This is a genomic window from Streptomyces sp. NPDC101225 (assembly GCF_044767585.1).
Classification (GTDB): domain Bacteria; phylum Actinomycetota; class Actinomycetes; order Streptomycetales; family Streptomycetaceae; genus Streptomyces.
Genome location: NZ_JBIWOE010000020.1, coordinates 56756 through 111955, shown reverse-complemented (window position 1 = coordinate 111955; position 55200 = coordinate 56756). Strand labels below are relative to the sequence as shown.

The window sequence follows — 55200 nt, the reverse complement described above, 5'->3', positions numbered from 1 at the left end:
GTACGAACTCGGGCTGGAGCGGCTGCGCACGGAGTACGGGCTCGAACCGGTCGAATACCCGGCGACGCGCCGGATGGGTTCGACGCCGCGGGAGCGGGCCGACGACATCCACGCCGCGTTCGCCGACCCGGACGTGAAGGCCGTCGTCGCGTCGATCGGCGGCGACGACCAGATCACCGTCCTGCCGTTGCTGGACCGGGAGTTGATCCGGTCCAACCCGAAGCCGTTCTTCGGCATGAGCGACAACACCAACCTGCTGCTGTACCTGCGCAACGCCGGGATCGTCGGCTTCCACGGCGCGACGGTGATGTGCGAGCTCGGCCGCCCGGGCGCCATGCACCCGCTGACCGCCGACTCCCTGCGGGCCGCGCTGTTCACCCCGGGCCCCTACGAACTGCGGCCCGCCGAGCGCTGGAACGACGTCAACGGCGACTGGACGGACCCCGCGACCTTCGACCGGGAACCGCCGTCCCGGCCGGGCGGCGGCTGGACCTGGGTGAACGCCGGCCGGGCGATCGAGGGCCGCTCCTGGGGCGGCAACCTGGAGATCCTGGGCTGGCTGCTGATGGCCGACCGGGAGATCGCGCGCGACCTGGCCGAGTACGACGGGGGTGTGCTGTTCCTGGAGACCTCGGAGGAACTGCCGAGCGCCGACGAGGTCTTCCGCACCCTCCGCAACATGGGCGAGCGCGGCCTGCTCCAGCGCTTCTCCGCCCTGCTGATGGGCCGTGCGCGGACCTGGTCCCTCCAGCGCCCCAGCAGCCCGGAGGAAGCGGCACACTACGCGGCCGGCCAGCGCGAGGCCGTCCTGCGGGCCCTGCGGACGTACGCCCCGGAGACCATGATCGTCTTCGACGTCGACCTCGGCCACACCGATCCGCAACTCGTCATCCCCTACGGCGGCTTCGTCCGCGTCGACGGCCCCGCCCGGCGCATCACCGTCACATACTGACGAGCCCCGATCACCTCCGCGCGCCCCCGTAACCGGCGATCACGCCGGGTGGTTGACGCAGGCATGCACGACGTACGCCCCGTGACCGGACCCTCCATGCTGCGGCTCGCGACCGCCTCGCTCGCCGGGACGGCCGTCGAGTTCTACGACTTCTTCGTCTACGGCACCGCCGCGGCCCTGGTGCTGGGGCCGCTGTTCTTCCCGGCGTTCTCGCCGGCGGCGGGGACGCTCGCCGCCTTCGCGACGTTCGGCGTGGGCTTCCTCGCGCGGCCGCTGGGCTCGGTGCTGTTCGGGCACATCGGGGACCGGCGCGGACGCAGGCCGGTCCTCGTCGGCTCGCTGCTGCTGACCGGCGCCTCCACGGTCGCCGTCGGCTGTGTGCCCTCGTACGGGTCGATCGGTGTGGCCGCTCCCCTGCTGCTTCTCGTGCTGCGTTTCCTCCAGGGTCTCGGGCTCGGCGGCGAGTGGGGCGGGGCGGTCCTCCTCACCGCCGAGCACGCGCCCGCCGAACGGCGCGCCCTCTGGTCGAGCTTCCCGCAGATCGGACCCGCCGCCGGGTTCCTGCTCGCCAACGGTGTGGTGCTGGGGCTGTCGGCCGCGTTGTCCGACGCCCAGTTCGCCGAGTGGGGCTGGCGCGTGCCCTTTTGGGCGGCCGGGGCACTGGCGACGGCCGGACTGTGGCTGCGGTCCTCGCTCACCGAGAGCCCCGGCTTCCTGGAGATCGGCGAGCACGCGCGCGTGCCGCTCGCGGAGGTCCTGCGCGAGCACTGGCGACGCGTCCTGCTGACGGCCGGCGCCCTCGCCATCGGCTACGCGATCTTCTACACCGTCACCACCTGGTCGCTCGCCTACGGGACCGAGCGGCTCGGGGTGAGCCGTACCGTCATGCTGACCTGCATCATGGCCGCCGTATGCGTGAAGGGTGCGCTCACACCCGTGTCCGCCCTGCTCGGGGACCGCTACGGGCGGCGGACGACGTGCCTGGCCGGCTGCTGTGCCGCCGTGCTGTGGATGTTCCCGACGGTCGCCCTTCTCGCGACGGGCGAACCGCTGCTGATGTTCACCGGCTTCCTGGGCGCGCTGATCGCCTTCATCACGATGTTCGGGGTGGTCGCCGCCTACCTGCCCGAGCTGTACGAGCCGCGGGTGCGCTGCACGGGAGCCGCTGTCGGCTACAACCTCGGCGGGGTGCTCGGGGGCGCGCTCACGCCGATCGCGGCGACGGCGCTCGCCGGGCAGGGCGGCCGGGTGCCGTGGGGCGTGGGGGCGTATCTGACGGGGATCGCGCTGCTGAGCCTGGGCTGCTTCGCCCTGCTGCCCGAGACGCGGCCGGTGCCGGCCGCCGTCCCGGAGGCGGTCACGGATTGATCGCCAGCTCCAGATAGGCGGCGAAGAGCACCAGATGGACCCCGCCCTGGAGCGGTGTGGCCCGGCCCGGCACCACGGTCAGCGAGGCCACCACCACGGTCAGCGCGAGCAGCACCATGTGTACGGAGCCGAGGCCGAGGACGAGCGGTCCGGAGAGCCAGATGGAGGCCAGGGCGACCGCGGGGATGGTCAGGCCGATGCTGGCCATGGCGGAGCCGAGGGCGAGGTTCAGGCTGGTCTGCACCCGGTCGCGGCGGGCGGAGCGCAGGGCGGCGATGGTCTCCGGGAGCAGCACCAGAAGGGCGATGACCACACCGACGACGGCTTGGTGCAGCCCGGCCGCCTCCACTGCGGACTCGATCGTGGGCGACACGCCCTTCGCCAGCCCGACCACGCCGATCAGCGCCAGGAGCAGCAGGCCGAGGCTGATCCGGGCGGCACGGGCGGAGGGTCCGTCGGCGTGGTCGTCCGCCGTGATCACCTCGCCCTGGCGGGTGATCGGCAGGAAGTAGTCGCGGTGCCGCACGGTCTGGGTCGCGACGAAGAGGCCGTAGAGGATCAGCGAGGAGAGCGCGGCGAAGGTGAGCTGGACCCCTGAGAACTCCGGGCCGGGCTTGCTCGTGGTGAACGTCGGCAGCACCAGGCTGAGCGTGGCCAGGGTGGCGACGGTCGCGAGGGCGGCGCCCGTGCCCTCGGGGTTGAAGACCGCCGTTCCGTGGCGCAGGGAGGCGGCGAGCAGGCAGATGCCGACGATGCCGTTGCACGTGATCATGACGGCGGCGAAGACGGTGTCCCGGGCCAGCGTCGAGCTCTTGCCGCCGCCGTCTGCCATGAGGGTGACGATCAGCGCGACCTCGATCACCGTGACGGCGACGGCCAGCACGAGGGAGCCGAAGGGCTCGCCGACGCGGTGGGCGACCACCTCGGCGTGGTGCACGGCGGCCAGCACGGCGCCGGCGAGAACCAGCGTCACCAGGACGACGACGGCACCGGGCAGATCGCGGCCCCAGGTGAAGACGAGGAGGACGATCGCCAGCACCGGGACACTCGACGTCCACTGTGTCGTGAGCGACCTCAGCCGAGCGATCATGAAGTGATCGTCGCAGAGGCGCCCGGGCCCCGCACTCCGGTCGGCCGGACCCGGCCCCGGGCCGGCCGCGGCCGGGACCCCGGCCGGTGTGCGGGGCCCGCGAACCTCACTTGATCTCGGTCGTCTCGAGCACGTCGCAGTCGGTGAAGGACGGCGGCCTGGTGCACAGCGCGGCCATGCGCTCCGCCATCTTCGTCGTCTCGGGGTCGTTGCTGTTGCGCATGGCCTCCTCGTAGGAGTCGAACTCGATCACGACGAGACAGCGGCCCGGCGTGTTGCGGTCACGCAGGACGAGACGGTGCGTCGGTCCGCCGCTGCGGCCGGCGAACTTCTTGTCCATCTCCTCGGACAGGGCGCGCATCTCGTCGAGCCGGTCGGTCTCGAAGTCCACGATCTGCACGAACTTCATGGGTGCGTCCACGGGTGCCTCCCCCGGCCTGGGCGCTCCCCGAGCGGAAGCGCCGTCCCCCCAACGAAGCACCGGGAGCGGTCGTCGGCAATTCGGAGCGCACCCCTCCCGGTGGTGGTTGTTTCTACGCCGGTCGTCGTCAGGTCCGGATGCTGTCCTTCGCAGCGCTTTCGCTCTCCGCCCGCGCCGCCTCGTCGGCCGCCTGCTTCCGGGACGCCCGCAGGCTGGTGATCGTGGTGACGATCAGGACGGAGCAGATGACGCCGAGGGAGACCGGTATGGAGATCTCCGGTACGTGCACCCCGGACTCGTGCAGGGCGTGCAGCACCAGCTTCACGCCGATGAAGCCCAGGATGATCGACAGGCCGTAGCTGAGGTGGACCAGCTTCCGCAGCAGGCCGCCGATGAGGAAGTACAGCTGCCGCAGACCCATCAGCGCGAAGGCGTTGGCGGTGAACACGATGTACGGGTCCTGGGTCAGGCCGAAGATCGCGGGGATCGAGTCGAGCGCGAAGAGCACGTCGGTGGTGCCGATGGCCAGCATCACGACCAGCATCGGGGTCATGACCCGCCGGCCGTTCTCCTGGATCCACAGCTTGGTGCCGTGGTAGCGGTCGGCCACGCCGAATCTGCGCTCGGCGGCCTTGAGCAGCTTGTTCTCCTCGAACTCCGCGTCCTCCTCGTCGGCCCGGGCCTCCTGGACGAGCTTCCAGGCGGTCCAGATCAGGAAGGCGCCGAAGAGGTAGAACACCCATGAGAAGCTCGCGAGGATCGCGGCGCCCGCGGCGATGAAGACCGCCCGCAGGACCAGGGCTATGAGGACGCCCACGAGCAGGACCCGCTGCTGGTACTGCGAGGGGACCGCGAACTTCGCCATGATCAGGACGAAGACGAAGAGGTTGTCGACGCTCAGCGACTTCTCGGTGATGAAGCCGGCGAAGAACTCGCCGCCGGCCTCGCCGCCGCCGAGGACGAGCAGGCCGAGGCCGAAGAGCCCGGCGAGGGCGATCCAGACGGCGGTCCAGATTCCGGCTTCCTTGATGGACACGTCGTGCGGCTTGCGGCCGATGAAGAAGTCGACGGCGATCAGGGCCGCCAGGCCCACGACGGTGAGGACCCACAGGGTCACGGAAACTTCCACTGCGCCTCCGGCGGTATGTAACGGCAAATGTCGGCGTCGTCGCTACCGGAGGTCTCTTCCACCCAGGCGCGGGCCCCGGGCCGGCGCCCCGGGATCCGGCTGATCCGTACTGACGGGTGCGCCGCAGCAGACAGGGAGTACTCCCCTCCGTGAGGAAAACAGTACCCCAATCACCAAGAAAAGGTAAAGCGATGAGCAAGAGAAGCATCAAATACCCTGCTCAGGGCTCTTTACCTGTACTTGGTGCGAGCAGTCGCGACCTGGGTGAGCACCTGCTGGAGCACCTGGCTGCCGGGCGGCACCAGCGGCGGCTCGTACGTCCAGGCGTGGCCGACCCACGGGTCGGCCAGATGATGGTCGGGCACCGGAGTGAGTCGCAGCAGCGAACGCCACAGCGGGTCGAGCAAAGGCCCGTAACCGGCGGCCTCCTCACGGTCCGCGACCAGCATCAGATGGACCCCGACGGCCGGGCCCTCGTCCGCGAGGTAACGCAGCTGGTTCACCGCACGGTCGTCGAATCCGTGCGGGAAGTCGTTGACGACCAGGAGCTGCTCGGCGGTGTCCAGGCCCGGCGGCAGCGAGTCGGCCGCCCCGCCGCGCACCGCCATCTGCACCAGGTCGACCCGCTGGGTGAGTCGCGTCAGGACGTCCGAAACGCCCGCCGCGCCCAGAGCGGGCGGCGCCGCGAGCACGCCGGTCCGCACCAGCGGCACGAGCGCCTGGGCCCCGGAGCCGGCCGGGTCGACCACGTGCACGGCGAACTCGCCCGCCGGATAGACCGCGAGCAGCCGGGCCGCCAGCGCCACGGCGGTCTCCATCGCGAGGTGCCGCAGCGCGTGGGCGTCCGGGCCCGCGTCGCCCAGATGGGCGGTGCGGCCGCCGTCGATCCACAGGCCGCGCTCCAGCGGCAGGCGGACCAGCATCGGGATGCGCAGCGACTCGCTCTCGGGCAGCCGGAGATCGCCCACGCGCACGGCCATGGGGATCTCCATCGGCACCCGGTAGCCGTGCCAGACGGGGTTGTCCCAGCGCGCGTACGCGGGCGGCAGCGCGGGCTCGACGACGTCCGACTCCGCGCCGAGCTGCGCGAGATCCCGGTCGAGCGCTTCCCTGGCCTGGTCGACCAGCCGCAGGTACTTGGCGCGGGCCGCCTCGCGCGCGGCGTCGCCCTGCCCGCCGATCCTGCTGCGGGGGTCGGAGAGGACCTGGTCCAGCTCCTTCTCCCTGCGCGACTCGGCGAAGTCGACGGCGCTGCGGTACGCGGCGGTGGTGCGGGCCAGGTCCTCGAACATGCCCCAGACCTGGTTGTACAGCCGCTCGTCCATGGACCAGCCGGTCGCGTCGCCTGCGACGGGCTGCGCGGGCTGCCCCGGCGGGCCCGCGGGCGCGGTCGGCGGGGGCGGCGGCGGTGCGGAGGTCTGCCGGCCCGGGTGGCTGTAGTCGACCGGGCCGCCGGTGGTGGGTGTGGCCGGCCGGGTGACCGCGGAGGGGTCGACCGGCCCGGTGGAGGGTTCCGGCCGGGTCCCCTGCGGTTCGTACGGGGACGAGGGCTGCGGGCCGGCCGGCCCGGGGGTGCCCTGGCGCGTGGGGCCGCCCTGGTCGGGGCCGAGCGCCGGTGCGGCGGTACGGCGTGTGCGGTCGCCGTCCGACGCCCGCTGCGGGGGCGCGGGGACCGAGCGCGCCTGGCCGTGGGCCACGGCGTCGTTGATGGTGCCCGCGAGCTGGTGTGCCTCGGACAGGCCCTGGTCGGTGAGGAGTTCGGCGAGGCCGCCGGCGTATCCCTGGCCCACGGCGCGGACCTTCCAGGCGCCCTGACGGCGGTAGAGCTCCAGGGCGACGACGGCCGACTCGGCGTCGAGACCGGTGATCGTGTAGCTGGCGACCTCGGCGCCGTCGAGACCGGTGACCGCGACGAAGGGGGCGGCCACCGCGCCGAAGCGGACCGGGCCGCCGGAGCCCGCGGGCAGGGCGAGCAGCACGTTGACGCGGTGGACGGCCTCCGGCATGACGTCCAGATCCACCGCGAGACGGTGGTCGGCGGCCGCCTGCTTGGAGACCTCCAGCCCCGGCAGGGTGGGCGCGCCGGGGTGGGCCACCCATGCGGCGTCGCGCGCCCTGCCGTCCGCGTCGCCGAGCGTGGCCGAGGCGACGATCGGGGTGCCGGCCGAGATCCGGATCTCGAGACGGGCCCGGGAGAGCGGGTGGTTCTGTCCCCGCACCAGCTCGGCCGTCATCGCGCTCGTCCCCCTGTGTCGCTGATGTGTGGTGTCGTGAGCGCCGGGGCCCGTCGCGCGGACGGGCCCCGGCGCAACAGGCCCTAGAGGTGCGGCAGGATCGTCGGCATCAGGTCCTGGAAGGTGCGGCCGTTGGCCGGGGTGCCGAGGGCCGTCATCGTCCAGCCGGAGCCCGAGCGGTGCACCTTGGCCATGATCTGGGCGGTGTAGGCGCCGCCGCCCGCCAGCGTGTAGCGGGCCAGCTCCTGGCCGTTGGTCTCGTCGACCAGGCGGCAGAACGCGTTCTGCACCTCCTGGAACGTCTGGCCCGTGAAGGAGTTCACGGTGAAGACGATCTGGTCGATGTGGACCGGGACACGCGCGAGGTCGACGAGGATCGCCTCGTCGTCGCCGCCCTGTCCGGCACCGCCGACGAGGTTGTCACCGGTGTGGCGCACGGAGCCGTCGTCGCTCACCAGATGACGGAAGAAGACGACGTCGACCGGCTGCTTGTCCGCGAACAGCACGGCGGAGGCGTCCAGGTCGATCTCCCGGGTGCGCGAGCCGAACAGGCCGCGCCGGGGAGCCGCCTGCCAGCCGAGACCCATGCGCACCGCGGTCAGGCTGCCCCCGTCGTTCTTCTGCAGACTGATGGCCTGACCCTTTGTCATGTTGACGGTCACGCGCTGATTCCCCTTTCGAGCTGTCCCCTGTTGCCGCGATACCGCGGTTGTCGAGAACCCTACGCAGGGCCACCGACAGTGACGAACCCCGACCCGTGCTTTGTGTCGGTCTTGCAACACAGCAGACACGGGGCGGAGTCCTGTGGTCGGCGGGCGGTCAGGCCAGGCCCGCCTCCCGCATCTGGCGCAGTTCCTTCTTCATCTCCGAGATCTCGTCACGCAGCCGGGCCGCGATCTCGAACTGGAGGTCGGCGGCGGCGGCACGCATCCGCGCCGTCATCTCCTCGATCTGGTCGGCGAGTTCCGCCGCGGGACGGTCGGTCGGGACCGGCTCCTCGGCCTTGCCCTTGGCGCCCCTGGCGCCGCCGACCGCCTTGCCGCGGAGGGCGGGTACGGGTGCCTTGGCGCCCTTGCCGTCCTTGGACTTGCGGTAGCCGGAGCCGAGCAGCTGCTCGGTGTCGACGTCCTCGCGGGCGATCTGGGCGACGATGTCGTTGATCTTCTTGCGGAGCGGCTGGGGGTCGATGCCCCGCTCGGTGTTGTAGGCGACCTGCTTCTCCCGGCGGCGGTTGGTCTCGTCGATGGCCTTCTCCATCGCCGGGGTGATCTTGTCGGCGTACATGTGGACCTGGCCGGAGACGTTGCGCGCGGCGCGGCCGATGGTCTGGATCAGGGACGTGCCGGAGCGCAGGAAGCCCTCCTTGTCGGCGTCCAGGATCGCCACGAGGGACACCTCGGGCAGGTCGAGGCCCTCACGCAGCAGGTTGATGCCGACCAGGACGTCGAACTCGCCGGAGCGCAGCTCCCGCAGCAGCTCGACGCGGCGCAGGGTGTCGACGTCGCTGTGCAGGTAGCGCACCTGGATGCCGAGCTCCAGGAAGTAGTCGGTGAGGTCCTCGGCCATCTTCTTGGTGAGCGTGGTGACCAGGACGCGCTCGTCCTTCTCGGTGCGCGTGCGGATCTCGTGCACCAGGTCGTCGATCTGGCCCTCGGTGGGCTTGACGACGACCTCGGGGTCGACGAGGCCGGTGGGCCGGATGATCTGCTCGACGACGCCGTCCGCGCGGGAGAGCTCGTACTTGCCGGGGGTCGCCGACAGGTAGACCGTCTGCCCGATGCGCTCCTGGAACTCCTCCCACTTCAGCGGGCGGTTGTCGAGGGCGGAGGGCAGGCGGAATCCGTGGTCGACGAGAGTGCGCTTGCGGGAGGCGTCGCCCTCGTACATGGCGCCGATCTGCGGGACCGTGTTGTGCGACTCGTCGATGACGAGCAGGAAGTCGTCCGGGAAGTAGTCGAGCAGGGTGTTCGGCGGGGAGCCGGGCAGGCGGCCGTCGAAGTGCATGGAGTAGTTCTCCACGCCGGAGCAGGAGCCGATCTGGCGGAGCATCTCCAGGTCGTACGTCGTCCGCATCCGCAGGCGCTGCGCCTCCAGGAGCTTGCCCTGCTTCTCCAGCTCTGCCAGGCGCTCGCCGAGTTCCTTCTCGATGTCGTTGACCGCCCGCTCCATGCGCTCGGGTCCCGCGACGTAGTGGGAGGCCGGGAAGACGTACAGGTGCTGGTCGTCGCTGATGATCTCGCCGGTGAGCGGATGCAGGGTGGACAGGGCCTCGATCTCGTCGCCGAACATCTCGATGCGGACGGCCAGCTCCTCGTAGACCGGGAAGATCTCGATGGTGTCGCCGCGGACGCGGAAGGTGCCCCGGGTGAACGCCAGGTCGTTGCGCGTGTACTGGATGTCGACGAAGCGGCGCAGCAGCTGGTCCCGGTCCACCTCGTCGCCGACCCTGAGCGGGACCATGCGGTCGACGTACTCCTGCGGGGTGCCGAGGCCGTAGATGCAGGACACCGAGGCGACCACGACGACGTCGCGGCGGGTGAGCAGCGAGTTGGTCGCGGAGTGGCGCAGCCGCTCGACCTCCTCGTTGATCGAGGAGTCCTTCTCGATGTAGGTGTCCGACTGCGGGACGTAGGCCTCGGGCTGGTAGTAGTCGTAGTACGAGACGAAGTACTCGACCGCGTTGTTGGGCAGGAGCTCGCGGAACTCGTTCGCCAGCTGGGCGGCCAGGGTCTTGTTCGGCGCCATCACGAGTGTGGGGCGCTGGAGCTTCTCGATCATCCACGCGGTGGTGGCGGACTTGCCGGTGCCGGTCGCGCCGAGCAGCACCACGTCCTTCTCGCCCGCCTGGATGCGCCGGGCGAGGTCGGCGATGGCCTGAGGCTGGTCGCCGCTGGGCTGGTAGGGGCTGACGACCTCGAAGGGCGCCACCGTGCGTTCGATGTTGGAAACGGGCCGCATGGAACCAACCGTACGACCCGGCACTGACAACGCGGTCCGGTCAGCGGCTCTGCGGGGTGCGGGAGCGGCGTCGGCCCGAGAGCCGGACCGGGCGCGGCGGCGCGTGGTGGGGCTGGTGGCGGACCTCCGGATGGGCCGGGACGCCCGGCTTGTTCTGGACCGGCGTCACGACCGGCCGGCCCGCGACCATCATCGGGTCGAACATCACGACCACACCGGCGAGAACCAGGAACGCGAGCGGGCCGATCAGCATGGGCCACAGCATTTCGGCGGGCGAGGCGCCCCCGACGGGGGCGCCCGTGTGGTGGAGGTGGACGCTGAGGGCCGCCATGCCCGTGTAGTGCATGCCGCTGACGGCCAGTCCCATGACCAGGCTCGCGCCCACGCTCCACGCGAACCCTCTGACCTGCCCGGCAGCCCACAGGGCGGCCGTCGCGGCGACCATGGCGATGACGACCGAGGCGGCGACGGTCAGGGTGTTGTACTCCAGCGTTCCGTTCAGGCGTATTCCGGCCATGCCCAGGTAGTGCATCGAGGCGACGCCCAGGCCGGTGATCGTGCCGCCGGTGAACAGGGCCGCTCCCCTGGCGCCGCGGTAGCCGACGATGAAGATCCCGACGCCCACCATCACGATGGCGACGCCGAGGCTGGCGAACGTCAGCGCCTTGTCGTAGTGGATCGGCGTCTCCTTGACCGTGAAGCCCATCATGGCCACGAAGTGCATGGTCCATATGCCGGAGCCGATGGCCACCGCGCCGAGCGCGAGCCAGCCGGGGCGCCAGGACTGCGCCACGAGCATGGGTCTGGTGGTGCAGCGCAGGCCGAGGGCGCCACCGAGGCAGGCCATGAGATAGGCCACCACCGGTGTGACGAGTCCGTAGGTGAATCCGTCGACCGTGCCTCGCATGCGCGGCTGCCCTTCCGCCCTCTTCGTCCCGTGAATCCCTGAAATGCGCCCCCTCCCAGGACCGCAGGAGCGGTCAGGGTTGAGGCAGAGAGTATGGCCCCCACCGGAATGGTCGAACGATATTCCGGCAAAGAAACACGTCGTTGACCCAGTTGTGCGGCACCGGTGAGCGGACCTGGGCAACACCGTTCGATGTGTGGCCATTCCGTACTCCGGCACCGTTCGCGCTCTGCTGTCACAGTTGATCTGTCCGTGATGGACCGACGTGAGGGGTACGCATGTACGCGCGCGCTGTCGCCGCCGTCACCACCGCTCTCCTGGGGACGGCCGCCCTGCTGGTGCCCGGTTCCGGCGCCAGGGCAGGTTCCCCCGCGACGGTTTCCCACGCCCGGGCGGGCGCCGTCGCCGCGCGGCCGGTGGTCGTCGGCCACCGGGGGGCCTCCGCCCAGGCGCCCGAGAACACGCTGGCCGCCATCGACAGGGCGGCCGAGCTGGGCGTCTCCTGGGTCGAGAACGACGTGCAGCGGACCAGGGACGGCGAGCTCGTGGTCATCCACGACGACAGCCTGGTGCGGACGACGAATGTGAAGGACGTCTTCCCCCACCGGGCGCCCTGGAAGGTGAAGGACTTCACCGCGGCGGAGATCGCGCGCCTGGACGCGGGCAGCTGGTTCGCGCCCCGGTTCGCGGGCACGCGCGTGCCGACGCTGACGCGGTACATGCGCCGTGTCGGGCACAACCACCAGAAGCTGCTGCTGGAGATCAAGAACCCCGAGCTGTACCCGGGCATCGAGCGGCAGATCCTGAAGGTCCTCGGCGACGAGGGCTGGCTCGACCGGCAGCACCTGGCGGGCCGGCTGGTCGTGCAGAGCTTCGGCGCGGACAGCCTGCGGATCGTGCACGGCCTCGCGCCCGCCGTCAGGACGGCCCTCCTCGGCGCGCCGCACGTCGCGGACCTGCCCGCGTACGCGGGCTTCTGCGACGGGATCAATCCGTCCCACGGTTCGATCTCCAGGGACTACGTCGCCGCCGTGCACGCGGTCGCGGGGCCGCACGGCAGGCCGCTCACCGTCTTCGCCTGGACCGTCGACGACGCGGACACCGCCCGCCAGGCCGCCGGCTACGGCGTCGACGGCGTCATCAGCGACAAGCCGGACGTGGTCCGGACCGCGCTGCGGGCCCCCTGACGCCCGCTCCGCCGGGCGTTGTCGGTGGCGGGTCGTACGGTGGGCGCATGGACAGCGATGGGCAGTACGAGCAGCAGGTCGTGTGGGCCGTGGTCGGTACCGGGATCGGTCCGCTGCTGCTGGCCGCGACCCGGGAGGGCCTGGTCAACGTCGTCTTCCACGCCACCGACGCGGTGCGCGACAAGGCGCTCGCCCGGCTCGCGTCCCGGCTGGGCGCGGAGCCCGTCGAGGCTCCCGGCTCCCCGCTGCTGGCCGAGGCGATACGGCAGGTCGGATCGTACTTCAGCGGCCGGCGGCAGGCCTTCGAGCTGCCGCTGGACTGGTCGCTGACCTCCGGCTTCAACCGGCAGGTGCTGCGGGAACTGGCCGCCGGCGTCCCGTACGGCGCGGTCGTCGGCTACGGCGATCTGGCCGGCCGGGTGGGGCAGCCGGGCGCCGCCCAGGCGGTCGGGACGGCGATGGGGTCCAATCCGCTGCCGGTCGTGGTGCCCTGCCACCGGGTGGTGGAGAGCGACGGGGGCATCGGCGGCTTCGGGGGCGGGCTGGAGACGAAGCGCAAGCTGCTCGCTCTGGAGGGCGTGCTGCCCGAGCCTCTCTTCTGAGGGGTGCGAGAAGGGTGGTCGTCCGGCGAAGGCGGTAGCAGACTCCGCCATGCGCACAGCCACTGGCATCCGAGGAGTCGGAGCCGAAGGGACGGCGATCACGCATGACCGGAAACAGGGCAGTCGCTTATCTCAAGCCGGGCACGGTGGAAGTCAGGACCATCGATCACCCCACGCTTGAACTCCAGGACGGGCCGGGGGTGGCGCCGCAGAATGTCGGCCGGAAGTGCCGGCACGGTGTGATCCTCAAAGTGCTCGCCAGCAACATCTGCGGAAGTGACCAGCACATGGTGCGCGGCCGGACGACCGCACCCGAGGGGCTGGTCCTCGGACACGAGATCACCGGAGAGGTCGTCGAGAGGGGGCCCGACGTCGAGTTCGTCGAAGTCGGCGACATCGTCTCCGTACCGTTCAACATCGCCTGCGGGCGGTGCCGCAACTGCAAGGAACGCGCGACCGGCATCTGCCTGAACGTCAACCCGGCCCGCCCCGGCGCGGCCTACGGGTACGTCGACATGGGCGGCTGGGTCGGCGGCCAGGCCGAGTACGCGATGATCCCGTACGCGGACTTCAACGTGCTGAAGTTCCCGGACCGGGACGAGGCGCGCGAGAAGCTGCTCGACCTGACGATGCTGTCGGACATCTTCCCGACCGGCTTCCACGGCGTGGTGAGCTCGGGCGCCGGTGTCGGGTCCACGGTGTACGTCGCCGGGGCGGGCCCGGTCGGTCTCGCCGCCGCGGCGTCGGCGCAGCTGCTGGGCGCCGCCGTGGTCGTCGTCGGCGACCTGAACCCCGAACGCCTCGCCCAGGCGCGGAGCTTCGGGTGCGAGACCGTCGACGTCTCGCAGGGCAGCGTCGAGGACCAGCTGGTGCAGATCCTCGGGGTCCCCGAGGTGGACGCGGCGGTCGACGCGGTCGGCTTCGAGGCGCGGGCGCACGGCAAGGACGCCCCGGAGGCACCGGCGACGGTGCTCAACTCCCTGATGGGCGTCACGCGCGCGGGCGGCGCCCTGGGCATCCCCGGCCTGTACGTCACGGACGACCCCGGCGGGGTCGACCAGGACGCCAAGTCCGGGACGCTCAAGGTCCGGCTCGGCCTGGGCTGGGCCAAGAGCCACCACTTCACGACGGGACAGTGCCCGGTGATGAAGTACCACCGGGGCCTGATGATGGCGATCCTGCACGAGCGCGTGCACATCGCCAAGGCGGTCAACGCGACCGTCATCGGCCTGGACGACGCACCGCGCGGCTACGCCGAGTTCGACCAGGGCGCCAGCCGCAAGTACGTGCTCGATCCGCACGGCGCGCTGAGCGGCGTGCGCCCCGTCTGAGCCGGGGAACCGGAGGAACGAGGCAGAGCGGAGACGGGGACCGTGGGTGCCCGCGGATACGCGCGCGGGCACCCACGGTCCGGCCGTGCGGCGACAGCTCTCAGTCGTAGTGCCGGGCCTCGAAGACGTTTCCGTCCGGGTCGCGGAAGTAGAAGCTGCGCCGGGCCTTCCCGCGGGCGCCGTAGGAGTCGTAGGAGAAGCCGGAGACGGGGACGGCGTGTTCCCCGAGGCGGCCGTGCAGGGCGTCGAACTCCGCGCCGGGCAGGGCCAGGCAGACGTGGTTGACCGGGTGGCCCGCGCTCTCGGCGGCACCGGGGACCATCGTCATGCCCGGTGCCATGGAGTGCGGCATGAGGTCGATGATGGTCTCGTCGTTGATCCGGACCGAGGGGAAGGACACCTCCCCCGCGGAGAACTCGGTGAGCCTCAGCGACCGCAGGCCGACCGCCTTCTCGTAGAAGTCGGCCGAGGCGACCGGGTCGCGCACCCACAGGACGACATGGTCGAGGCGCGTCGTGTTGTCGGTCATGTTCTTCAGGCTGATGTGATCTCCCGCGGGCCGCAAGGGGCCGGCCGGAGGGACGGCCGCCGCTCCGGCCGGTGCTACGGCTTGCGGCCCCATGCCGAGATCATCGGGGCCGTCGCGAGGTCCATCCCGCCGGCCGCGACGTTCGCCAGGTGGCGGTCGATGTCCTCGTCCGTGGCGATGCCCGCGGTGACGAGCCGGCCGCGGATCTGGCGGACGGTGGCCGATTCCAGGGCGGCGCAGGCCGGCGAGGCGAGCGGGAAGTACACGTCGGCCCGTACGTCGGTCATCCCGGCCTCGCGCAGCAGGCGCGGCAGGCGACGGCCGTAGGAGAGGTCGGCGCCCCGGCCGGCGAGCAGCCGGCGGAAGCCGCGGCGCAGGCGGTTGGCGAGTTCCTGCTCGGGGCCGTGCTCGTCGGGGCAGGTCAGGGGCTGCAGGGCGGGGTCGGCGTCCTCGACGAGGAGCACGCCGCCGGGGCGCAGGGCGTCGATCATCGACCGCAAGGCCCGCTCCCGGTCGGGTACATGAACGAGGACCAGACGGGCGTGCACCAGGTCGAAGCCCTCACCAGGGGGTTCCTCGGCGGCCACGTCGTGGACGCGCACGCTCACCGGCGGGCGGGCGACCGCGGTGAGCAGCGAGGTGTCGATGTCGGTGGCGACGACCTCCCCGCCCGGACCCACCTTCCCGGCCAGCCAGGACACCACGGAGGTGCCGCCGGCGCCGACCTCCCAGCAGCGCCGGCCGGAGCCGATGCCGAGCCCTTCCAGATGCCGGAAGGTCGTGGGGTCGAAGAGGGCGGTGAAGGCGTCGAAGCGCTCCTGCGCCTCGGTCTGCCGGTTGTCGAGGAGGTATCCGTCGGCATCGCTCATGCCGTGATCATCCCAGTCGGGGGCGTGCCGTGAGCCGCCGGGAATCCTTCGTCCACAGGCGGGAACAAGACGGAATGCCCTGTTCCCACAGCCTCATCCGCCCTGTGCGCGGAACTGGCACACTGGCTGGCCACGGCACAACCAGGCGATTCGTCCGGGCAGGGCGGACCGCCGACCGAGTTTCGGCCCCGGAGATCCACCCGAGGAGATCGAGATGTCCATGGCAGGGAATCTGCGGAAGGTCACGCACCTGGGCAAGGTGGGTCACCTCCGCAGGGTGGCACGGCTGGCCCGGCGGCGCCCCCGCGTCGACCTGAGCCACCCGTCCCGTTCCCCGCTGGGTTCCTCGGTGGTGAACTGCGTGACGTACCGGGACGGTGTGCGCGGGCCGGCCGGCGGCGACCTGGTCGACGCCGTGAAGCGCGTGCGGAGGAACGGCGACGGGTTCGTGTGGCTGGGTCTGCACGAACCGACGGACCAGGAGTTCGCGGGCATCGCGGAACTCTTCGACCTGCATCCGCTGGCGGTGGAGGACGCGGTCGAGGCCCATCAGCGCCCCAAGCTGGAGCGCTACGGCGAGACGCTGTTCGCGGTGTTCAAGACCGTCTGCTACGTCGAGCACGAGGAGCTGACCTCCACGAGCGAGGTGGTGAACACCGGCGAGATCATGGTGTTCACCGGCGAGGACTTCGTGATCACGGTCCGGCACGGCAGGCACGGCTCGCTGGGCCCGCTGCGCGAGGAGCTGGAGTCGGACCGGCAGCAGCTCGCGAAGGGGCCGGCGGCGGTGCTGCACGCGGTCGCCGACCATGTGGTGGACGACTATCTGCAGGTGACCGACGCGGTCCAGGCGGACATCGACCAGGTCGAGATGGACGTGTTCGCGGAGAACGGCGCGCGGGCCGATCCGGGCCGGATCTACCAGCTGAAGCGGGAGCTGCTGGAGCTGAAGCGGGCCGTCGTCCCCCTCGGCCGTCCGGTCGAGGAGCTCGCCACCCGGCCGATCCGGGTGGTGAGCCCGGAGATACAGACGTACTTCCGGGACGTCCTCGACCATCTGATGCGGGCCAGGGACCAGATCGCCGCCTTCGACGAACTGCTCAACTCGATCCTGCAGGCGCACCTCGCGCAGGTCACGGTCGCGCAGAACGAGGACATGCGGAAGATCACGGCCTGGGCCGCGGTGATCGCCGTGCCCACGATGGTGTGCGGTGTCTACGGCATGAACTTCGATCACATGCCGGAGCTGCACTGGACGTTCGGCTACCCCCTCGTCCTCGGCGTCATATCCATCGCGTGCCTGGCGCTCCACCGCGGCTTCAGACGCAACGGCTGGTTGTGAGGGGACCCGGCGGGCCGCCCCGGCGGACCCGTCCCGGCGGGCCGGTCGCCTCAGCCCGTCGTCGTCCTGGCGTAGACGCTGTGCGCGAAGTCGGCGATCTGGTCCTCCGTCAGATGCTGGGCCAGGTCGGCCTCGCTGATCATGCCGACCAGCCGCTTGTTCTCGATGACCGGGAGCCGGCGGATCTGGTGGTCCTGCATCTCCCGGAGCACGTCGCCGACGTCGGCGCCCGAGTCGATCCAGCGCGGGGTGCCGTGGGCCATCTCGCCGGCGGTGATCCTGGCGGGGTCGTGGCCCATGGCCACACAGCCGACGACGATGTCGCGGTCGGTGAGGATGCCGCACAGCCGCTCGTTCTCGTCGCTGATGGGCAGGGCCCCGACGTTCAGCTCGCGCATCAGCTGGGCCGCGCGGTCCAGCGTCTCGTGGGCGGGGATCCACTGGGCACCACGGTGCATGATGTCTCCGGCAGTGGTCATGGAGTACCTCCCGATGCCGGACGGCCGGCGCGGCACAGGACGCACCGCTAGTCCCGGCGCCCCTCATTCTCCTGGCGCGGCCCGCCCGATGCACCCGGAACTCCGCGGTAACAGACGTCCGGCACGACGAGACCGGTTCATGCGGAGAGGCCGCCCGAGCCGGCAGGCCGCCCCGGACCGGCTACCCGTCGCTCGGCGCGCGGACAGGGCGTCGGAACGTGACCGGCCCGTTCGAGGAGGTCGTCCTGGAGCCCGGCACACCTACATGCGCGTACATGTGGAAGCGGTGTGCCGTCAGGCTCTCCACGCCGGGTGCCGCGGATCGTCCGCCCGCACCAGCACGTCGGCCGAGCCCGCCGGATCGGTCTCGTCGGTGTACCGCTCGAAGGCCGGCAGCGTCCAGTGGTCGGCCTCGGGGGTGCGGCGCCGCAGCGCGCCGGGTGAGAGCAGGACGTGGACGGTCAGGTCGAAGGGGAACCAGTGCCGCAGCAGGAGGGGACCGTGCAGCAACAGCAGCCCACCGGGCGGGAGTCGGACGTAGGGACTGCGGGTGGCGCGGTCGGTGACCGGGTCCCACAGGTCGGGCAGGACGCGTCCGTCGCCGCCGGGTTCGAGGGGGCCGAAGACCTCGCGCCACAGGGCGCCGGTGTCCAGCCGGCCGTCGTAGTAGGCGTCGACGTCCTGGCGGCCGTACTCGAGGCGCACGGAGGCGGGCCGCAGGAACCCCTCCGCGCCCACGGTCAGCGAGGGGCGACCGCGCACACGCAGGGCCTCGGCGACCCGCTCGGCGAGGTCTCCGGGGCGCGCCGCCGGGGCTCCGTCGAAGGCGACGCGGGTCCAGGGCCCGCCGTCGGCCGGCTCGACGTCGAGCAGTCGCTCGGCGAGGAGGTCGCCGAGCCGGTCCCAGGTGATCGCTTCGAGTCGCACACGGCCATCATGCGCCGGCCCGGCCCCGGGCTGCGCACGGGCCCGGATCCGCGGTGGTCCGAGTCCCGTCGGGGGAATGAGACACGTATGGCACGTCTGGCAACTCCCCCGTTCCGCACCGGGCTTGTCGTCTTCCAGCCGCTCAGGAGACGGCACTGCGCGGAGTGTCACGGCGGGCCGCCGGCCCTGTTCGTGATCGAGGACGGGGTGCCCCGGTGTGTCGACTGCGCCGACCTGGGGCATCTGGTGTTCCTGCCGCGCGGCGACACCGCGCTGACGCGGCGGTCGCGGGAGGAGAGCACGCTGTCGGCGATCGTGGTGCGGTTCGACAGACGCAAGGGACGGTACGAGCGGCAGGGCGTCCTGGTGGAGGAGGCGGGACTCGCCCGGGCCGAGGAGCGCTGCCTCGCCGACGCGGAGGCGCGGCGGCGGCGCCGGGCGCGGGACGCACGGCGGCGGGCGGCGCGGGACGTGCGGTTCGCGGAGGCGTTCGCGGCGGAGATCCGCCGGCTGTTTCCCGGGTGCCCGGCGGAGCGGGCCGAGGCCATCGCGGCGCACGCCTCGGTCCGGGGCAGCGGGCGGGTGGGCCGGAGCGCGGCCGGGCGCGCCCTGTCCGGGGACGCCGTGATCTCGGCGGTCGTGGCGTCCGTACGGCATCTGGACACGCCGTACGACCAGTTGCTGATGAGCGGGGTGCCGCGGCACGAGGCCCGGCGGCGGATCGGGCCGGGGGTGGAGACGGTGCTGCGGGCATGGCGATCGGGAAGGGCGGAGGTCGGTTGAGGAACGGGAACCGGACGACGGGCACCGAGCGGATCCCGCACCGGTGGCGGCACCGGCGGAGGTCTCCCCGGGGACGCCTCCGACGAGACCGCCTGGACGCTCGCGCATGCGTGCGCGGTCTTCGGCCATGGTCACCGTGCCCGTACGGATTTTTCCTTGAGGTGACGGGAGGCGCCGGGCAGGATCTCGGCTCTACGGGGGAGTTGACGACATGATCGATGGACCGTATCTCTGGCTGACGGTACTGGGTGTGCTCGGAACCGGCCTGGTCGCGGGGGTGTTCTGCGGGTTCTCGACGTTCGTGATGAGGGGCCTCGCCTCGCTCCCGCCGGCGCAGGGCGTCGCCGCGATGAACGCGATCAACGTGACCGCGGTGATGCCCGCGTTCATGATCGTGTTCATGGGGTCGGCGGTGCTGTGCGCCGTGCTCGCGGTGGTGACCTTCGTGCTCTGGCCCGGCGACGGACGGGTGGCGCTGCTGCTGGGCAGCGCCCTGTACCTGTTCGGCTCCTTCGGCGTGACCATGGTCGCGAACGTGCCGCGCAACGACGCGCTGGCCAGGCTGGACCCGGGCACCCCGGAGGCCGCCGCGTACTGGCCGACGTACGTGCGCGAGTGGATGTTCTGGAACCACGTCCGTACGGCCGCCTCGGCCTGCTCGGCGGCGGCGTACGTCATCGCCCTCACCTGACCCCGGGAAAAGCGCTGGTCGTCCCCCTCTGCGCAGGTGGCCGGGGCGTCGTATCGTGGCCGAAAGGGCGCCGTCGACGACGCCGGCTCACCGCATGTGGGTGCAAGGAAGACGGCCATGGGCGATCCCAAGGGATTCATGTCCACGCCTCGCCGGGAATGGCCTCGCCGGCCGGTCGAGGAGCGGGTCCGGGACTGGGACGAGGTCCATGTCCCGGGGGCGCTGCTGCCCATCGTCGGCAAGCAGGCCGACCGCTGCATGGACTGCGGCATCCCGTTCTGCCACGACGCCTGTCCGCTCGGCAATCTGATCCCCGAGTGGAACGACCTGGTCAGCCGGGACGACTGGCGGGCGGCGGCGGACCGGCTGCACGCCACCAACAACTTCCCCGAGTTCACCGGCCGGTTGTGTCCCGCGCCGTGCGAGGCGGGCTGCGTGCTCGCGATCAACCAGCCCGCGGTCACCATCAAGAACGTCGAGGTCGCCGTCGCCGACCGGTCCTGGGAGCTGGGGTTCGTGCCGCCGCGGCCGCCGGACCGGCTGTCCGGGCGCACCGTGGCGGTGGTCGGCTCCGGCCCCACGGGGCTCGCGGCGGCACAGCAGCTGACCCGGGCGGGGCACACGGTCGCCGTGTACGAGAAGGACGACCGGCTCGGCGGGCTGATGCGGTACGGCATCCCCGCGTTCAAGATGGAGAAGCACCATCTGGACCGGCGGCTGGAACAGATGCGGGCCGAGGGGACGAAGTTCCGTACGGCGACGGCGGTCGGGGCGGATGTCGGGGCGGCGGAGCTGAGAGCGCGGTACGACGCCCTGGTGATCGCCACGGGGGCGACGGCCTGGCGTGAACTGCCCGTTCCGGGAAGGGAGCTGGCCGGCGTCCAGCAGGCGATGGAGTATCTGCCGCTGGCCAACCGGGTGCGGGAGGGGGACCTGGACCGTTCCCCGATGTCCGCCGCCGGGAAGCACGTCGTCATCGTCGGCGGCGGCGACACCGGGGCGGACTGCCTGGGCACCGCGGTGCGTGAACAGGCGGCGTCCGTCACGCAGTTGGACATCTACGCCCAGCCCGGCTCCGACCGCGACGACGACGCCGAGCCCTGGCCGACGTACCCGAAGATCTACCGGCTCTCCGCCGCCCATGAGGAGGCCCGGGAGCTGCGGACGGCTCCGGCGGCGGACGCGGACGCGCGGTTGTTCGCGGCGTCCACTCTCCGCTTCGAGGGCGACGCGCAGGGGCGTGTGCGCTCGCTCCACCTGGTCGAGGTGGACGCGGCGCGCAGTCCGCGGCAGGGCACCGAACGGACACTCCCCGCCGACCTCGTGCTGCTCGCGCTCGGCTTCTCCGGACCCGACCGCGCGGACGGGCTCGTCGACCAGCTCGGACTGGCGATGGAGCCGCGCGGCACGATCACCCGGGACGCCTCCTTCGCGACCAACGTGCCGGGCGTGTTCGCGGCCGGGGACGCGGCGCGCGGCCAGTCGCTGATCGTGTGGGCGATCGCGGAGGGCCGGGCGGTCGCGGCGGCCGTCGACCGGCATCTGACGGGCAGCTCGCAACTGCCGTCGCCGATCGGGCCGTTCGACCGCCCGATGACGGTGTGAGCACCGACGGCGCAGCTACTGAAGCGCTGCCCCCGCGGACTCTCCGCGACGTGGGACGCTCCGCCACAGGGGACGCTCCGCCACTTCGGTGGCTCTGCCACGAACAAGGATCAACTTAGTGTCAGCACAAGGGATTCGACGGGACCAAGGGCAACGGGCAACAAGGCTCAGGACAGCAGGAAGTCGGCCTCCCCCGCCTTGGCGCCCTCGATGAAGGCCGTCATCTCGTCGGTCGTGTAGATCAGCGCCGGCCCGTCCGGGTCGGTGGACTGGCGGACGGCGATCCGTCCGTCGGCGAGCTTCATCGCCTCCAGGCAGTTGCCGCCGTTGCCGCCGCTCCACGGCTTGTGCCACCCCTCGCTGCCCAGTTCCCGCGAGGGCATGCCGTTGTAGACGTGTGTGCGCGGCTTGTTGCGATCCATTCACAGCTCCTTGCGGAGATCCCGGAGGATCTCCTTCGTGCGATGTGCCGTAGCGGCCTGCGCCGCCATGCGGTCCATGACCTCGAGGTGGGTCGCCACCTCCGAGCGCGCGTCGAGGTAGACGGCGCCGGTCAGGTACTCGCTGTAGACCATGTCCGGCAGTTCTGACATGGCAAATCGGAACAGCACGAAGGGCCCGTACGTGCCGGGGTGCGGCCCGTTGGTGAAGGGCGCGACCTGCAGCGTCACGTTGGGCAGCTCCGTGGCCTCGAGCAACCGGTCGATCTGAGCACGCATCACCTCCGGGCCGCCGGCCGGGCGGCTCATCGCGGTCTCGTCCATGACCGCCCAGAATCGGGGCGCGTCAGGACGGGTGAGCAGTTCCTGGCGTTGTATGCGCAGGTCGACATGGCGCTCGATGTCTTCGGGTCTGGTCTGGCCGATCGCACCCGATCTGAGCACCCCGCGCGCGTAGTCCTCGGTCTGGAGCAGCCCGGGGACGAAGTGCGGGTCGTAGGAGCGGATGAGCGAGGCCGCGCCCTCCAGGCTGACGTACATGGAGAACCAGCCCGGCAGGATGTCGTGGAAGCGCTGCCACCAGCCGGGCTTGTTGGCCTCCTCGGCCAGCCGCACGAAGGCCTCGGCCTCCTCGTCCGAGACGCCGTAGGACTTCAGGAGCAGCTGGAGGTAGGGGATCTTGAGACCGACCTCGGCCATCTCCATGCGGCGGACCGTGGCCGGGGCGACGCGCAGGACGCGGGCGGCCTCCTCACGCTTGAGACCGGCGCGCTCGCGCAGGTCCAGCAGACGGCGGCCGAGGACGACCTGCCCGACCGTGGGCGCGGACCGCGGTTCACTCACGCTCCACCTCCACCACGTCGCGTTCGACCTGTCGTCCCTGGCAGGGCGGTGCCGGGTGCCGGGCCCGCCTCACTTGCATGCTTACAGCCATACGGCGCCATTCGAAGACCTATTCGAAGATCTGTGCGGATCTCCGTCGATCCCAATTGGCGCCGCTCAAGGTGCTGTTGCGAGCAGTGTGCCACGGCATTTCACCGAGTCACACAGCACTCTGCATTTTTCAGAGTGACACTTGCCAAGTGTTCACGGCGGGGCGATAGTGGCAAGCGTGATTCCGTCCGCGCCCTTAGGAACAGACGCTGCCGCAGGCCTGCCCGGTCTCGGCGCCGCCGCGGCGGTGGCCTCCGACAAGGCCCCTGCCGAGCGCCGGTTCCGGTTCGAGCTGGCCGCACATCCGGGCTCTCCCGCGCAGGCCAGACGCCTGGCCAAGGCGCGGCTCGACGTCTGGTCGGTGTGCGAGGACATCTGCGACACCGCCGCTCTGGTGATCTCGGAGCTGGTCACCAACGCCCTCGTGCACACGGCGAGCAGCCGCATAGTCTGCGAGCTGCACGACGGCGACGACCTGGTACGCATAGCCGTGCGTGACGAGGGCTGCGCGCCTGGTGAACCCCATCCGTTGCGGGCACGGCCCGAGGAGGAGCACGGGAGGGGATTGCTCCTCATCGACGCGCTCTGTGACGCCTGGGGTGCTCATGAGCACGGGCCGGGCCTGCTGGTCTGGGCCGAGCTTCCGCGCAAGGCCGTTCCCCGGGACCCCGGGCACGACTGCGGACCGTGCAACGACCTGGGCTGGGGAGCCCGCCCCAAGCCGGGCCCGGCCGGCGGCGAGGGCGACGACGAGACGGACGCACACGGACGGCACGGGACGGGAGGCGCATGGCGGTGAGGGCTGCGTCCGGCGGCCGGGCGCTGAGCCTGGACACGCTGGTCCGCCTCGGGCGGGGACTCGACGCACCGACCACACCCCGGCGACTCGCCGTGCCCGAGGGCATGACGGCGCCACTGGGCTGCGACGCGGTGCGGATACCCGCCCGCCTCGGCCCGCTGGTGCTGCCGCGGCTGCCCCGCGCGGGGTGCGTGTACGCCGATGACACGCACTGGTGGTGGCTCGTCCCGTCCGACTCCGACTACGCACTCGAGTGGCCGGCGCCCACGCAGTACGCCGCCGGGGCGGTAGTTCCGGACGCCCCGGCGGTCCCCGGCCTCATCCACCGGCCCACGGGCACCGTCCCGTACACCCCGCCGATCCCGCTGTACCTGGCCCTGTGCCGGTTGACGGGGACGACACCGAGCTGGTCCCGGCCCGCGGTCGCGTAGCCGGTGACGGCGTGGACATCGCCTGGCCGCAGGGCGTACGCCCGCGCGCCCGTCCCCGTTCGGCCTGCGCCCTGCCCCGAGGCGCCCGGCCCCGCGATAGTGGCCGTTCGTCGACGTGGACCGGGGGAGGCCGGCGGTGCGGTCATGGCGGGGCGGGTGGCTGGGACGGGACGGACGGCAAAAGCGCGGGGAGCGGGGCGGTCGGACCGCGCCCGAGGTCTCCGAGTCGGAGCAGCTGCTCTCGGGGGACCGCTGCGCTACGACATGGGCTGGAACCAGCACCGGGACGCCTTCCTCGAACTGAACTTCCGGGCCATGGTGAGGCGGCTGCCGTCCCTGCTGGGGTCGAGCTTCCGGCTCGCCTGGCAGGCGGACCGGCGGGCGGCCCGGATCGTGCTGGCCGCCGAGGTCGCCCGGGGCGGGACGCAGGCGGTGAGCCTGCTCGCGGTCAACAGTGTGCTGGGCCGGCTGATGGGCGGCGGCGCGATCGAGGACCGGCTGCGCGGCGCCGCTCCCGCACTGATCGCCATGGCCGCCGTCCTGCTGGTCGGGGCGCTGATGCGGGCGGCGTCGACGTATGCCACCGGGCGGCTCGAGCCCAAGGTGGAGCGTGTGGCCACGGAGCTGTACCTGGAGCGGGCGGCGGCCGTGGAGCTGGCCGCCATCGAGGACCACGCCTTCCACAAGCTGCTGGACACCGCGCAGTACGGCGCTTCCTCGGCCCGGCGGATGATCTCGTACGCCACGCGCGTGGTGAACGCGATGATCTCGCTGATCGCGGCGGCGAGCGTGCTGACCGTGCTGCATCCGGCGCTGCTCCCGCTGCTCGCCACCATGACGCTGCCCAGCGCGTGGAGCGCGCTGACCAACGCGCGGCGCCGCTACGAGTCCTTCCACATCTGGGTGCAGCACGCGCGTGCCGGGCATCTGATCAGCGGGCTGCTGACCGAGCCGGCCGCCGCGCCGGAGATCCGCGTGCACGGCGTGGGTCCCTTCCTGCTGCGTCACTTCCGCGCCATGTCGGAGGCCGCGGAGGCGGAGCAGGCCCGGCTGGCCCGGCTGGCCGCGCGGACCGGGCTGGTCGCGGCGGCCTGGACGGGCATCGCGACCGTGGCGACGTACGCGACCCTCGGCGGGCTGCTGCTGAGCGGGGCGATGGCGCTGTCGGTGGCGGGGACGGCCGTGATCGCGATCCGGACGGGGTCGTCGAGCCTGGACAGCCTGGTGCTGGAGATCAACGCGCTCCACAAGGAGGCCCTGTTCGTCGGCGATCTGCAGAAGCTCTACGTCGAGGCGGCCGAACGGGCGATCCCGGTCGGGGGCGACCCGCTGCCGGAGGACCCCCGGGAGATCAGGTTCGAGCACGTCACGTTCCGCTATCCCGGCGAGTCCTCCCGCCCCGCCCTCGACGACGTCACGCTCACCCTGCCGCTCGGCGGCATCGTGGCACTGGTCGGCGAGAACGGCTCCGGCAAGACGACCCTGATCAAACTGCTCGCCGGCCTCTACACACCGGACGAGGGCCGGGTCCTGTGGGACGGCGTCGACGCGGCGGCCGCGGACCGCCACCAGCTCGCCGAACGGGTCGCGATGCTGGCCCAGGACTTCAAGCGCTGGCCGTTCACGGCCCGGGTCAACGTCGCCGTCGGCCGTTCCTCGGCGCCGCTGACCGAGGAGCGCATGGCCGCCTCGCTCGCCGAGGCCGGGGCCGGGGCCGTCGTGGAGAACCTGCCGCGCGGCCTGGACACCCTGCTGGCCCGCAACTTCAGCGGCGGGCACGAGCTGTCCGGGGGGCAGTGGCAGCGGCTCGGCATCGCGCGGGCGGCCTACCGGCGCGGCCGCATCCTGGTCGTGGACGAGCCGACGGCGGCCCTGGACGCGCGGGCCGAGCTGGAGGTCTTCGAGAAGATCCGGGCCCTGGCCTCGGCGGGCCAGACCGTCGTCCTGATCACGCACCGGCTGGCGTCCGTGCGGCACGCGGATCTGGTGCATGTGCTCGACCGGGGCCGTCTCGCGGAGTCCGGGACCCCGGACGAGCTGCTGGCCAGGGGCGGGATCTACGCGGAGCTGTACGCGCTCCAGGCCGAGCAGTTCGGGGCGCCCGTGCCCGCCCCGGAGGCGGGCTGAGGTCCGCTCAGGCGATCGCGTCCGCGGCCGTGTCGCCGGGCACGATCACCAGGAACGTGTCCGTCGCGAGGTCCATGACGACCTCGGCGGGCAGTCCCTCCATGCGTCGCGCGTGCGCGAACTCCTCCGCCGGCCACGAGCCTCGCGGCCCACCTGCGGGAAAGCGTTCGAGCACCGTTCGCCCGTTCACCATCTCGCACCTCCAGAAGCGTTGTCCTGTAGGAGTTAACGCCTTCCAGGGGCCGAACGCCTCGCTCAGTTGCCGGACTGAGACGTAGTTGACACTTGTTCTGCGCGGAGTGTGAGGATCCGGTCACTCGGTGAAGATCCCCGACGCTTCGCGACTACTTTCCGTTTCATTCCTCGTACTCGTCGTGATAGCGGATGCGGTGACCGTCCGCAGGCGCCCCAAGAGACGACGCACGCCCCGTGGGTTCCTCCCACTCCTCCTGCCGGCCCAGCGCGGTCAGGTCCAGGAAGCCGTTGGTCGACCCGAGCCCGTCGAGGCCGCGCCCGTAGGTCGAGTAGGTGTGGAAGACCCGCTCGCCGTCCCGCAGGAAGCAGCTGAGGCCGGGCCGCTCGACCGTCTCCCCCTCGCGCTCCAGGGTCACACCGAAGTCGTGGCCGAAGTCGCCGGTGCACGAGGAGTACCAGGGCAGCGTCCACCCCATCCGCGCCTTGAACGGCAGGATCTTCGTGTACGGCGCCCGGGAGACCGCCACGAGAGTGGTGCCCCGCGCCCTGAGGTGGGCCGGATGCCCGATCTGGTCCAGGAAGGCCGAGCAGCAGCGGCAGCCGGCGTCCCACTCGGGCGCGAACACGAAGTGGTGGACGACGAGCTGCGCCCGGCCCTCGAACAGGTCCGGCAGGGTGGCCTTCCCGTCGCCGCTCTCGAAGACGTACTCCTTGTCCACCTCGACCATGGGCAGCCGGCGCCGCTCGGCGTTCAGCGCGTCACGCGCACGCGTGATCGCCTTCTCCTTGGCGAGCAGCTCCTGACGCGCCGCGCGCCACTGCTCGCGCGAGACGATCTCCGGAAGCGACATGGCCCCTCCTCGCAACGGTCCGTCGAGGGTGGTGACCGCCGGGAGGAACGGAACTCATCGCCGCCCCGGGAACTTTTTCCCGGCGTACGGCGGCGGGCTGGTCGCAGCCGGCTCAGGGGTTCGCCGACTGGGTGATCCCCTGGGCGAGTTGGCCCATGAAGTCGGCGACGCCCTGGCCGAAGCCGGTCGGGGCGACCAGCACGCCGAAAGCCAGGGCGAGGAAGACGGTCAGCCACGCGTCGGAACGGCTGCGGGCCAGCGGCTTGCGGCGTGCCCGCACGAAGAGGACGACAGCGAGCAGCACCGCCAGATCGATCGTGAGTTCCACCGGCCGACCTCCCGTCGACGCGTACCTCCCGGCCCTCCTGTGTAGCGTGAACCCACGTGGCGTGACGCCCCGCTCACGGGTGGTTGGCGTCAAAGGGCCCGTCCACGACCGGTTTTCAGGTCTTGTAATCCTGGATGCGGCGCCCGTGCGTGCGGTCCAGGAGCGCCGGCAACCGCTCCCCCAACTCCCTTACGACCGAGGGGACATCGAGGGTGAGGAGCTCCCGGTCGCGCATGAGGACCCGTCCGTCGACGATCGTCGTGCGGACGTCGGAGGCGCGGGCGCTGTGCACGAGGGTGGCGGCCAGGTCGTGCACGGGCTGGGTGTGCGGGCCGGTGAGGTCGACGAGGACGATGTCCGCGCGGCGGCCGGGAGCGAGCCGGCCGAGGGTGCCGCCCTGCCCCACCGCCAGGGCGCTCTGCAGCGTCGCGTGGTGCAGGGCCTGACGTGCGGTCAGCCAGCGCGGGTCGCCCGTCGTCGACTTCTGGACCAGGGCGGTCAGCGCCATCGACTCCCACACGTCCAGGGAGTTGTTGGAGGCCGCGCCGTCCGTGGCCAGTCCGACCGGGATGCCGATGCCGCGCAGGGCGCGGACGGGTGTGGTGGTGGGCCAGCCGAACTTGAGGTAGCCGCGGGGCGCGGAGGCGACGGACACCCGGCCGGCGGCTGCTTCGAGGACGGGCAGGTCGCGCTCGGCGATGCCGGTGCCGTGGGCGATGAGGACGTCGGTGTCGAGGATGCCGGTACGCCGCAGGACCTCGATCGGGGTGACGCCGTGGCGGTCGAGGCTGGCCTCGGTCTGCTCGCGGTTCTCGGCGGCGTGCAGGTGGACGGGCAGGCCGTGCGCGCGGGCGAGTTCGGCGGTGGCGGCGAGGTCGGCGTCGTCGACGGTGTAGGGCGCGTGCGGGGCGAGGGCGGTGGTGATGCGGCCGCCTGCCGAGCCCCGGTGCCGTAGGGCGAACTCCACTGACTTCTCCCGCCCTCGGGGCCCCTGGGAGGAGAAGTACGCCTCCCCGAGGTGGGCCCGGATCCCGCATTCCTCGACGACGGCGGCGACCGCGTCCATGGCGAAGTAGTGGTCGGCGAAGCAGGTGACGCCGGCGCGGATCATCTCGGCGCAGGCCAGCCGCGCCCCCAACTCCACGTCCCGCTCGGTGAGGTTGGACTCGACGGGCCAGACGACGTCGTTGAACCACTCCTCGGTGGGCAGGTCCTCGGCGACACCGCGCAGCGCGACCATCGGCGCGTGCGTGTGGCAGTTGACGAGTCCGGGCATCGCGACCTGGCCGCGCGCGTCGATGCGTTCGGCGGCGGCGAGGCGCTCCCCCGCGCAGGCCGTCGTCACGGCGTCGACGCGTCCGTCGCGCACGACGACGGCCGCGTTCTCCTCGAATCCGATCCGCTCGAAGTCGTCGTGCACGAGGACGGTGCAGCCGGTGATGACGAGATCGGCCCGGGAGCGCTCGCCGGTGGTGTGGGGCTCGGCGGGAGAGTCGGTCATCCCGTCAACGTACGGCCTCCTCCTCGGGTCGTGTGAGCCGAACCGCGCATCCTGCCGATGCTCTGTCGGGGAGTGGGACGGGCAGGCACTCTGACCTCACCGCAGCGCTCCCGTCGGCTTCCGGAAAGGGGCCCGGCATGCTCCTCGGCACCTGGAACCTGGAGAACCTGTACCGGCCTGGCGGCCCGTTCGGCCCCAAGGACAAGGCCGCCTACGAGTCGAAGCTCGCCGCCCTCGCGGCCGTGATCACGGAACTCGACCCGGCGCTGCTGGGCGTGCAGGAGGTCGGCGAGCCCGAGGCGCTGGACGACCTGGTCCGCATGCTGGACGGCGACTGGCACGCGGTGCTCAGCGAGCACCCGGACGGCCGGGGCATCAGGGTCGGCTTCCTCGGCCGCCAGGAGCTGCGGGTGCTGGCCGACACCGGCACCTTCCCGGCCGGGCTGCGTCCGGTCCAGGTGGGCGACTCCGGTGCGCAGGCCGCGGCGGCGGGGCGCGGCTTCCTGGCGGTGGAGGCAGCGACGGACGCCGGCCCGCTGCGGCTGGCGGTGGCCCATCTGAAGTCCAAGCTGCTGTCCTACCCGGGCAACCGTTTCTTCCCCCACGACGAGGGGGAACGCGCCCGCTACGGCGCCTACGCCCTCTACCGTCGCGCCGCCGAGGCGGCGGCCCTGCGCGCGCTGGCCGACGAGCTGCTCGACGGGGACGGACGCGAGCGGGACGTGGCCGTGCTGGGCGATCTGAACGACGAGGTGCAGGCCGCCACCACCCAGATCCTGCTGGGCCCGCCCGGCTCGGAGATCGGCACCCCGGGCTACGACCGCCCGGACCGGGGCGACGCGGCCCGGCTGTGGGACGTGGCCCCGCTGATCCCGCCCGAGGAGCGCTACTCCCGTGTCAGCTCCGGACGGCGCGAGCTGATCGACCACATCCTGGTGAGCCACCGCCTGGTCCACCGGGTCACCGCGGCCGGCACGGGCCTGCCCGGCGACGGCACGATGCGGCTGCCGTCGGTGGGCCCGGACCCGGCGGAACGCCGCGGGGAGGCGGCGTCGGACCATGCGCCGGTGTGGGTGCGGGTGGGGTAGCGCACACGCGGGAGCGGGGGCGGAGCGACGGCTGCTCCTGCCGTGACCGTCCGCTACCCGGCCCAGGGCACCCGGGACAATGCGGGCAGCTCGGCCGGCCGCATACCCGCCCCGCCACGCCGCGCCGCCAACTCGTCGAGCAGCGCGGTGAGTTGATCCCGGTCGGCGGGTGAGAGACGCCCCGAGTCGTCGAGATGCACGGCGCAGGCGGTGGTGGCGTCCACCAGCCGTTCCAGCGTGGCGACGACCTCGCCCGCACCCTCCGAGTGCCGGGCGAGCGGGGGGAGTTCGGCGGCGGTGAGCGCGATGGCGGCGCGGGCTTCGGCGAGCGTGCGGTACGCCTCGCGGCGGAGGGTCCAGCGGGTGGGGCGGGCGCCGGGCCGGCCGGGGGTGCCGGCGGGACCGGTACGGGCGCGGGTGCCACCGGGGACGGTTCCGGCCCGGTCGGCACCGGTCCCGGCACCCGCGTGTGCGTCACCGGGCTCGGCGGGGTCGGGGGCGGCGGCGGACGCGTACGCCTCGGACGCCACGCGCTCCTCGGACGCCACGCGCTCCTCGGACGCCACGCGCACTTCGGCGGGCTCCCGTGTCTCGGCGAGCACGTGTGCGAGATAGGCCTGCGCGGCCGCGCCCGCCGCCCGGACCCGTGCCCGCACTCCCCCGCCCCGCTGCCCCGGCATCGGCAGATGCCCGGTGACCAGCACGATCGCGCAGGCGAGCAGGGTCTCGGCGATCCGCCCGGCGGAGGCCTGCCGCTCGCCTGCGACCATCACCAGGGCCAGGACCAGGACGGTCACCACGGCGGTCTGGGCGGCGAAGTGCCGGGTGGCGACGGGGATCAGGGCCCCGCCGACGGCGACGAGCGCGACGAGTCCCTCGGGGCGGGGCAGCACAGCGGCGAAACCGGCGAACACGAGCGCCCCCAGCACCGTGCCCGCCGCCCGGCACAGCACCCGCGACACGAGCGGCCCCAGATCGGGCTTGACGAGGAAGACGGCGGTGGCGGGCAGCCAGTACCAGTGCTCGTGCTGCCCGTACCAGCGGGCGTGGTGCAGGACCTGCGCCGCGGCGACACTGGCACCGAAGCAGAGGGCGACCCGCAGCCCGTACTCGCGGCCGGCGGCGCCGAGCACGATGCGCCGGAGGGTCTTCGCCGTACGGCGCCGGGTGTGCAGGTCACCTCCCTCCCCCCGGTCGAAGGCGTGGGCGGCGTGGAGGAGGGCGTCGTCCAGGGCGCGCAGGGCGGGGGCGGAGCGGTGGGGCGCGGGCAGCGGACCGGTGTGGCCGGTGCCGCGCACGGCGGCCGCGAGCCGACGGGGCCCCTCGGAGATCCGCCGGCCGGCGGCCGCACCGCCCCAGGCGAGGGCGGTCGCGGCCTCTGCGAGGGGGAGGGCGGCGGCGTACTGCGCGTGCAGCCGGCGCTCGGCGGCGGACGAGGCACCGCGCCGCAGCCGGGGTCCGGCGAGGGCGTCCTGCGCGTGGTCGAGCGCGGCGGTGAGCGCGGCACGACGCGCGACGGCGTGCTCGGACCCGACGGCATCGAGCAGACCGGCGACGGCGTCGTACACGGCGGCCACGGCGGCCCGCTCCCCGTCGAACCGGAAGTCACCGGCGAGGGCACCGGGCGTGGGCAGCACCAGCCGCAGCCCGATCAGCCACCCGGCCCCGACGGCGAAGGCGACCGCCCGCTGCCAGCCCGGCTCGGGCGACGGCATCCCGGCCCCGACGGCGGACATCACGAGCAGCTGCGTACCGGCACCGGAGGCGACGGGCCCCACGGCACTCACCGCGCCGGCGACCAGCCCGACGCCCGTGAGCAGCAGGGTGAGCCCCACGGCCCCGATGTGCGCGCCGCCGTAGGACCCGACGAGCATCCCTGCGGCCCCGGCGACCGCGGGCACCCCGAGCCGCCGGACCGACGCCCGCCGGCTTCCGGGCCGGTCGTTGATCCCGGCGAGCATGGCGGCGATGGCGGCCACGACGCCGAGCGAGGTGCGGCCGAGAAGGACGGAGGCGAGAAGGAGCGGACCCGCGGAGAGGACGCCCCGGACGACCGCGTTCCAGGGGATGGGTCCGCGCTGGGTGCGCAGGGGGTGGGCGAGCCAGGGCGGCAGAGTGGTCTTCCGGGTGCCGGAACGTGACACGGCGAACGGGCTCCTGTCGTCGGAACGAGGGCGGATGAGCCTTCGGGCGACGGCGGCCGGGCTTCCGGGTGGGTGACCCACGGTAGATCGGGATCTTGGAGGGAACGGAACGGTGGCGTTTCCAGGATGTGACGGACGGGCGGTGGGGCGCGATCCTTATGAACGCAACCGAGGCGCGGTCCGCGAACGCGAGCGGACCCGGGGGCGTAGCCTGCCCCCGGGCCCTGTGATGCCGTCCATCTTCACACGCCGGCACGCTTGAGGATGCGGGTCAGTTGTCATGTCGTCGCGTCCTGCCTTTGGACCACCGCACATCGAGCTGTGCGGACTGGACTTGAACCAGCATTTCGACGCCCTGGGGCCCGAACCCGGTCGATCCGGCGATCGACGGCGAATGCTGAGTCTGGAGCGAGAGTCTGAGATTGATCGCGGTCTGCCTCTGCCGATTGGGCTACCGCGGCACGGGAAGTGGCTCTGATGCCGCGGGGAGGACTCGAACCTCCACTGGAACCGCGCAGTCACGACAAGCTTCAGCTTCAGCCTGCGCTCCTCGCGCACCCCGGCCGCGAAGGACCGGGGAGTATCGAAGACTACCCGAACAGGTAGCCGAACACGGCGTCACCGACCCGCTGGTCGACGACGTCCGAGCCGTTCGCCTCCTCGCGTGCGAACTTCACGGCCTGCTGCAACTTCTCGACGCGGTCGAGGAGTTCGTTGACCCGGCGGGCGGGAAGAGCACCGGAGAACTTCACGGTGGTCCAGTAACCGACGGGAATGTCCTCGTAGTACACCTCGACCTGCGCGGGATGCTTCTCCGTCGCCTCGGCCTTGACGTGGTTGCGAGGCACCTTCTTGGTCCGCAGGGTCCGTACCGGCTCGGTCTTCCACGCGTCGGTGGACGGGTCCTGCACCCACGACTCGGAGGCGTCGAGAACGGGCAGCTTCCGCACGAAGGTGTTGAGATCGACGAGCTGCTTCTCCAGGAACAGCAGATAGGACACGGGCACGTCGGACACCAGCACCCGCCCGTCCACCGTCACGTCCGCACGGGCGGCGCAGTTGGCCCAGTCCTTGGTGGCGGTCACGTCGAACAGCCGGGTCAGGGTCGCCGCGGTCTCCCGCAGCACGTCCTCGGCCTTCACCTGCACCCGCGTCGACTCGGGCGGCAGCTGCTCGCCCTCCTCGTCCTTCGGCTGGTACGTCCGCGAGATGCCGGCCAGCAGAGCGGGCTTCTGCAGCCCGTGGTGAGCGGCCGTCAGGTCCTGATGGGCCTTGGACTTGATGCCCTTCTCCACTGCGATGATCTGATTGAGTTTCGCCACGACAGGGACGTTAGCAGCGACAACTGCGGCTTATCGAAGGGTTATTCGCCCGAACGACCGGGGCGGCGCCCGGGAGGGCCCGGGGCGGCCCGGATCACCGGGCGCGGCTCGTGAACAGCTTCTCCGCGTCGGCGACGGCCCGCAGCAGGATCTCGGGGTCGGGCCGGAGGCTCTCCAGGACGGCGTCGACGTCCCGCAGGCCGGCCCGCTCCAGCAGCCTCTTCTCGTTCGTCACCCACTCCCCTCGTCCCGCCAGCACGGCATGCCCCGTCTGCACGGCGGCCGTGGCGAGGGCGCCGGCGACCTCCGTGAGACGCCCGTCGGGCGCGTGGTCGGCCTTCGCGTAGGCAAGCGTCGCGTGGGCGGTGCCGCGCCAGCGGTCGGCGGCACTGACACGCAGCTTCGGCGGATACACGGCCGGACGGGGCGCCTCTCCCCGAAGCACCCGGTTGATCGCCAGTTCGGCGACGACCAGGTAGCTCGGAATCCCGGCGAGATGGAACAGCAGCGGCTCCACCCGGAACCGCCCCTCCGCCGCCTCGTGCTCGACGACGTCGAGATCGCGGTAGTGCACATCCACCCGCCGCCCGTCGACGGTCAGCCACGCGCCCCCGTTGAAGACTCCGCCGCCCCAGCCGCCGACGTCCGAGACCTCCCCCTGCCAGCCCACGGCGCGCAGGTCGGCGGGGGCGAAGGGCCCGCGGTAGTACACGGCCAGGTCCCAGTCGCTGCCGGGCCGGTGGGTGCCCTGGGCACGGGAACCGCCGAGCGCCACGGCCTCGACCGTGGGGAGGGCGGCGAGGCGGTCGGCGACGGCGTCGAGGAACTCCCGGTCGTCCCGGTACATCACAACCATGACGGCCAGCCTGCCCTCACCCGGCGGCCGGTGCCACGGGGTGTGCGGGCCTTGTGCGGTCGTCCGGAAATTCGGATGCGCTCCCGGCGGGCGCGCCCGACCATCGGTGGGTCGTCCGCCGACCGCACGAGGAGCCGACATGATCAGGCGCGTCACCGTCCCGTCCCTTTTCCCGCCGCCCCGCTACTCCCACGCCTCCGTCGTCGAGGCCGGGGCCACGCTCGCGTTCCTCGCCGGGGCCGTGCCGCTCGACGCCGAGGGGAAGCTGGTCGGCGACGGGGATCCCGTACGGCAGGCCGAGCAGGTGCTGGCGAACCTCGGGGAGCAGTTGCGGGCGGTCGGCAGCGACCTGGCGCATGTCGTGGCGACCGACGTGTACGTCGTCAGCGCCGACACCGCGGTGCTGTCCGCCGTCTGGGACGTCGTCGAGGCGTCCGGGCTCAGCACCGGACCGCACGCCTCGACGCTGATCGGGGTCGCGTGTCTCGGGTACACGGGTCAGTTGGTGGAGATCACGGCCACCGCCGTGATTCCCCCGGTCTCCCCCGTCCCCGAAGGAGCGCCATGTTGATCGAGCACCGAGGCCGGCGTCCCGTCGTCCCCGAGTCCGCCTACGTCGCCCCGACGGCCGTGCTGTGCGGTGCGGTCACGCTCGGCGAGCGGGCCCGGGTGCTGCACGGGGCCGTGCTCAGCGCCGAGGACGGGCAGGTGCACGTCGGCTCGGACGTCGTCGTGATGGAGAACGCCCTGATCCGCGGACGGGCCGGGCACCCCGCCGTCCTCGGTGACGCCGTGCTGGTCGGACCGCACGCCCACGTCAACGGCGCGACCCTGGAGGACGAGGTCTTCGCCGCCACCGGCGCCTCCGTCTTCCCCGGGGCCGTCGCCGGCACCGGCTGCGAGCTGCGGATCAACAGCGTGCTGCACGCCAACTCCGTACTGCCGCCGGGCACCGTCCTGCCCATCGGATGGATCGCGGCCGGGGCGCCGACGGCCCGCCTCTTCGCGCCCGGCGACCACGACCGGCTGTGGGCCGTGCAGAAGGAGCTGGACTTCCCGGGCACGGTCTACGGCGTCGCCCGCGACACCTCCATGCGCGACATCATGGCGCGCCAGGCCGACTACTACGGCGCCCACCTCCGCGACCGTACGCTCGACGACTGACGGGACACGCCCTTGCCCGCCGAACCCCAGGTCACCCTTGGCCGGGCCGCCGCGCCCGACGCCCGGTGGTGCCGCTGCGGGAGACCTGGGTCGCGGACGCCGGGGCCGGGATCGTCGGGGTGATGGTGCTCCACGACGGCGAGCACGGCTTCGGCGCCGTCAGGTGCACGGACGGCGCCGGGAACGAGGAGCGCGAACCGGACGTGCGGTACGAGTGGCGCCCCTGAGCGGTGCCGGCGGGCGGACCTTCGCTACGCCTCCTCCTCCCCACCGCCCGCCGACGGCAGCCGGTCCCGGATCTCGTCCATCACCGCCGAGTCGGTCAGCGTCGTCACGTCCCCGAGGTCCCGGTTCTCGGCCACGTCCCGCAGCAGCCGGCGCATGATCTTGCCGGAGCGGGTCTTGGGGAGTTCCGCGACGACCAGGATCTGCCGCGGCCGGGCGATCGGGCCGATCTCCTTGGCGACATGGGCGCGCAGCTGCGCCGCCGTCTCCTGCGCGCCGCCCTGCCCGCCCGCGTCGCCGCGCAGGATGACGAAGGCCACGACGCCCTGCCCGGTCGTGGCGTCGGTCGCACCGACGACCGCGGCCTCCGCGACGGACGGGTGGGAGACCAGGGCCGATTCGACCTCCGTGGTGGAGATGCGGTGGCCGGAGACGTTCATGACGTCGTCGACCCGGCCGAGCAGCCAGATGTCTCCGTCCTCGTCCTTCTTCGCGCCGTCCCCGGCGAAGTACATCCCCGGGAAGCGCGACCAGTACGTGTCGACGTAGCGCTGCTCGTCGCCCCAGATGGTGCGCAGCATTCCGGGCCAGGGTTCGGTCAGGACCAGATAGCCGCCGGCGCCGTCGGGGACCGATTTGCCCGTGTCGTCGACGACGTCCGCGGCGATGCCGGGCAGCGGGCGCAGGGCCGAACCGGGCTTGCAGACGCTCACCCCGGGCAGCGGGCTGATCATCTGGGCGCCGGTCTCCGTCTGCCACCAGGTGTCCACCACCGGGCAGCGGTCGGAGCCGATGTGCTTGCGGTACCAGATCCACGCCTCCGGGTTGATCGGCTCACCGACCGAGCCCAGGACGCGCAGCGACGTCAGGTCGAAGTCGGCCGGGAATTCGCCGCCCCACTTCATGAAGGTGCGGATCGCGGTCGGCGCGCAGTAGAGGATCGTCACCCGGTACTTCTCGACGATCTCCCACCAGCGGCCCTTGTGCGGGGTGTCCGGCGTGCCCTCGTAGAGGATGGAGGTGACGCCGTTGGCGAGGGGCCCGTAGACGATGTACGAGTGGCCGGTGACCCAGCCGATGTCCGCCGCCGTCCAGAACACGTCCCGCTCGGGCTTGACGTCGAACACCGCCCAGTGCGACCAGGCGGCCTGGGTGAGGTAGCCGCCGGTGGTGTGCAGGATTCCCTTCGGGCGGGCGGTCGTGCCGGAGGTGTACATGATGTACAGGGGGTGCTCGCTGTCGAACGCCTCCGCCTCGTGCTCGGCCGGCTGCCCGTCCACGGCGTCGTGCCACCACACGTCGCGGCCGTCGGTCCAGCCGACCTCCTGGCCGGTACGGCGGACCACCAGCACACTGCGTACGTCGGGGCACTCCCGCAGTGCCTCGTCGACGGCCGGTTTCAGTGCCGAGGGGCTGCCCTTGCGGTAGCCGCCGTCCGCGGTGATCACCACGTGGGCGTCGCAGTCGAGGATCCGGCCGCGCAGCGCCTCGGCGGAGAAGCCGCCGAAGACCACGGTGTGCGGGGCGCCGATGCGGGCGCAGGCCAGCATCGCCACCACCGTCTCCGGGATCATCGGCATGTAGATCGCCACCCGGTCGCCGGTGCCGACGCCGAGCGACTGCAGGGCGTTGGCGGCCCGGCAGACGTCCGCGGTCAGTTCGGCGTAGGTGAGGGTGCGGGTGTCGCCCGGCTCACCCTCCCAGCGGAAGGCGACCCGGTCGCCGTGACCGGCGGCGACGTGCCGGTCCAGGCAGTTGTACGCCGCGTTGAGCCGGCCGCCGGTGAACCATCGGGCGAAGGGGGCCCGGCTCCAGTCCAGGACCTCGTCCCAGGGCCGTGCCCAGTCCAGCCGGCCGGCCGCCTCGGCCCAGAAGGCGAGGCGGTCGGTGTCGGCCCGTTCGTAGTCCGCCGCGGTGGCGTTGGCCGTTGCGGCCAGCTCGGGAGGCGGGGGGAACCGCCGCTCCTCGTGCAGCAGATTGGAGAGTGTTCCGCCACCGGTGTCGGTCATGCGTGGGCTCCGGCGACAGGGCCGCCGTGGTGGCCGCGGTGCGGCCGGAGGTGCTCACCGATGTTCGGGAAGACGGGCACGACGGAACGGTGGTACGTGGAGTTGGTGACACCGGCGAAGGACGCGTACCAGGCGCACACGGCGGTGACCAGGCCGAGCCAGCCGCCGGCCTTGGCGGTGTCGGGCGACTGCGCGAACTCGGCGATGCACAGGACGATGAACGTGGCGGCCAGGGTGACGAACACCGCCAGGATGGCGCCCGTGGTCCGGGTCGCGGCGACGGCCATGTAGACCGTGAAGACCGCCCACACCAGCAGGAACAGGCCGCTCGCCTGGTGCGCGGTGGAGACGGGCAGGCCGGGTACGACGAACTTCGCGTAGGCGGCGTAGGCCAGCCAGAAGGCGCCGTAGGAACTGAAGGCGGTGGCTCCGAAGGTGTTGCCCTTGCGGAACTCCCACATACCGGCGAGGAGTTGGGCCAGCCCGCCGTAGAAGAGGGCGAGCGGCAGCACCACGGAGATGAGCTTCTGGTCCGTGATGAGGTTGGCGTTGAAGACGCTGAGGACGAAGGTCGTCGCGGCGAAGGCGGCGAGGCCGAGCGGACCGGGGTCCGCGATCGTTGGGGAATCAGGGGTCGGGGTACTCATGAACGCCTCCTCCTGTGATGCAGATCACCAGGATGTAAGACCATTGTAGGCACCACCTAGAACACGGGAACCGTGGCGACCGCCCGCATCGGTGAACGGTCGCGACGGTGCGACGAACGGTCCGTGCTCCCGCAGGGCCCACAGGGTCCGGGCCTCCGGGTGCCCCGCGCGGAAGCTGCTGTTCCACCTGGCCGGCCGGGCTCAGGACCAGCCGGAGGCCCCCGGCCCCCACGCCCGCCGCTTGGGCACCGGTTTCGCGTAGCCGCCCGCCCGGCTGGTCGTCAGACCGAGCGTCACCAGCGACTCCGCCAGCTTCACGGCCGCGCCGACCCCGTCGACCACCGGCAGCCCGAGCTTCTGGCCGACCGCCCGCTGCAGCCCCGTCATCCCGGCACACCCCAGCACCAGCACCTCGGCCCCGGCCTCCCGCACCCGCTCGGCGGCGGCGAGGAACGCCGCCTCCGTGCGGTCGGTGTCCCCGAGGTCGAGCACACCGAGGCCGGTCCCGGCCACGGCCGCGCAGTTGCGGGCCACCCCCGCCAGCTCCAGGCTGTCCTCGATCTGGCCGCACGAGCGCTCCAGCGTCGTCACGACGCCGTAGCGGCGCCCGAGCAGACAGGCCAGATGCGCCGCGGCCTCGGTGATGTCGACCACCGGTACGTCCGTCAGCTCCCGCACGCCCTCACGCCCGTGCTCCCCGAACCCGGCCATCACGACGGCGTCGTACGAGGGACCCTCGTAGGTCCGCAGCAGGTCGATGACCGCGGCGGCCGAGAGGTAGCTGTCGAGCCAGCCCTCCGCCGACTCCGGGCCCCACACGGGGGTCAGTCCGAGGACGGTGGTGCCCGGGCCTGCGGCGGCCCGGGCTCCCTGCACGATCTCCTCGGTCATCTCCTGCGTGGTGTTGCAGTTGGTGACGACGATCCGCACCTCCGTCAGACCTCCCGCACGGCGCGCTCGCCCCGGCGGCCCAGGAACAGGTACAGGCCCGCCCCGAGCGCCGTGCCGACGAACCACGAGTACGGGGCGACGTCGCTGAACGTCTTCACCAGTGCGAGCACCGCGGCGACCGCGGCGGCGGGCAGGAAGGCGAACAGGGCACGCGGGTTGACGCCCTTGCGGTAGTGGTAACGGCTGCCGGGAGCCGCGGAGAACAGCTGCTCCACGTCCACCTTGCCGCGCTTGATCAGGTAGTAGTCGACCATGATGACGCCGAACAGCGGGCCCAGGAAGGCACCGAGGCCGCCGAGGAAGTAGTTGACGACCGTGGGGTTGGAGAACAGGTTCCACGGGGTCACCAGCAGGGCCGCCACCGTGCTGATCATGCCGCCGACCTTGAAGCTGATCTTCTGCGGCCACACGTTGGCCAGGTCGTACGCCGGGGAGACGAAGTTGGCGACGATGTTGACGCCCATGGTGGCGACGGCGAACGTGAAGGCGGACACCACGAGCACCCAGGTGTTGCCGATCTTCGCCACCAGTTCCGCGGGATCCGTGATCGCCTCGCCGAACACCTTCAGCGAGCCGGCCGTGACGATCACCGAAACGACCACGAACGCCGTGGAGTTGATGGGCAGGCCCCAGAAGTTGCCGCGGCGGACGGTGCGGTAGTCCGGGGCGAAGCGCGAGAAGTCGCAGAAGTTCAGCATCAGCGTGCCGTACGTGGCCAGGATCAGCCCGATCGCGCCGAACCACTGCCTCCACTGCTCGCCGGTCGAGACCGGGTGCGGGGTGGAGGTGAGCGAGATGCTCCAGTCGGCCTTGGACAGCACCCACAGGGCCAGCGCGATCATCACCAGCCAGATCGCGGGGCCGCAGAAGTCCTGGAACTTGCGCACGGACTCCATGCCGCGGCTGATGATCAGCGCCTGGATCACCCACAGCGACAGGAACGACGTCCAGCCGAGGGCGTCGAGTCCGAGGAAGGAGTGCTCGGTCCAGGACGTCAGGCCGGGCCAGGCCGCCAGCAGCATCACGTTGACGGCGACGGAGGCGAGATAGGTCTGGATGCCGTACCACATGATGGCGATCACGGCCCGGATCAGGGCCGGGACGTTGGCGCCCCAGACGCCGAAGCTGACGCGGCTGACGACCGGGAACGGCACGCCGTGGCGCTGGCCGATCCGGCCCATCCAGTTCATGCCGATGTAGATCAGCACGAAGCCGGCGAGGAGCGAGGTGAAGACCTGCCAGACGTTCATGCCGAGGACCAGCAGGCCGGCGGCGAAGGTGTAGTTGCCGAGGTTGTGGACGTCGGACATCCACATGGCGAAGAGGTCGAAGACCTTCCAGTTCCGCTGCTTGGCGGGCGCCAGGTCTTCGTTGGTGAGGCGTGGGTCGGGCGTGAAGGCTGGGGCGCCGGTGGCTGCGGCGCGATCGGCGAGGGACACGGGGCCTCCAGGGAGGAGCGGACGGAGGACGGCAGCCGTTTGGTATACCAAACAGCGGCATGCTGACGCCGTCAAGCACTCGGACCGAAGTCGTGCGCGTTACCGCCCCGTAAAACCTCCCCGGCGTCGGGGAAAATGGGGCCATGAGTTCCCCGACGAAGATCGAACCCCTGGGCGCGATCCGCGAACGCGTGCTGGCCGGCCTGCGGCAGGAGATCATCTCCGGCACCCTCCGCCCCGGCGACCGGCTGGTCGAGCGGGAACTGGCCGACCGCTTCGGGGTCTCCCGGGTGCCGGTCCGCGAGGCGATCCGCGCGCTGGTCGCGGAGGGCTTCGTGCACTTCGAGACACCGCGCCGCGCGCTCGTGCGCCGCCTCACCCGGCAGGACGTCCAGGAGCTCTTCGAACTGCGCGAGGCCCTGGAGGTCTACGCCGCCGGGCTCGCCGCGGCCCGTGCGACGCCGGAGGACCTGGCCCAGGTGGAGAAGCTGCTCGACCTCGCGGCCGCCGCGACCGGCGCGGGGGACGCCGAGGCGATCACGGACGTCAACAGCCGGCTGCACGACCGCATCGTGGCCATGGCCGGCAACAGCCTGCTGACCGAGGCCCTGGAGCCGGTGGCCGGCCGGCTGCGCTGGATGACCCGGCGCAACGAGGAGTGGCCCCATCTCCTGGTGGAGCACCGCGAGTTGTACGAAGCGATCGCCTCCGGCGACCCGGAACGCGCCCGCGCGCAGGCACTGGCCCACGTACGGACCAACTACAGCTCCACCGTGCGCCACCTGTTCGGGGAGCCGGGGGAGCCCGGGGAGTCCTAGGACATGCGCGACCGCACCAGGACCGGGGTCAACGGCGGTCGCTGAGCACGTACTTGTCGGTCGCCGCGACCAGCGCCTCCTGCATGCCGGGCACCCCCACGGTGTGCCCGACGTCGTCCACGACCACCAACTCGCTTCCGGGCCAGGCATGGTGCAGCCGCCAGACGATGCCGAGGAGGTTGCCGAAGTCGAGGCTGCCCTGGACGAGGGTGCCGGGGATGTCCTTCAGCCGGTCCGCGTCGCGCAGGACGACGCCTTCGTCGTTGCCCTCGCCCAGGAAGTGGTCGTTGCCCCAGTAGTGGGTGACGGTGCGGGCGAAGGCCATGCGGAACGCGTCGTCCTCGTAGCGCTCGACCGACCCCGGCGGCGCGGGGATCGTCGCCGTCTCCCAGTCCGTCCAGGTCCGCGCCGCCCGTGCCCGCACCGTGGGGTCGGGCGACTCGATCAGCCGGTTGCAGGCGCGGGCCAGGTTCCCGCCGCGTTCGCCGGCGGGCAGCTCACCGAGGAACGTCTCGAAGGCCGCCGGAAAGATCCGTCCGAGTCCCCTGGTCAGCAGGGCGACTTCGGGGTTGGAGCCGGTCGCCACGCCCGTCAGCACGAGCTCGGAGACCGCCCCCGGATGCGTCTGCGCGTACCGCAGCCCGAGCACCGACCCCCACGACACCCCCCACACCAGCCAGCGCCCGATCCCCAGGTGCCTCCGCAGCAGCTCCAGGTCGGCGATGACATGGGGGGTCGTGTTGACGCTCATGTCCGTGTCGTACGCGCTCGCGTGCGGTGTGGAACGCCCGCAGCCGCGCTGGTCGAGCAGCACGATCCGGTAGGCGGTGGGGTCGAACAGCCGCCGGAAATGCGGGGAGCAGCCGGATCCGGGGCCGCCGTGCAGCACGAGCGCCGGCTTGCCGTCCGGGTTCCCGCAGGTCTCCCAGTACACGCGGTTGCCGTCACCGACGTCGAGCATGCCGTGGTCGTAGGGTTCGGTCTCCGGGTAGAGGGGCATCGGGCGACCATAACCCCTGCGCGGCCGCCGTCGCCGCCTCATGTCACCGGCAGCCCCGCCGCCCGCCCGGCCGTGCGCAGCACGTCCCGCAGCATCTCGGGCGTGAGCTTCCCGGTAAGGGTGTTGCGCTGGCTGACGTGGAAGCAGCCGAAGAGGTCGAGGCCGTCGAGCGGCACGCGCGTGCCGTGCGCGAACGCGGGCCGCGGCCGGGGCACCGTCCAGCCCGCCTCGGCGAACGCGGGCAGCGCGGCCTGCCAGCCGAAGGCGCCGAGCACCACGGCCGCGCGCAGGACCGGCCGCAGCAGCGTGAGCTCCCGCACCAGCCAGGGCCGGCAGGTGTCCCGCTCCCCCGGTGTGGGCTTGTTCCCGGGCGGGGCGCAGTGCACGGGCGAGGTGACGCGCACGCCGCGCAGGGCGAGCCCGTCGTCCCGGCTCACCGCGGTGGGCCGGTTCGCCAGCCCCACGTCGTACAGCGCCTGGTACAGCACGTCCCCGGACCGGTCACCGGTGAACATGCGTCCGGTGCGGTTGCCGCCGTGGGCGGCGGGAGCCAGGCCGATGATCAGCAGCGGGGCGTCGGCGGGGCCGAAGCCGGGCACCGGCCGCGCCCAGTACGTCCAGTCCCGGAAGGCCGCACGTCTGGTCCGGCCGACCTCCTCGCGCCATTGCACGAGCCGGGGACATGCGCGGCATCCGGCGACGCGGCGGTCGAGGTCGGCCAGGCTGTCCATGCCACAACGGTACGGCGGTGGCCTCCGGGACGGCGGCGGGACGCGGGCGGAAAACCGCCGGGCGGACCCGCGCGGGAAGGCTAAGGTCGAGGGCATGGCTTCCGAAGGTGACGAGGAGACGGGCGGGCGGGGCACCGCCGCGGCGGAAGCGGCCGGGACCGCCGTCGACCCGAAGGTCGCCGCGGCGATCGCCGCCGCCGAGGCGGCCGGCCCGGCGGACGGCGCGAGTGTGCGGATCGACAGCTGGATCTGGGCCGTACGCCTGATCAAGACCCGTTCCCTCGGCGCCACCGCCTGCAAGGGCGGGCATGTGCGGGTGAACGGGCAGAACGTGAAGCCCTCCCACACCGTCCGCATCGGCGACGAGGTGCGCCTGAGGCACGAGGGGCGTGAGCGGGTGGTGATCGTCAGACGCCTGATCCGCAAGCGCGTGGGCGCCCCCGTGGCGGCCGCCTGCTACGTCGACAACTCTCCTCCCCCGCCGCCTCGTGAGGCCTTCGCCCCGGCGGGCGTCCGCGACCGCGGCGCGGGCCGCCCGACCAAGCGCGACCGCCGCGAGCTGGAGCGCCTGCGGGGCCTGATGGGCGGCGGCACCCCGAAGGACAAGGGCCCCGGCGAACCGTGACGCACGGCGGTGGCGTCCGGCCCGGACCACTCGGGTCCCGCCGGACGCCACCGCCGTCGGAGCGTGGCGCGGAGCGGCTCACGACCGTCGTCGCACCAGGCGCAGCAGATCGGTGGTGGAGCCCCGGCGGGCCCAGGCGATCAGGGCCAGCGGCACGATCAGGATCAGCGGGGTCGCCGCGTTCTCGCCGCCGAAGACGGTCATCTGGACGACGAACGCGCCCACCATGAGCGCGCTGAGCGCGATCGCGGCGACCGACTGGAGCACCGGGACCAGCAGGGCCACGCCCCCGGCGAGTTCGAGCGCGCCGATGGTGTACATGCCCGCGCCGCCCCAGCCGATCTTGTCGAAGGCGTCGACGGCGTACTGGTTGCCGATCAGCTTGGGCAGGGCGCTCGCGATCACGTAGAAGAGGGCGATCAGCACCTGCACGGTGCGCAGGGCGATCCTGGCGCGGCGGCCGCGGGCGCTCGAGGACTCGGCGACGACGGGGGCGGAGGCGACGCGGGCGGTGGTCTCGGACATGGGGTTCTCCTGTGGAAGCGGTGGAAGCGGTGCGTGCTGCTGTCACGGGGGTAGACCGTCGATCGCCGCGCAACTCATCGCCGCCGGAGGGATTTCCGCGGACGCCGTCCCTGGACCTAGAGCGGGAACCAGCCGTGCCCGATGTACCAGTGCCCGCCCGCCCTGAGATGGTCGCCGACCGCCCGTTCCACCGCCGTGCGACGCGGCAGGGTCGCGACGGGCAACTCCGGGTCCCCGAAGACGAACTGGACGGGTTCCGTGTCGGCCTGCTCCCGGTCCTCGCGGGCGAGGCGGAAGCGGTCCTGGAAGCGCAGGATGTTGGAGCCGGCGGGCAGGTACTGCTTCAACTGCGGGTCCAGCAGCCAGGAGTGGCAGAGCGCGGCCCGGAACTTCTCCTCGGGATGGTGCCGTGCGAAGAACTCCGCCGCCAGCGCCAGCGAACGCTCGCAGGCCGCCGGCGACAGCGGGCCCAGATGGTCCGGGATGTGGAGGTTGAGGCAGAGCGCCCCGTCCGCCAGGTCCAGGCCGGCCGCCGTGAGCGTCCGCGCGGTGCGCTGCCCGGGCCGCGTCCGCTCGAACTGCAGCCGCCCCAGCTGGTACAGCTCACCCCGGAAGTGGCGGGTGAGCCACCACGGTGCCTGCACGCCCGCCCGGCCGTGCCGCCGCCGGTGCACGGCCATGTTCCGCCCCAGGTCGGCGAGGGTGCGCCGGGAGACGTCGTCCGGGACGCCCCGCGCGCGGTGGTACGCGCGCGTGAACGGCAGGGCGGCGACGAACACGTACACGGGGAAGCAGCGCTGGAGCGGCCCCGACGCCCAGTCGAGCTGGGGCAGGTCCACGGCGCCGCCGACCTCCCCCATGCCGCGGACGAGCTCGTCCACCGACCCCTCCAGGAACCGCAGCAGCTCCGGGTCGTCGGTCACGCGCCGGCCCATCCGGACGAGCGCGTTGATGTCCTCGTGCGGTACGGCGAGGTCCAGCAGCACCTCGGCGAGCTCGTCGGCATCCGGCAGCATGCGGCCACCCCCTGGTCCCGTTGCCCTTGGTGAAGGTCCGTCCCGAAGAGTACGTTGCCAGCAGGAGCGACGACCGCGATGCGTACGGGCAGTGAGCCGACGACCGCGCGCAGTGCACTGCGCGCGCGGTTCTGGCTGAGTGTGTGGGGACTGCTCTGGGCGGTCGTCGGCACGGCGGCCTTCGCGCTGTCGGGGCACCCCGGGTGGGCGGCCGCCTGCGGGGTGCTGTGGCTGGTGATCACCGTCGACCTGACCGTCGTGCTGCGGCACATCCGCCAGGGCCCGCACTACCAGCCCGGCCGCGACGTCCCGCCGTACCGGCCGCCGGAGGGCGGGTCTCGCGGCAGGTCCTGACGGGCGTCCGCCTCACGACTCGAAGCGCGCCGCCTTCAGGTACTGGGGATTGGGGTCCAGCGCGGCCGCCAGCCTGAAGTGGCGCCTGGCCTGGCCGCTCTCGCCGCGGCGCTCGAAGGTGCGGGCGAGGGCGAAGTGCGCGAAGGCGTTGTCCGGCTCGCGCTCCAGCACGATCGTGAACTCCAGCTCGGCGGGCCGCAGTTGCGCGGCGGCGAAGAAGGCACGCGCGCGCAGCAGCCGGGCGGCGGTGTTCTCCGGGTGTGCGGCGATGACTCCGTCGAGCAACTTCACCGCGCCCCGCGGGTCCCGTGCGTTGAGCAGCTGCTCGGCGGCACGGAAGTCGATGACATGCGTCTCCGGAGTACGTCCGGTCGAACCGCTGGTGTCGGGCACGGCTCAGTCCTTCCCTCACTGACAGCGTTCAACGCCCCTGCCAGGGCCGCTATTCCTGTGGTCGCGGCGGCGCACCCTACGTCCGCGCCCGGCGCACCAGCTCCGCCCAGACCTCCCGCACCCTGTCCCGGAGCTCCCCCAGCGGCACGTCGTTGTCGATCACGATGTCCGCGATCTCGCGGCGCTTCTCGCGGGTCGCCTGGGCGGCCATCCGCGCGCGGGCGTCCTCCTCGGTCATGCCGCGCAGGCGTACGAGGCGGTCGAGCTGGGTCTCGGGGCGGGCGTCGACGACGATCACGACGTCGTACAGCGGAGCCAGGCCGTTCTCCGTCAGGAGCGGCACGTCGTGGACGACGACCGCGTCCTCGGCGGCCGCCGTCTCCAGTTCGCGGGAACGCTCGCCCACCAGAGGGTGCACGACCGAGTTCAGGACGGCCAGCTTCTCCCGGTCGGCGAAGACGATCGAGCCGAGCTTCGGCCGGTCCAGGCCGCCGTCGGGGGCGAGCACCTCCTGCCCGAAGGCGTCCACCACCGCGGCCAGGCCGGGCGTTCCGGGCGCGACCACCTCCCGCGCGATGCGGTCGGCGTCGATCAGCACGGCACCGCACTCCACGAGCAGCCGCGACACTTCGCTCTTGCCGGCACCGATTCCGCCGGTCAGACCCACCTTCAGCATGAGCGGAAGCCTAGGGCCTGGCTCCGGCCGCGGGATCGCCGGAGGTCAGTTGTCCCCCTCGCGCTCCGCCAGGAAGCGCTCGAACTCGAGGCCGATCTCGTCCGCCGAGGGGATCTCGACGGGCTCGGCGAGCATGTTGCCGCGGCTCTCGGCACCCGCGACGGCGTCGTACTGGTTCTCCAGGCCCGAGACGAGCGCGGTCAGCTCCTCGTCGCCCTCCTGGATCTGCCGGTCGATCTCCGTCTGGGTGCGATGCGCGTCCGTGCGCAGGGAGTGCGCGAGGCCGGGAAGCACCAGCCCGGTGGCCGCCGTGATGGCCTCCAGGACGGTCAGGGCCGCGTCCGGGTACGTGGACCGCGCGATGTAGTGCGGCACGTGCGCGGCGACCCCGAGGACGTCGTGCCCGGCCTCCATCAGGCGGAACTCGACCAGCGACTCGGCGCTGCCGGGAACCTGCGCCTCGTCGAAGGGGCTGGTGTGGCCCGGGACCAGGTCGGTGCGGTTGCCGTGCGGGGTCAGGCCCACGGGGCGGGTGTGCGGGACGCCCATGGGGATGCCGTGGAAGTTCACGGACAGGCGCACGCCGAGCCGCTCCACGATCTGCTGGACGGCGGCGGCGAAACGCTCCCACTCCACGTCCGGCTCGGGGCCGGACAGCAGCAGGAAGGGCGCTCCGGTGGCGTCCTGGACGAGCCGGACCTCGATGGTGGGGTCCTCGTAGCCGGTCCACCGGTCCTGCTGGAAGGTGAGCAGCGGCCGGCGGGCGCGGTAGTCCACGAGCCGGTCGTGGTCGAAGCGTGCGACGACCTGGTGGGGCAGCGAGTCGAGGACCCGGTCGACGATCTGGTCGCCGGTCTCGCCCGCGTCGATGTATCCGTCGAAGTGGTAGAGCATGACCAGACCGGCCGACTCCTGGGCGAGCGCCATGTCGACCACGGCCAGGCCCTTCGGCTCCCATGCGTACAAACCCTGCGGATCAAGCACTGTGACCGCTCCTCCTCGTGTTCGTACGTCTCAACGCGCCCTGGAGCAGGGGCATTCCCGCCGCGCTCCTTCCGGGCAGCACCGAGGGGCCGCACCCCGAAAGGTGCGGCCCCTCAGCCGTCTCGGCCGTGCCTCAGCGGCGAGCGGTCAGCTCTGGCCGCCGGCGAGCTTCTCGCGCAGGGCGGCGAGCGCCTCGTCCGAGGCCAGCGCGCCGGAGTTGTCCGGGCCCTCGGAGGAGTACGAACCGCCACCGGACGCGGCCGGAGCCGCACCCGCGTTGTCGCCGCCCTCGGCGGCAGCAGCGGCGTCGGCCTCGCGGCTCTTGATGACCTGCTGCTGGTGCTGCTCGAAGCGGGTCTGCGCCTCGGCGTACTGGCGCTCCCACTCCTCGCGCTGCTTCTCGTAGCCCTCGAGCCAGTCGTTGGTCTCGGGGTCGAAGCCCTCGGGGTAGATGTAGTTGCCCTGGTCGTCGTAGGACGCGGCCATGCCGTACAGGGTCGGGTCGAACTCGACCGAGGCCGGGTCGGCACCGAAGGACTCGTTGGCCTGCTTCAGCGAGAGGCTGATGCGACGGCGCTCGAGGTCGATGTCGATGACCTTGACGAAGATCTCGTCGTTGACCTGGACGACCTGCTCCGGGATCTCCACGTGACGCTCGGCCAGCTCGGAGATGTGGACCAGACCCTCGATGCCCTCGTCCACGCGGACGAACGCACCGAACGGAACCAGCTTCGTGACCTTGCCGGGCACGACCTGGCCGATCTGGTGGGTGCGGGCGAACTGCTGCCACGGGTCTTCCTGGGTCGCCTTCAGCGACAGGGAGACGCGCTCGCGGTCCATGTCGACGTCCAGGACCTCGACCGTGACCTCCTGGCCGACCTCGACGACCTCGGAGGGGTGGTCGATGTGCTTCCAGGACAGCTCGGAGACGTGGACCAGACCGTCGACGCCGCCCAGGTCCACGAAGGCACCGAAGTTGACGATCGAGGAGACCACACCGGAGCGGACCTGACCCTTCTGCAGGGTCGTGAGGAACGTCTGGCGGACCTCGGACTGGGTCTGCTCCAGCCAGGCACGGCGGGACAGGACCACGTTGTTGCGGTTCTTGTCCAGCTCGATGATCTTGGCCTCGAGCTCCTTGCCCACGTAGGGCTGGAGGTCGCGGACGCGGCGCATCTCGACCAGGGAGGCCGGGAGGAAGCCGCGGAGGCCGATGTCGAGGATGAGACCACCCTTGACGACCTCGATGACGGTACCGGTGACGATGCCGTCCTCTTCCTTGATCTTCTCGATGGTGCCCCAGGCACGCTCGTACTGGGCGCGCTTCTTCGAGAGGATCAGGCGGCCTTCCTTGTCCTCCTTCTGGAGGACCAGGGCCTCGATCTCGTCTCCGACGGCGACGACCTCGTTCGGGTCGACGTCGTGCTTGATCGAGAGCTCGCGGCTCGGGATGACACCTTCGGTCTTGTAACCGATGTCGAGCAGGACCTCGTCCCGGTCGACCTTCACGATGACGCCGTCGACGATGTCGCCGTCGTTGAAGTACTTGATCGTCTCGTCGATCGCGGCGAGGAAGGCTTCCTCGTTACCGATGTCGTTGACCGCAACCTGCGGGGTGGTGGCGGTGGTCTCGGTGCTGCTCGTCATGTGGGAAAGGGCTCCGGTACGGACATTGAGTCGTAGGTACTGCTTACGCCGGGAGCCCGTTTCGCTCTGCAGAAGCCGGACAGCCAAGGAAGCGCCCCATCAGATTCTGATGGCGACGCCTCGACAACCGAGGGGACATACAACAGATGCGAGCGCAGCCTGCTACGTCTGAGGTGCGCAGGCCCGCAGCGCAACTTGTAGCATACGGGGGCAGCCGGACAGGGTCAACGCACGAACGCGCACACCCGGGGCGGATCGCCCCATACCCGGCACAAGAACCGTCTCCGGAGGCCACGCAGGGTCCGGCAGACCCCTTCCGTGACACGGCCGGAGGGGCCGGCGCCACCGCGAAGGTGACGGAAGAGTACGACGAGGGAGCCGATCATCCAAGAGGCCGAAGCGTTCGAACCCGAGGCGACCCGCCGCACGGCCGGCGCCGTGGAGAGCTCCCGGGCCAACCGGGGCTGGTGGGACAGGAACGCGGACGAGTATCAGGTCGAGCACGGCACGTTCCTCGGCGACGACCGCTTCGTGTGGGGCCCCGAGGGCCTCGACGAGGTGGAGGCGGAGCTGCTCGGCCCGCCGGAGGAGCTGAACGGCAAGGACGTCCTGGAGATCGGCGCCGGGGCCGCCCAGTGCTCGCGCTGGCTGGCCGGCCACGGCGCCCGCCCGGTCGCGCTGGACATCTCGCACCGCCAGCTCCAGCACGCGCTGCGCATCGGCGGCTCGTTCCCCCTGGTGTGCGCCGACGCGGGTGCGCTGCCGTTCGCCGACGGCTCCTTCGACCTGGTGTGCTCGGCGTACGGCGCGCTGCCGTTCGTCGCCGACCCGGTCCTGGTGCTGAAGGAGGTGCACCGGGTGCTCCGTCCGGGCGGCCGCCTGGTCTTCTCGGTCACCCACCCGATCCGCTGGGCCTTCCCGGACGAGCCCGGACCGGAGGGGCTGACCGTCTCGTCCTCGTACTTCGACCGCACTCCCTACGTCGAGCAGGACGAGGAGGGTCGTGCCGTCTACGTCGAGCACCACCGCACGATCGGCGACCGGGTCCGGGACGTCGTCGCGGCGGGCCTGAGGCTGGTGGACCTGGTCGAGCCGGAGTGGCCGGCCTGGAACACCTCGGAGTGGGGCGGATGGTCGCCGCTGCGCGGAAACCTGATCCCGGGCACGGCCGTCTTCGTGTGCGAGCGAGGCGACAGGGGGGCACCCCCGGCCGGAGGCCGCGGGAGAGACTGAGCGGGTGATCCGCCACGACGCTCTGCAACCGCTGCCGGTACGCGGCGCGCTGCCCGCTCTGGACGAGGCGCTGGAGGAGCGCGGCACGGCCGTCCTGGTCGCGCCGCCCGGCACCGGCAAGACGACGCTGGTGCCGCTGGAGCTGGCGGGGCTGCTGAGGGACGGGCCCGCACGGCGCGTGCTGGTGGCCGAACCGCGGCGGATCGCGGCGCGGGCGGCGGCGCGCCGGATGGCGTGGCTGCTGGGCGAGCAGGCCGGCGCGAGCATCGGGTACACCGTGCGCGGCGAGCGGGTCGTCGGGCGGCACACGCGCGTGGAGGTCGTCACGACCGGTGTGCTGCTCCAGCGGCTCCAGCGCGACCAGGAGCTGACGGGCGTCGACGTGGTGGTGCTCGACGAGTGCCACGAGCGGCATCTGGACGCGGACACCGCGGCGGCCTTCCTGTGGGACGTACGGGAGACGCTGCGGCCGGAGCTGCGGCTGGTGGCCGCGTCGGCGACGACGGACGCCGAGGGCTGGGCGCGGCTGCTGGGCGGGGCGCCGGTCGTCGAGGCGGCCGGGGTCTCGCACCCGGTCGAGGTCGTGTGGGCGCCGCCGGCGCGGCCGGTGCGGCCGCCGCACGGGATGCGGGTGGACCCGGCGCTCCTGACGCACGTGGCGTCGACGGTACGGCGGGCGCTGGCCGAGCGGGACGGGGACGTGCTGTGCTTCCTGCCGGGCGTCGGTGAGATCGCGCGCGTGGCAGGGCAGCTGGGGGAGCTCGGCGGGGTCGACGTGCTCCAGGTGCACGGGCGGGCGCCGGCCGCCGTCCAGGACGCGGTGCTGGCGCCGGGCGCGCGGCGCCGGGTCGTGCTCGCCACGTCGGTGGCCGAGTCGTCGCTGACGGTTCCGGGCGTCCGGATGGTCGTCGACTCGGGGCTCGCGCGCGAGCCGCGGGTCGACCACGCGCGCGGGCTGAGCGCGCTGACGACGGTACGGGCCTCGCGGGCGGCCGGCCGGCAGCGGGCGGGGCGGGCCGGGCGGGAGGCGCCCGGAGCGGTGTACCGGTGCTGGGCGGAGGCCGAGGACGCCCGGCTGCCGCGGTTCCCGGCGCCGGAGATCAAGGTGGCCGACCTGACGGCGTTCGCCCTCCGGGCCGCCTGCTGGGGCGATCCGGGCGCCGCCGGGCTGGCGCTGCTCGATCCGCCGCCGGCCGGGGCGATGGCGGCGGCGCGCGACGTGCTGACGGCCGTCGGCGCGGTGGACCCGGCCGGGCGGGCCACGCAGCGGGGCCTGCGGCTGGCCCGGCTGGGGCTGCACCCACGGCTCGGGCGGGCGCTGCTGGACACGTCCGGCGAGGGGGCCGACGTGGTCGCGCTGCTGTCCGAGGAGGCGCCGCGGGAGTACGGGGACGACCTGGCGGCCGCGCTGCGCACGGCCCGGCGCGGCGGTGACGCGTACGCGGGACGGTGGCGGGCGGAGGTGCGCCGGCTGACGCGGGAGGGCGGGCGCACGGCGGCGGCGGACGACCGCACCGTGGGCCTCGTCGCGGCGCTGGCCTTCCCCGAGCGGGTGGCCAGGGCCGACGGGGGTTCCTATCTCATGGCCTCCGGGACGCGCGCCGAGCTGCGCGCCGGCAGTCCCCTGCGCGGCGCGTCCTGGATCGCGGTGGCCGTCGCGGACCGTCCCGTCGGCACGGGGCACGCGCGCGTGCAGCTCGCCGCCGCGGTGGACGAGGACACGGCCCGCTCGGCGGCGGCCTCGCTGTACCGCGCGGACGAGGAGGTGCGCTGGGCCGGCGGGGACGTCGTGGCGCGGCGGGTGGAGCGGCTGGGCGCGATCGAGCTGGCGGCGCGGCCCCTGGCGGACGCCGACCCCGTGCTCGTACGCGAGGCGCTGGTGGACGGGCTGCGGCGGGAGGGGCTCGGTCTGCTGCGGTGGACGCCCGACGCGGCCGTGCTGCGGCAGCGGCTCGCCTTTCTGCGGCTGCACCTCGGGGAGCCCTGGCCCGACGTGTCCGACGAGGCGCTCCACGCGCGCGTGGACGAGTGGCTGGAACCCGAGCTGGGCCGCGCGCGGCGGCGCGCCGACCTCGCGCGGATCGACGCCGGGCGGGCGCTGGGCCGGCTGCTGCCGTGGGCCGGCGGGGAGGCGGCCCGGCTGGACGAGCTGGCGCCGGAGCGGATCGCCGTGCCGAGCGGGTCCAGGATCCGGATCGACTACGGCGATCCGGAACAGCCCGTGCTCGCCGTGAAGCTGCAGGAGATGTTCGGGCTGCACGCGTCGCCCGCCGTCGCGGGCGTGCCGCTGCTCGTGCACCTGCTCTCGCCCGCCGGCCGCCCGGCCGCCGTCACCGCCGACCTCGCGTCGTTCTGGAAGGACGGCTACAAGGGCGTACGGGCGGAGCTGCGGGGCCGGTATCCGAAGCACCCGTGGCCCGAGGACCCCGCCTCGGCCGAGCCGACGCGGCACACCAACGCGCGCCTCGGGCGCTGACGGTTCGGGCGGGCCGGCTCAGGCACCGACCGGTTCCGGCGCCGGGGACTCGGCGGGTTCCGGATCGGCCCGGCGGCGGCCGCGGGCCTCCAGCCACAGCGACAGGGCGAGCAGCAGGGCGCCGAGGACCAGGAAGCCCCAGGGCAGGTAGGACGTCAGCAGCAGGACGAGGGTGCGGTTGGACTTGACCAGGGCGACGGTGTGCTCGATGTAGTCCTCGCGCATCTTCACGTGGCCGGCGAAGGCCGTCACCTTGTCGCGTCCGCCGAGGAGGGTGCCACCGCGCAGCTCCTCCTTGTGGATCTCCTCGCCGTAGACGGGGGCCCCGGTGACGGGCTCGACCCAGAACCGGCGGACGGTCGTGTACCAGCGGGTGGTGCCGGTCCCGGCGACCGACTCGGGGGTGATCCCCTTGACGGGCATGACCTTGGGGAAGGGGACCTTGGTCCAGGGGACGGTCTGCTCGAAGTAGTAGACCGTCAGGCCGCGGAAGTCCCGCGTGCCCCGGTAGTGGATGGGGTTCGTGGTGCGGGTCTGGGCGTCGAAGTACTCGTAGTCACGCTTCTGCGTCAGGAACGGCCACTTGAACTCGATGCCGTCCCGCTTCACCGGGTCGCCGTCGACCATCTCGCCGGTGGCGTGCACCGGGTCCTGGCTGTGGGCGTCGAAGATGTAGCGCTCGGGGATCTCGGAGACCATCCGGCCGTCGGGGCCCTGGACGTAGGAGAGGCCGTCCCAGACGACGACGTCCCGGCCCGCCGTCCGCTCGATCTTCTTCCCGGCCTCCACGTTGCCCTTGAGGGTCTGCACGATGGTGACCTTGGAGACCTTGCGCGCCTTCATCGTGCCGTAGTCGAGGAGCGTCGCGCCCTTCGCCTCCAGGACCATGTCCTGGTACTGGTCGGCCGGGATCTTGGCCAGGCGCGGGAAGGCGTACCAGCGCAGCAGCGGGGAAAGGGCCGCGAAGAACACGGCGAAGGCGAGCAGGACCAGACTGGCCTTGCGGCGCATCTCGGCCTCCCGGGCGGACGGCTGACGTGCGGGCTACGGGTGCGACGGCACCGTCGTCAGCAGCGGTTTCGGAGACGTCTTTCCCGTCGGCGACCCCGTCGCGGTGATCGTGAGGATCAGCGCGAGAGCGACGGCGAGTCCGGTCGCGGCGGCGATCAGGGCGCGCATTCCTGCCTCCCGACGGACTGGAACGGGCTGGGGCGGGACGGAACTGATACATCGTCAGGTCCGGCACCGTAGCAACGGGTGGCCGAGATGAGAACACGTCGCACACGGACGAGGGCGCCCCGTCCGCCGAAGCGGAGGGGCGCCCTCGTGGTGAGGCGTTACGCGGAGGGGCTCGCCGACGTGGTGGGCGACGGGGTCGCCGAGGTGTCCGCCGGGGCCACGGTCAGCTCGACGTCGAGGCTCGCGCCGCCCGCGGTGGTGATGCGGAGGATGAAGGTGCCGGTGGTGTCGTCGGAGTACAGCTTCGGCAGCTCCAGCAGGCCCTTGTCGTCCGTCGCCAGGTCCGTCAGGGTGCGTACGGGCTTGCCGTCCGCGTCCTTGAAGTAGGGGCCCTTGTCGTTCGCGGTCGCGTCGAGCTTGGACTTGATCAAGGTGGCGGTGGCCGCGACCTTGTCCGCGACGGCGCCCTCGTACGTGGCCTTCACCTCGACCTGGTCGGCGAACTCGCCGCCCGGGGTGCAGGTGAGCGCGGTGTCGCTGGTGCGGACGACGGCGTCGGCGACGCGCTCGGTGACGGTGGCCCGGTGATCGAGGACCGTGGCCACACGCCCCACCACCGCGGCACGGACGGTGAAGTCGCCGGTCTTCTCGCCCGCCTGGAGCGCGGGGGCGAGGGCCACGCCGGTGCT

General features: G+C 72.3%; 54 protein-coding genes and 1 pseudogene (2 of these 55 only partly in view). 20 read left to right on the top strand and 35 right to left on the bottom strand.

Going from position 1 to position 55200, the window contains the following annotated elements; genetic code table 11:
- A protein-coding gene (locus ACIRPX_RS26380; protein ID WP_404199282.1) for a S66 peptidase family protein crosses the window boundary here: on the top strand, positions 1–952 show its 3' portion. 95 nt of this gene lie to the left of the window's left edge; only the last 952 of its 1047 coding nucleotides appear in the window; the start codon falls outside the window, past its left edge; its stop codon occupies positions 950–952.
- 63 nt (positions 953–1015) lie between these two features.
- On the top strand, positions 1016–2320 hold the full coding sequence (locus ACIRPX_RS26375; RefSeq protein ID WP_404199279.1) for an MFS transporter: 1305 nt from the start codon (positions 1016–1018) through the stop codon (positions 2318–2320).
- On the opposite strand, the gene ACIRPX_RS26370 is transcribed toward ACIRPX_RS26375, so the two are convergent.
- The 7 genes from ACIRPX_RS26370 to ACIRPX_RS26340 form a co-directional block, all read right to left on the bottom strand.
- Positions 2310–3410: a calcium:proton antiporter gene (locus ACIRPX_RS26370; RefSeq protein WP_404199276.1), complete on the bottom strand. Its 1101-nt coding sequence runs from the start codon at positions 3408–3410 to the stop codon at positions 2310–2312. The genes ACIRPX_RS26375 and ACIRPX_RS26370 overlap by 11 nt on opposite strands.
- 106 nt (positions 3411–3516) lie before the next feature.
- Complete coding sequence (locus ACIRPX_RS26365; RefSeq protein ID WP_404199273.1) at positions 3517–3831, bottom strand: hypothetical protein; 315 nt, start codon at positions 3829–3831, stop codon at positions 3517–3519.
- A gap of 127 nt (positions 3832–3958) precedes the next feature.
- The gene (locus ACIRPX_RS26360) at positions 3959–4960 is read right to left on the bottom strand and encodes a TerC/Alx family metal homeostasis membrane protein (RefSeq protein WP_404199270.1); all 1002 of its coding nucleotides are present in this window, start codon (positions 4958–4960) and stop codon (positions 3959–3961) included.
- Between the two features lie 230 nt (positions 4961–5190).
- Entirely contained in the window at positions 5191–7194 is a 2004-nt protein-coding gene (locus ACIRPX_RS26355; RefSeq protein WP_404199267.1) for a TerD family protein, read from the bottom strand.
- 83 nt (positions 7195–7277) lie between these two features.
- A complete protein-coding gene (locus tag ACIRPX_RS26350; protein ID WP_404199265.1) occupies positions 7278–7856 on the bottom strand; it encodes a TerD family protein in 579 nt (192 codons plus the stop codon).
- Between the two features lie 157 nt (positions 7857–8013).
- On the bottom strand, positions 8014–10152 hold the full coding sequence (uvrB, locus tag ACIRPX_RS26345; RefSeq protein ID WP_404199262.1) for an excinuclease ABC subunit UvrB: 2139 nt from the start codon (positions 10150–10152) through the stop codon (positions 8014–8016).
- Between the two features lie 40 nt (positions 10153–10192).
- Entirely contained in the window at positions 10193–11059 is an 867-nt protein-coding gene (locus ACIRPX_RS26340; RefSeq protein ID WP_404199260.1) for an MHYT domain-containing protein, read from the bottom strand.
- Between the two features lie 278 nt (positions 11060–11337).
- Here ACIRPX_RS26340 and ACIRPX_RS26335 point away from each other — a divergent pair, with 278 nt between their 5' ends.
- The 3 genes from ACIRPX_RS26335 (at position 11338) to fdhA (ending at position 14179) form a co-directional block, all read left to right on the top strand.
- Positions 11338–12246: a glycerophosphodiester phosphodiesterase gene (locus ACIRPX_RS26335; protein ID WP_404199257.1), complete on the top strand. Its 909-nt coding sequence runs from the start codon at positions 11338–11340 to the stop codon at positions 12244–12246.
- 47 nt (positions 12247–12293) lie between these two features.
- A complete protein-coding gene (locus ACIRPX_RS26330; protein ID WP_404199254.1) occupies positions 12294–12848 on the top strand; it encodes a methylated-DNA--[protein]-cysteine S-methyltransferase in 555 nt (184 codons plus the stop codon).
- 104 nt (positions 12849–12952) lie between these two features.
- On the top strand, positions 12953–14179 hold the full coding sequence (gene fdhA, locus ACIRPX_RS26325) for a formaldehyde dehydrogenase, glutathione-independent (protein ID WP_404199251.1): 1227 nt from the start codon (positions 12953–12955) through the stop codon (positions 14177–14179).
- A gap of 100 nt (positions 14180–14279) precedes the next feature.
- Here the strand turns inward: fdhA and ACIRPX_RS26320 are convergent, their stop codons facing one another.
- Both ACIRPX_RS26320 and ACIRPX_RS26315 read right to left on the bottom strand, forming a co-directional pair.
- Positions 14280–14708, bottom strand: a complete 429-nt coding sequence (locus tag ACIRPX_RS26320) for a VOC family protein (RefSeq protein WP_404199248.1) — start codon at positions 14706–14708, stop codon at positions 14280–14282.
- A gap of 74 nt (positions 14709–14782) precedes the next feature.
- A complete protein-coding gene (locus ACIRPX_RS26315) occupies positions 14783–15577 on the bottom strand; it encodes a methyltransferase (protein WP_404199246.1) in 795 nt (264 codons plus the stop codon).
- A gap of 214 nt (positions 15578–15791) precedes the next feature.
- Between ACIRPX_RS26315 and ACIRPX_RS26310 the strand changes: the two genes are divergently transcribed.
- Complete coding sequence (locus tag ACIRPX_RS26310; RefSeq protein WP_404199243.1) at positions 15792–16919, top strand: magnesium and cobalt transport protein CorA; 1128 nt, start codon at positions 15792–15794, stop codon at positions 16917–16919.
- Positions 16920–16969: 50 nt separating this feature from the next.
- On the opposite strand, the gene ACIRPX_RS26305 is transcribed toward ACIRPX_RS26310, so the two are convergent.
- Positions 16970–17398, bottom strand: coding sequence for a CBS domain-containing protein (locus tag ACIRPX_RS26305; protein WP_384257942.1), 429 nt, complete (start codon positions 17396–17398; stop codon positions 16970–16972).
- Positions 17399–17692: 294 nt separating this feature from the next.
- Complete coding sequence (locus tag ACIRPX_RS26300) at positions 17693–18325, bottom strand: uridine kinase (RefSeq protein WP_404199240.1); 633 nt, start codon at positions 18323–18325, stop codon at positions 17693–17695.
- An 87-nt stretch (positions 18326–18412) separates the two neighbouring features.
- On the opposite strand from ACIRPX_RS26300, the gene ACIRPX_RS26295 reads away from it, so the two are divergent.
- From ACIRPX_RS26295 to ACIRPX_RS26285, 3 genes are all read left to right on the top strand, one after another.
- Positions 18413–19108: a DUF2293 domain-containing protein gene (locus tag ACIRPX_RS26295; protein WP_404199237.1), complete on the top strand. Its 696-nt coding sequence runs from the start codon at positions 18413–18415 to the stop codon at positions 19106–19108.
- Between the two features lie 211 nt (positions 19109–19319).
- A complete protein-coding gene (locus ACIRPX_RS26290) occupies positions 19320–19799 on the top strand; it encodes a DUF1772 domain-containing protein (protein WP_404199234.1) in 480 nt (159 codons plus the stop codon).
- 117 nt (positions 19800–19916) lie between these two features.
- Positions 19917–21404 (top strand): glutamate synthase subunit beta, encoded by a 1488-nt coding sequence (locus tag ACIRPX_RS26285; protein ID WP_404199231.1) that lies wholly within the window; start codon positions 19917–19919, stop codon positions 21402–21404.
- Between the two features lie 167 nt (positions 21405–21571).
- On the opposite strand, the gene ACIRPX_RS26280 is transcribed toward ACIRPX_RS26285, so the two are convergent.
- Both ACIRPX_RS26280 and ACIRPX_RS26275 read right to left on the bottom strand, forming a co-directional pair.
- A complete protein-coding gene (locus tag ACIRPX_RS26280; RefSeq protein WP_404199228.1) occupies positions 21572–21826 on the bottom strand; it encodes a DUF397 domain-containing protein in 255 nt (84 codons plus the stop codon).
- On the bottom strand, positions 21827–22687 hold the full coding sequence (locus ACIRPX_RS26275; protein WP_404199225.1) for a helix-turn-helix domain-containing protein: 861 nt from the start codon (positions 22685–22687) through the stop codon (positions 21827–21829).
- Positions 22688–22946: 259 nt separating this feature from the next.
- Here ACIRPX_RS26275 and ACIRPX_RS26270 point away from each other — a divergent pair, with 259 nt between their 5' ends.
- The 3 genes and pseudogenes from ACIRPX_RS26270 (at position 22947) to ACIRPX_RS26260 (ending at position 26134) form a co-directional block, all read left to right on the top strand.
- Positions 22947–23576 (top strand): ATP-binding protein, encoded by a 630-nt coding sequence (locus ACIRPX_RS26270; protein ID WP_404199222.1) that lies wholly within the window; start codon positions 22947–22949, stop codon positions 23574–23576.
- Positions 23567–24007 carry a hypothetical protein gene (locus tag ACIRPX_RS26265; protein ID WP_404199219.1) on the top strand — a complete coding sequence of 147 codons (441 nt, stop codon included), beginning with the start codon at positions 23567–23569 and terminating at the stop codon, positions 24005–24007. The genes ACIRPX_RS26270 and ACIRPX_RS26265 overlap by 10 nt, the downstream gene beginning before the upstream one ends.
- 160 nt (positions 24008–24167) lie before the next feature.
- Positions 24168–26134, top strand: a pseudogene (locus tag ACIRPX_RS26260) (ABC transporter ATP-binding protein).
- Positions 26135–26141: 7 nt separating this feature from the next.
- Here ACIRPX_RS26260 and ACIRPX_RS26255 read toward each other — a convergent pair.
- From ACIRPX_RS26255 to ACIRPX_RS26240, 4 genes are all read right to left on the bottom strand, one after another.
- A complete protein-coding gene (locus ACIRPX_RS26255; protein WP_404199216.1) occupies positions 26142–26327 on the bottom strand; it encodes a hypothetical protein in 186 nt (61 codons plus the stop codon).
- A 163-nt stretch (positions 26328–26490) separates the two neighbouring features.
- Positions 26491–27180 (bottom strand): DUF899 domain-containing protein, encoded by a 690-nt coding sequence (locus ACIRPX_RS26250; RefSeq protein ID WP_404199213.1) that lies wholly within the window; start codon positions 27178–27180, stop codon positions 26491–26493.
- A 112-nt stretch (positions 27181–27292) separates the two neighbouring features.
- Complete coding sequence (locus ACIRPX_RS26245) at positions 27293–27508, bottom strand: hypothetical protein (RefSeq protein WP_404199210.1); 216 nt, start codon at positions 27506–27508, stop codon at positions 27293–27295.
- A gap of 115 nt (positions 27509–27623) precedes the next feature.
- Complete coding sequence (locus ACIRPX_RS26240; protein WP_404199207.1) at positions 27624–29009, bottom strand: amidohydrolase; 1386 nt, start codon at positions 29007–29009, stop codon at positions 27624–27626.
- Positions 29010–29146: 137 nt separating this feature from the next.
- Between ACIRPX_RS26240 and ACIRPX_RS26235 the strand changes: the two genes are divergently transcribed.
- On the top strand, positions 29147–30097 hold the full coding sequence (locus ACIRPX_RS26235; RefSeq protein WP_404199204.1) for an endonuclease/exonuclease/phosphatase family protein: 951 nt from the start codon (positions 29147–29149) through the stop codon (positions 30095–30097).
- A 53-nt stretch (positions 30098–30150) separates the two neighbouring features.
- On the opposite strand, the gene ACIRPX_RS26230 is transcribed toward ACIRPX_RS26235, so the two are convergent.
- The 3 genes from ACIRPX_RS26230 to ACIRPX_RS26220 all read right to left on the bottom strand — a co-directional run bounded on the left by ACIRPX_RS26230 (position 30151) and on the right by ACIRPX_RS26220 (position 34419).
- Positions 30151–32241 carry an FUSC family protein gene (locus ACIRPX_RS26230; protein WP_404199201.1) on the bottom strand — a complete coding sequence of 697 codons (2091 nt, stop codon included), beginning with the start codon at positions 32239–32241 and terminating at the stop codon, positions 30151–30153.
- 590 nt (positions 32242–32831) lie between these two features.
- A complete protein-coding gene (locus tag ACIRPX_RS26225) occupies positions 32832–33563 on the bottom strand; it encodes a hypothetical protein (RefSeq protein ID WP_404199198.1) in 732 nt (243 codons plus the stop codon).
- A gap of 94 nt (positions 33564–33657) precedes the next feature.
- Complete coding sequence (locus ACIRPX_RS26220; protein WP_404199195.1) at positions 33658–34419, bottom strand: nucleotidyltransferase domain-containing protein; 762 nt, start codon at positions 34417–34419, stop codon at positions 33658–33660.
- A 139-nt stretch (positions 34420–34558) separates the two neighbouring features.
- Between ACIRPX_RS26220 and ACIRPX_RS26215 the strand changes: the two genes are divergently transcribed.
- A complete protein-coding gene (locus tag ACIRPX_RS26215; protein WP_404199192.1) occupies positions 34559–34990 on the top strand; it encodes a RidA family protein in 432 nt (143 codons plus the stop codon).
- Positions 34984–35583, top strand: coding sequence for a gamma carbonic anhydrase family protein (locus ACIRPX_RS26210; RefSeq protein WP_404199189.1), 600 nt, complete (start codon positions 34984–34986; stop codon positions 35581–35583). Before ACIRPX_RS26215 ends, ACIRPX_RS26210 begins: the two co-directional genes overlap by 7 nt.
- A 251-nt stretch (positions 35584–35834) precedes the next feature.
- On the opposite strand, the gene acs is transcribed toward ACIRPX_RS26210, so the two are convergent.
- From acs to ACIRPX_RS26190, 4 genes are all read right to left on the bottom strand, one after another.
- Entirely contained in the window at positions 35835–37817 is a 1983-nt protein-coding gene (acs, locus tag ACIRPX_RS26205; protein ID WP_404199186.1) for an acetate--CoA ligase, read from the bottom strand.
- Positions 37814–38464 (bottom strand): acetate uptake transporter, encoded by a 651-nt coding sequence (locus tag ACIRPX_RS26200; RefSeq protein WP_404199183.1) that lies wholly within the window; start codon positions 38462–38464, stop codon positions 37814–37816. The genes acs and ACIRPX_RS26200 overlap by 4 nt, the downstream gene beginning before the upstream one ends.
- Before the next feature lie 201 nt (positions 38465–38665).
- Complete coding sequence (locus tag ACIRPX_RS26195) at positions 38666–39394, bottom strand: aspartate/glutamate racemase family protein (RefSeq protein ID WP_404199181.1); 729 nt, start codon at positions 39392–39394, stop codon at positions 38666–38668.
- Between the two features lie 5 nt (positions 39395–39399).
- On the bottom strand, positions 39400–40854 hold the full coding sequence (locus ACIRPX_RS26190; RefSeq protein WP_404199178.1) for an NCS1 family nucleobase:cation symporter-1: 1455 nt from the start codon (positions 40852–40854) through the stop codon (positions 39400–39402).
- A gap of 143 nt (positions 40855–40997) precedes the next feature.
- On the opposite strand from ACIRPX_RS26190, the gene ACIRPX_RS26185 reads away from it, so the two are divergent.
- Entirely contained in the window at positions 40998–41672 is a 675-nt protein-coding gene (locus tag ACIRPX_RS26185) for a GntR family transcriptional regulator (RefSeq protein WP_404199175.1), read from the top strand.
- Between the two features lie 28 nt (positions 41673–41700).
- On the opposite strand, the gene pip is transcribed toward ACIRPX_RS26185, so the two are convergent.
- On the bottom strand, positions 41701–42672 hold the full coding sequence (pip, locus tag ACIRPX_RS26180; RefSeq protein ID WP_404199172.1) for a prolyl aminopeptidase: 972 nt from the start codon (positions 42670–42672) through the stop codon (positions 41701–41703).
- Between the two features lie 38 nt (positions 42673–42710).
- Positions 42711–43403, bottom strand: a complete 693-nt coding sequence (locus ACIRPX_RS26175; RefSeq protein WP_404199169.1) for a uracil-DNA glycosylase — start codon at positions 43401–43403, stop codon at positions 42711–42713.
- Between the two features lie 94 nt (positions 43404–43497).
- Between ACIRPX_RS26175 and ACIRPX_RS26170 the strand changes: the two genes are divergently transcribed.
- Complete coding sequence (locus tag ACIRPX_RS26170; RefSeq protein ID WP_404199166.1) at positions 43498–44028, top strand: RNA-binding S4 domain-containing protein; 531 nt, start codon at positions 43498–43500, stop codon at positions 44026–44028.
- A gap of 78 nt (positions 44029–44106) precedes the next feature.
- On the opposite strand, the gene ACIRPX_RS26165 is transcribed toward ACIRPX_RS26170, so the two are convergent.
- Together ACIRPX_RS26165 and ACIRPX_RS26160 are read right to left on the bottom strand one after the other, a co-directional pair.
- Positions 44107–44553 carry a DoxX family protein gene (locus tag ACIRPX_RS26165; RefSeq protein WP_404199163.1) on the bottom strand — a complete coding sequence of 149 codons (447 nt, stop codon included), beginning with the start codon at positions 44551–44553 and terminating at the stop codon, positions 44107–44109.
- A gap of 116 nt (positions 44554–44669) precedes the next feature.
- Complete coding sequence (locus tag ACIRPX_RS26160) at positions 44670–45569, bottom strand: acyltransferase domain-containing protein (protein WP_404199161.1); 900 nt, start codon at positions 45567–45569, stop codon at positions 44670–44672.
- 78 nt (positions 45570–45647) lie between these two features.
- Between ACIRPX_RS26160 and ACIRPX_RS26155 the strand changes: the two genes are divergently transcribed.
- Positions 45648–45923 carry a DUF6343 family protein gene (locus ACIRPX_RS26155; RefSeq protein ID WP_404199158.1) on the top strand — a complete coding sequence of 92 codons (276 nt, stop codon included), beginning with the start codon at positions 45648–45650 and terminating at the stop codon, positions 45921–45923.
- 12 nt (positions 45924–45935) lie between these two features.
- Here the strand turns inward: ACIRPX_RS26155 and ACIRPX_RS26150 are convergent, their stop codons facing one another.
- The 4 genes from ACIRPX_RS26150 to rpsA all read right to left on the bottom strand — a co-directional run bounded on the left by ACIRPX_RS26150 (position 45936) and on the right by rpsA (position 49623).
- Entirely contained in the window at positions 45936–46316 is a 381-nt protein-coding gene (locus ACIRPX_RS26150) for a tetratricopeptide repeat protein (protein WP_404199156.1), read from the bottom strand.
- Positions 46317–46392: 76 nt separating this feature from the next.
- Positions 46393–46992, bottom strand: coding sequence for a dephospho-CoA kinase (gene coaE, locus ACIRPX_RS26145; protein ID WP_404199153.1), 600 nt, complete (start codon positions 46990–46992; stop codon positions 46393–46395).
- Positions 46993–47037: 45 nt separating this feature from the next.
- On the bottom strand, positions 47038–47976 hold the full coding sequence (locus ACIRPX_RS26140; protein ID WP_404199150.1) for a PAC2 family protein: 939 nt from the start codon (positions 47974–47976) through the stop codon (positions 47038–47040).
- A 147-nt stretch (positions 47977–48123) separates the two neighbouring features.
- Complete coding sequence (gene rpsA / locus ACIRPX_RS26135; protein WP_404199147.1) at positions 48124–49623, bottom strand: 30S ribosomal protein S1; 1500 nt, start codon at positions 49621–49623, stop codon at positions 48124–48126.
- Positions 49624–50004: 381 nt separating this feature from the next.
- Here rpsA and ACIRPX_RS26130 point away from each other — a divergent pair, with 381 nt between their 5' ends.
- Together ACIRPX_RS26130 and hrpB are read left to right on the top strand one after the other, a co-directional pair.
- A complete protein-coding gene (locus ACIRPX_RS26130; RefSeq protein ID WP_404199396.1) occupies positions 50005–50856 on the top strand; it encodes a class I SAM-dependent methyltransferase in 852 nt (283 codons plus the stop codon).
- A 4-nt stretch (positions 50857–50860) separates the two neighbouring features.
- Positions 50861–53332, top strand: coding sequence for an ATP-dependent helicase HrpB (hrpB, locus tag ACIRPX_RS26125; protein ID WP_404199144.1), 2472 nt, complete (start codon positions 50861–50863; stop codon positions 53330–53332).
- Positions 53333–53350: 18 nt separating this feature from the next.
- On the opposite strand, the gene ACIRPX_RS26120 is transcribed toward hrpB, so the two are convergent.
- From ACIRPX_RS26120 to ACIRPX_RS26110, 3 genes are all read right to left on the bottom strand, one after another.
- The gene (locus tag ACIRPX_RS26120) at positions 53351–54343 is read right to left on the bottom strand and encodes a DUF3068 domain-containing protein (protein ID WP_404199141.1); all 993 of its coding nucleotides are present in this window, start codon (positions 54341–54343) and stop codon (positions 53351–53353) included.
- A 33-nt stretch (positions 54344–54376) separates the two neighbouring features.
- The gene (locus ACIRPX_RS26115) at positions 54377–54511 is read right to left on the bottom strand and encodes an SPW_0924 family protein (protein WP_404199138.1); all 135 of its coding nucleotides are present in this window, start codon (positions 54509–54511) and stop codon (positions 54377–54379) included.
- A gap of 158 nt (positions 54512–54669) precedes the next feature.
- On the bottom strand, positions 54670–55200 hold the 3' end of the coding sequence (locus tag ACIRPX_RS26110; RefSeq protein ID WP_404199135.1) for a lytic transglycosylase domain-containing protein. It continues 1224 nt past the right edge of the window; 531 of the gene's 1755 nt are visible here — the last part of the coding sequence; its start codon lies beyond the right edge, outside the window — the gene reads right to left on this strand; the stop codon is at positions 54670–54672.

Excerpts from the sequence above, each read along its gene's own strand:
- ACIRPX_RS26375 (WP_404199279.1), top strand. The coding sequence starts at position 1,016 with ATGCACGACGTACGCCCCGTGACCGGACCCTCCATGCTGCGGCTCGCG.
- ACIRPX_RS26370 (WP_404199276.1), bottom strand. The coding sequence starts at position 3,410 with ATGATCGCTCGGCTGAGGTCGCTCACGACACAGTGGACGTCGAGTGTC.
- ACIRPX_RS26355 (WP_404199267.1), bottom strand. The coding sequence starts at position 7,194 with ATGACGGCCGAGCTGGTGCGGGGACAGAACCACCCGCTCTCCCGGGCC.
- uvrB (WP_404199262.1), bottom strand. The coding sequence starts at position 10,152 with ATGCGGCCCGTTTCCAACATCGAACGCACGGTGGCGCCCTTCGAGGTC.
- ACIRPX_RS26340 (WP_404199260.1), bottom strand. The coding sequence starts at position 11,059 with ATGCGAGGCACGGTCGACGGATTCACCTACGGACTCGTCACACCGGTG.
- ACIRPX_RS26335 (WP_404199257.1), top strand. The coding sequence starts at position 11,338 with ATGTACGCGCGCGCTGTCGCCGCCGTCACCACCGCTCTCCTGGGGACG.
- ACIRPX_RS26330 (WP_404199254.1), top strand. The coding sequence starts at position 12,294 with ATGGACAGCGATGGGCAGTACGAGCAGCAGGTCGTGTGGGCCGTGGTC.
- fdhA (WP_404199251.1), top strand. The coding sequence starts at position 12,953 with ATGACCGGAAACAGGGCAGTCGCTTATCTCAAGCCGGGCACGGTGGAA.
- ACIRPX_RS26320 (WP_404199248.1), bottom strand. The coding sequence starts at position 14,708 with ATGACCGACAACACGACGCGCCTCGACCATGTCGTCCTGTGGGTGCGC.
- ACIRPX_RS26315 (WP_404199246.1), bottom strand. The coding sequence starts at position 15,577 with ATGAGCGATGCCGACGGATACCTCCTCGACAACCGGCAGACCGAGGCG.
- ACIRPX_RS26310 (WP_404199243.1), top strand. The coding sequence starts at position 15,792 with ATGTCCATGGCAGGGAATCTGCGGAAGGTCACGCACCTGGGCAAGGTG.
- ACIRPX_RS26305 (WP_384257942.1), bottom strand. The coding sequence starts at position 17,398 with ATGACCACTGCCGGAGACATCATGCACCGTGGTGCCCAGTGGATCCCC.
- ACIRPX_RS26295 (WP_404199237.1), top strand. The coding sequence starts at position 18,413 with ATGGCACGTCTGGCAACTCCCCCGTTCCGCACCGGGCTTGTCGTCTTC.
- ACIRPX_RS26290 (WP_404199234.1), top strand. The coding sequence starts at position 19,320 with ATGATCGATGGACCGTATCTCTGGCTGACGGTACTGGGTGTGCTCGGA.
- ACIRPX_RS26285 (WP_404199231.1), top strand. The coding sequence starts at position 19,917 with ATGGGCGATCCCAAGGGATTCATGTCCACGCCTCGCCGGGAATGGCCT.
- ACIRPX_RS26280 (WP_404199228.1), bottom strand. The coding sequence starts at position 21,826 with ATGGATCGCAACAAGCCGCGCACACACGTCTACAACGGCATGCCCTCG.
- ACIRPX_RS26265 (WP_404199219.1), top strand. The coding sequence starts at position 23,567 with ATGGCGGTGAGGGCTGCGTCCGGCGGCCGGGCGCTGAGCCTGGACACG.
- ACIRPX_RS26255 (WP_404199216.1), bottom strand. The coding sequence starts at position 26,327 with ATGGTGAACGGGCGAACGGTGCTCGAACGCTTTCCCGCAGGTGGGCCG.
- ACIRPX_RS26250 (WP_404199213.1), bottom strand. The coding sequence starts at position 27,180 with ATGTCGCTTCCGGAGATCGTCTCGCGCGAGCAGTGGCGCGCGGCGCGT.
- ACIRPX_RS26240 (WP_404199207.1), bottom strand. The coding sequence starts at position 29,009 with ATGACCGACTCTCCCGCCGAGCCCCACACCACCGGCGAGCGCTCCCGG.
- ACIRPX_RS26235 (WP_404199204.1), top strand. The coding sequence starts at position 29,147 with ATGCTCCTCGGCACCTGGAACCTGGAGAACCTGTACCGGCCTGGCGGC.
- ACIRPX_RS26220 (WP_404199195.1), bottom strand. The coding sequence starts at position 34,419 with ATGGTTGTGATGTACCGGGACGACCGGGAGTTCCTCGACGCCGTCGCC.
- ACIRPX_RS26215 (WP_404199192.1), top strand. The coding sequence starts at position 34,559 with ATGATCAGGCGCGTCACCGTCCCGTCCCTTTTCCCGCCGCCCCGCTAC.
- ACIRPX_RS26210 (WP_404199189.1), top strand. The coding sequence starts at position 34,984 with ATGTTGATCGAGCACCGAGGCCGGCGTCCCGTCGTCCCCGAGTCCGCC.
- acs (WP_404199186.1), bottom strand. The coding sequence starts at position 37,817 with ATGACCGACACCGGTGGCGGAACACTCTCCAATCTGCTGCACGAGGAG.
- ACIRPX_RS26200 (WP_404199183.1), bottom strand. The coding sequence starts at position 38,464 with ATGAGTACCCCGACCCCTGATTCCCCAACGATCGCGGACCCCGGTCCG.
- ACIRPX_RS26185 (WP_404199175.1), top strand. The coding sequence starts at position 40,998 with ATGAGTTCCCCGACGAAGATCGAACCCCTGGGCGCGATCCGCGAACGC.
- pip (WP_404199172.1), bottom strand. The coding sequence starts at position 42,672 with ATGCCCCTCTACCCGGAGACCGAACCCTACGACCACGGCATGCTCGAC.
- ACIRPX_RS26175 (WP_404199169.1), bottom strand. The coding sequence starts at position 43,403 with ATGGACAGCCTGGCCGACCTCGACCGCCGCGTCGCCGGATGCCGCGCA.
- ACIRPX_RS26170 (WP_404199166.1), top strand. The coding sequence starts at position 43,498 with ATGGCTTCCGAAGGTGACGAGGAGACGGGCGGGCGGGGCACCGCCGCG.
- ACIRPX_RS26165 (WP_404199163.1), bottom strand. The coding sequence starts at position 44,553 with ATGTCCGAGACCACCGCCCGCGTCGCCTCCGCCCCCGTCGTCGCCGAG.
- ACIRPX_RS26160 (WP_404199161.1), bottom strand. The coding sequence starts at position 45,569 with ATGCTGCCGGATGCCGACGAGCTCGCCGAGGTGCTGCTGGACCTCGCC.
- ACIRPX_RS26155 (WP_404199158.1), top strand. The coding sequence starts at position 45,648 with ATGCGTACGGGCAGTGAGCCGACGACCGCGCGCAGTGCACTGCGCGCG.
- coaE (WP_404199153.1), bottom strand. The coding sequence starts at position 46,992 with ATGCTGAAGGTGGGTCTGACCGGCGGAATCGGTGCCGGCAAGAGCGAA.
- rpsA (WP_404199147.1), bottom strand. The coding sequence starts at position 49,623 with ATGACGAGCAGCACCGAGACCACCGCCACCACCCCGCAGGTTGCGGTC.
- ACIRPX_RS26120 (WP_404199141.1), bottom strand. The coding sequence starts at position 54,343 with ATGCGCCGCAAGGCCAGTCTGGTCCTGCTCGCCTTCGCCGTGTTCTTC.
- ACIRPX_RS26115 (WP_404199138.1), bottom strand. The coding sequence starts at position 54,511 with ATGCGCGCCCTGATCGCCGCCGCGACCGGACTCGCCGTCGCTCTCGCG.